Raw genomic sequence first — 56,613 nt, forward strand, 5'->3', positions numbered from 1 at the left:
AGACGTCGTCAGACTGGAAGAATCCTTGAATTTACTGGAAAGTTTGGGGGCTGACGAAGTCATTTGCCTCGGCGACATCGTCGGTTACTCGGTTCCTTTTTATGGTTACCTGGCAACCCGCGATGCCAACCGCTGCCTGGATCTGGTGCAGCGCCATTGCAGCGAGGTGGTTATCGGCAATCACGATCTGTTCGCCATTCGCAAACTCCCGTCTCATGCGGCAGGATTTTCCTATCCTGAAGATTGGTACCGCCGCAGTTTTGCAGAACGTAAACGTCTGGCTGACGGCAAGGTCTTTCTTTATGAGGATCATGAGCTGCCTTCCCTGCTGAACGATAACAGTCTCTGCTATCTCCACTCATTGCCGGAAATCATCGTTAAGCCTTTTGCCACCCATAATGTCCTGTTGTCCCATTATGCCGATCCGGACATTACGGGTTCATGTACCTTCGAAGTCAGCCATCACCATCATCTTGCCGACCATTTTGCCACTATGGGCCGCCATCAATGTCTGCATGGCCTTTCCGGCAACGACCATATTCCCGGCATGAAAATTTTCACGCCCGGGCAAGTTTGGCAAACCGGCTTTGAACGCCATGAATTGGGCCACTCACCGACGTGGATAACCGGGCCGACAGTCTCTCGGGGAACCATGGCCAACGGCGTAATGATCTATGACAGCGCGGCAATGACCCTCTCTGCCGTCGCCCTGGGTACGCCTTTGCATCACCTTCCAGCCAGCATATGACCGTAACGGAATGGACGAGACTCTAACACTATGAATAACTGTATTTTGTACATCAACGGCAGACAAAACCCGCACGAAAGGCTGGCCGAAATGCGCGCGGCCCTTTCTCTGGGCCTGGACATTGTGCTTATCGCCAAGCAGATCCCTTCCTATGCCGCCGAGCTGGCGATCGAAACCGTTATTGTCGATCTGGATAATTTTGCGGCCTGCCTGGCGGTGGCGGCCAAACTGCACCAGAAATATACCTTTGACGGCATTGTCTGTTGGTCAGAAACCGATGTGCCGCTCAAGAATTTTCTCGCACGCGAACTGGGGTTTGCCGGGATGAGCGAACAGGCCGTCCGCCATAGTCGCGATAAAATCACCATGAAACACCGGCTTAAACATTTGGGCCCGATGATCCCCGCATTCCACGAAGTCAGCTCAATGGCCGATGCCCGAATGGCGGCAGCCCGAATTGGCTACCCGGTGATAGTCAAACCCGCATCCGGATCGGGTTCCAAGGGAATTTTCAAGGTAGAAGACGACAGCGCGCTAGAGCAAGCCCTCTCGCTGCTCGCCGAGATCGCCACAGACAAATTCGACTCGGTATTTACCGCATTTGGCGGAAAAATCATTCTGGAGGAATTTGTCGAAGGACCGGAATTCAGCGTCGACGGTTATGCCGCCGATAACCAGATTAGGGTGATTGGCATCACTGATTATCAATCCGATGCAAACACCTTTGTCGAAAACCGGCATATATTCCCCTCCCATTTCAGCAATGACATTCAGCAAGAAATCACCCGCTGCGCCAAAACCATTGTCAGGGAGCTGGGCATCGATAACACCGTCTTCCATCTGGAGGGAAAATATACCCGCGACGGCTTCAAGTTTATCGAATGCGCGGCCAGACCCGCGGGGGGGTATATTTCTACTCACCTGTTACAGCACGCCAGCCGTCAGCAACATTTGCAGAATTACGTCCAGATATGCCGGGGAATCCCCCCATCGTCACTGAGGCTCACGCAAGATTATATTGGCGTCCGTTATTTGTTCGCAGAAAGGCCCGGCACGCTGATCGGCGTGGATAATGTCGCCAAGGTGCTGGCTCACCCTTGCATACAGCACCTCTATCTGCACTTTTCTCCGGGGCATCGCGTAGCGCTTCCCCCTGAAGATTACAGCGCCTACCGGCTTGGCGTGCTTATCGGCACGGCTGAAAACTATCAACAGCTTGCCGATACCCTTGAATGGGCCGCCCGACAAATAAGGTTTACCGTGGAATGAAAAACGTCCTTATTCTTTTCGGTTGCGCTTCGCACCGCCAAGGGCCACGCGCCATTGCTCAGGCTCATGAACTCGGGCTGGAAACCATTCTGATTGATACCCCGGAGAATTTGAATAATCTGGCAATCAAAGCCCCGCAACAAATACCGGTTTACCCGATTGCATCGAAGCAATATGAAGATTGCCTGCCGCTGCTCGAGGAGATTTGCGCCAGGTTTCCAGTGATAGGTATTTATACCTTCGAGGAATATTCGGTGGAGACCTGCGCCCGCCTTTGCGAAAAATTTGGCTTTGCCAACAATACTACGGCGGCAGTGCAGCAGATTCGCAATAAATATCTGTGCCGACAGATGCTCGCCAGGCAGGGCTTGCCGCAACCCTTATCATGCCTTTTCAGCAACCTGGCGCAGGCAGAACACTTTCTGCATGCGCACCCAGCCGAAGACTGGATCCTCAAGCCGGTCGACGCTTCAGGCAGCCAGGGCGTCAGCCGCATCAGGAACAGCGCCCGGCAAGATCTGCATACCGCCTATGCGTGCCTTACCGAACCGCAGCAACAGAGCTTTATCATTGAGCAGTTTATCGAGGGCACAGAATTCAGCCTGGAAGGCTTTTTCCATTACGGCGAAGCCATTTTCCAGGGCGTGACCGAGAAATCGCTAAAGCCCGGTGGGGCTTTTGTTGAAGATATGCATGTATTCCCTGCCGCCTTGCCGCCAGACACGCAAAATAGAGTGTATGAGTGTGCGGAAAAAGCCCTGCGCTGTGTGGGGCTCACCTTTGGGCACTTCCACCTGGAGTTTTGGCTGGCAGACGAGCACATCATTATTGGAGAAATGCATTGCCGGCCAGGTGGAGATTACATTCATCTGTTAACGGAAACAGCAACCCGCATTCCCACCTATGCGGCGGTATTCCAGCAATATCTGTCAACGCAAACGCCGCCCAAATCCCCGCCGGAGATCGCCTATTTTTGCACCGCGGTGGTGAAATATTTCGACGCGCCGGAAGGTCGATTAGTCGCGATTGGCGGGTTGGAGGACGTGCGGCAAAGCGACGATATTTTATTGGCGGAGATGACCGTCAAACCCGGCGACATCATCCCGCCGTGCACGGATTCAGGTAAACGTGTCGGCTGTGTGGTGGTGTCGCAGGAAAAGGGGAATCACGCCAGACAAACCGCAATGGAGATGGCTGCACATGTCCAGTTTGACGTCATTTAAGCACGGCATGACAACGATTTCAGCCGATTCATTTTTGTTTTCTTTCACTTATTTTATGACGCTGTCGATACTTGCGTTCTATATGGACAGATTCCTCGGGCTTTCGTCCCTGGAAACGGCAAGTATCATCATGGTGTCCTCTATCGGCTCCAAAGTGACCCGCTTGTTAATCTCACCCTTTCTGGATTTGATTGCCCCGGCGTATGTCGTGTCGCTGTCCGCTCTGGTGATGAGCATCAGTTGCATGATGATCGCCCTGTCACAACACTATCTCGTTTTACTGTGTTCTATCGGGGCTTTCGGCATTGCATACGGAACAAACAGCATCCTGATCCGTGCGGTAGCCGGCGCAACGGAAGACGCCCATCAACGAGCGTCGGTGTTTGTCAGGTTATCGGTCATCACCAACCTCGCCTCAATGCTGGCCCCGTTAATTGCCATTTATCTGTACAATCACCTGTCCCCGAAGTTGCCTTTCATTATCGCTTCTTTGACGATGCTGTGCTTCTCGCTGTGGGTTGTGTGGGCGCGCGATATTTGGCCAACGCTGGAAGCGCAGAAAAAATGGACACAGGCCTTACGCGATCAAATCCACGATAAAACCCTGCGCCACTATTTTTTGCTGACGGCCCTGTGCTGGATGATTTATTCGCAACTGTTCACCTCCTTACCTTTACACGTAAATAGCCTTTTAGGGTCCACCAGCCCGTTCGGTTATTTGCTGACCTTTAACGCGGTGCTGTCTATCGTTCTCGCACCGAGATTGCAGGCCCTGTTCACTCGCTATAACGTCAGCGCCTTTCAAACCCTGTGTTTTTCCCTTGTCGCGCATGCAGCAGGTTCATTGTGGCTGAACTACGCCGCTAGCCAAACCGACTTGTACCTCGCACTTTTTATTTGGACGCTGGGAGAATTGCTGCTGATCCCAACCCTGCAAAGCTGCATTTCAGGCTATGTGGCCAAAAATATTCTGGTCAGCGTATTGGCGATAAACTCTGTAGCCATGGGCATAGGCGAAGGCATGGGAGGCTTTCTTGGCATCTATCTGGTCAAAAACTCGCCTTATTGTTTCCTGATTTTCAGCGCCCTGACGCTGCTGACGCTGATCTATATCGTCGTGCACAAGCAGCGATTTTCCCCGCAAAGCAAACTGTCCGTTGCCGATGAAAAGTCGGCAACGTAGTGAGTGATTAACTTCGTAAGCTGATAAGCGAAACGCGGCTCTGCGCAGAGCCGACGCGTTTTACCGGCTAGCGGTTAACCGAGCGAGCCATGCGGGTATAAGTGTGGCGCACGCCGCGAATCGCCACGCTGTAGGCGAAGATGTTTTCCGGCAGCGCCAGCCCCAGATAACCGGTATCGCCAATGTGGTGCAGATCGGCCCCGGCCATTTTGCTCATCAGGGCAATCTGGCGGAGGGTTTGTACGTCGGCGCCTTCCTGAGACGTCCCGATAGCCGTCATGGCCAACGCGCCCTGCTGTTGGGTAAACGCAATCAACGCCGCCACCTTTTCCTGCGACATGCCGGGAATGGTGCCCGGCGCCGGCAGCAGGACGATGTCCGCGCCGTTTTCGACAAACAGAGCGATGTCCCGCTCATTGATCAACTGGCTACCGCTTTCACGCACAATGCCGGCGCCGTGCATTTTACCGGTCACCAGCACCAGCTTGTCCCCCACGTCATCGCGAATCTGCTTCAACGCCGCGGCGATAGCCTGATTGCTGACGCCATTATTGGGATTGCCGGTCAACACCACCATGCGGGCGCCGAGCTCATAAAGCTTGCGCGCGTTCTCTGCGGTCGCGGCGCGGCCCGCCGTCATCTGCCAAAACTCATTGTGCGTAGAGGTGAACGCCGGATCCACCGCTTCCAGATTGACCCCGATAACCCGCCCGGTCAGCCGCTGCAGCTCGCGCAATACTTCTTGCGGCGGCACTCCATCGGGCAAGCCTTCGATGCGTGGCTGGTTTACGTCAAACAGGTTCAGCAACAGCATATCGGCGCCCTGGCTGGCCGCCAGCTCCGCATTGGTGACGTTATTGAGCAGCGGCTGCGTCACGGCAATGCTTTCACTGACCAGGATCCGCCCTTCACTGGCGCGAATGGCGTAAAGCAAATTGTCTTTGGTGATATTGGCAAGATCGGTGGCGGTACAGTCGAGGTATCTTTTCATCGTGCAAGCTTCCGGTTATGATCACTAAACCAATTATGTACCACTTAGTTTTCATTGGCACAAGTGGTACACTTAACGGTCATTTCGTGGGGAAGATACGTATGGATGAGAAACTGGCCTTGCTTCAACCGGACTCGGCAGACAGCACGCCGATTTATCTGCAACTGGCAAAAAAAATAAGGGCCGCCGTGGAGTCCGGGCAGTGGCGTTCGGGCGATGCGTTACCTTCGGAAAGAGCGCTGATGGAAGCCTTCGGCATTGCGCGGGGGACGGCTCGCCGTGCGTTTCAACACCTCGAACAGGATGGCACCATCAACCGCAATCGGGGTTCCGGCACCTTTATCGCGCCGCGCTTCGCACCCGCGTTGCCACTGCTGGAAAGTTTTACCGAGATGGTGGAGCCGCAAGGTTTCAGGGCGCAAAGCGAACTGATTGGCTTTCTGCGACGCGGACCAACGGCAGAAGAAATGCAGGCGTTACAGCTGAGTGATGAACAGGATGTGGTCGAATTGGTGCGCTTACGTAAAGCCGGCGAAATCGCCATTGCCTTACAGTATTCGGTGCTTCCCGCCACTATTTTGCCGGCGAGCGGCCTGCCTGAAGAGTCGTTGTACCACTATCTGCACTCCATCGGTCAACCCATTGTGCGTGCGACTCAGCGTTTTCGCGGCGAGATAGCCGACAAATCCGTCGCTCGCTATCTGGCGATGGAGGTGGGGGAACCGCTGCTGCTGGTGACCCGCACCGGGTTCACCCGCGATGAAAGGCCCATCGAGTACACCCGCAGTTGGTGTTTAAATGAGTACTATGATTTTGCGCTGGAATTGAAACATTAAAAACCCTCTCCCACCCAGGTGAGAGAGGGCAATGCGATTTACTGCAGCGTAAAGCTCTGTGCCTGTACGTTGTCGGAATCCAGGCCGACAAACACGTTGAACTTGCCCGGTTCCGCGCCCCATTTCAGGCTGGCGTTGTAAAACTTGAGATCCTCTTCGGTGATCGGCAGCTCCACTTGTTGTGATTGACCGGCTCGCAGCATCACCTTTTTGAAGTTGCGCAGTTCTTTCACCGGGCGGCTGACCGACGCCGTCACGTCCTGCACGTACAGTTGCACCACAGTGGCGCCGTCATATTTGCCGGTATTCTTCAGCGTGACGCTGGCGGTCAGTTTGCCGTTGCGCGCCATCGTCGGGCTGGAAAGTTTGAGATCCGACAGGCTGAAGGTGGTGTAACTCAGGCCGTAACCAAAGGGATACAACGGACCGTTAGGCGAGTCGAAGTAACGTGACGTGTACTTGCCCGGGTTTTCCTTGCCGAACGGCCGGCCGGTATTCAAATGGTTGTAGTACATCGGGATCTGGCCGACAGAACGCGGGAAGGTCATCGGCAGCTTGCCCGACGGGTTGTAATCGCCAAACAGCACGTCTGCCACCGCATTGCCGCCCTCGGTGCCGCTGTACCAGGTTTCCAGCATCGCATCCGCCTGCTGGCTTTCCCAGCTCAGCGCCAGCGGCCGGCCATTCATCAGCACCAGCACCAGCGGTTTGCCGGTCGCCTTCAGCGCGGCGATCAGATCCCGCTGGCTTTGCGGAATGGTGATATCGGCACGGCTGGAAGCTTCGTGCGCCATGCCCTGCGCCTCACCCACGACCGCTACCACGACATCGGCCTGCCTGGCCGCCTGTACCGCTTCATCAATCATCTGCTGCGGCGGGCGGGTATCAAACACCACCGCCGGCTCATACTCGTTCAGATAGTCGATAATGCTTTTGTCCTGGGTAATGTTGGCGCCCTTGGCGTAGAGGATCTTCGCCTTGTCGCCCACCGCATGCTCCAGCCCCTGGCGCAGGGTCACCGACTGCTTGACCACGCCGGCCGCCGACCAACTGCCCATCACATCACGCTGGCTGTCGGCCATCGGCCCAACCAGCGCAATGGTGCCTTGCTTGCTCAACGGCAGCGTCTGCTTGTCATTCTTCAGCAGCACCAGAGTTTTGCGCGCCACTACGCGCGCTTCGGCGCGGTGCAGACGGCTTTCGGCATTAGTGTCCTGCGGATCGGAACCTACCGGGCCAAGGTGGTTATACGGATCTTTGAACAGGCCCATATCATATTTGGTGTTCAACACGTCGCGGCAGGCGCGATCGATATCGCTTTCCGAAACCAGCCCGTCCTTCACCAGCCCCGGCAGGTATTGGTCGTAGTATTCGTCGCTCATGCTCATGTCGACGCCGGAAGTGATCGCCAGCCGCACCGCATCGCGCGCATCTTCGGCCACACCGTGCTTGATCAGCTCTTTAATCGCGCCGTGATCGCTGATGGTAATGCCGCCAAAGCCCCACTGGCTGCGCAACAGATCTTTCAGCAGCCACGGGTTGGCAGTGGCCGGAATACCGTTGATCGCGTTGAGCGATACCATCACCCCACCGCTGCCGGCGTCTACCGCTGCCTTATACGGCGGCAAATAGTCCTGATACATTTTCAGCGGGCTCATATCGACGGTGTTGTAATCGCGGCCGCCTTCGGTGGCGCCATACAACGCGAAGTGCTTAACGCTGGCCATCACTGAACCGGGTTGAGACGGATCACCGTTCTGGTAAGCATCGACCATCACTTTGGCAATTTTGGACACCAGCCAGGTGTCTTCGCCGAAGCCTTCCGATACCCGACCCCAGCGCGGATCGCGGGTGATGTCGACCATCGGCGAGAAGGTCATGTTCAGGCCGTCATCGCTGGCTTCCTGCGCCGATACCCGGCCGCTGAGCGCGATGGCTTCGAGATCAAAACTGGCCGCCAGCCCCAGGCTGATCGGGAAGACGGTGCGTTGACCGTGTACCACGTCGTAGGCGAAGAACAACGGGATTTTCAGGCGGCTGAGCTGCATGGCCTGATCTTGCATCGCGCGGATATCCGGCCGGGTGACGGTGTTGAAGATAGCGCCAATCTGGCCCTTGCTGATGCCGTCGCGGATCGCTTCTTTCGGGTTATCCGGCCCGACGCTGATTAAGCGCAACTGGCCGATTTTTTCTTCCAGCGTCATCTGTTTCATCAGGTTGGAAACGAAAGCATCACGCTGCTGGGCATTAACTCCTTGCGCCGCCCCGCTCTCCTGCGCAAAAACCGGGCTGATCGCCAGGCCGGACAGCAAACTCACCACACAAAGCCATTTCATATTGTTTTGTCTCAGGCATGTTCCCGCCGCAGCCTGCGACGGAGAGGATTAATCAAAGTGGAAAAACAGTGTGACATACTCTTTTTCACCGCAGAAATAATTTGTAATGTTAAAGGTTACAAGCTGTTAGCGGCGGCGGATAAGCCGTTCTTCAGCCGTGCGCGGCTTTGCTCCGCCTCTTCGCCCAGAAAATTGACCAGCGTGGCTAATGTCGCGGGCATCAGTGCCCGTTCAGGGTAGACCAAATAGTAGGCCGCGCCACTGACCACGCTGAGCGGGAACGGCGTAACGACGCGCTGCGCCTGGATATCCTCCTCCAGCAGGCACAGATCGCCGATGGCGATGCCAAAACCTTGCAGTGCGGCGCTCATCGCCAAATCCAGAGTATCAAAATGCTGCGCCTTGCCGGAAGGTAGCGTCTCCAGCCCTGCCGCCTTCAACCACAGCAGCCAGTCGCGGCGATCGCGCGTGGGGTGCAGCAGGGTTTTCTCCGCCAGATCGGCCGGGGTTGGCGGGCGGGCCAAATCGGGAAGATAAGACGGCGTGCAGACCGGCGTGAGGATTTCATCGAACAGGTGATGCACCGCCAGCTTTTTACCCTGCGGCTGGCCGAACACCACCGCAGCATCGAAGTGCTCTGCGCTGAAATCCAACCCGTGCGATACCGAGGCGGTCAGTTCGATATGCATTTCCGGGCGCTCGTTTTGCAACCGGATAATGCGCGGCAACACCCAGCGCATGGCGCAGGTCGGGCACTTGATGCGTAACGTGCCCGGCTGCGCCCCAACCCGCGCCAGCGCCTCGCCCAGTTGCCCCAGCGCCTGCTGCACCGGCGCCAACAACATGGCGCCCTGAGGGGTCAACGTCAGCCCGCGCGCCCGGCGGCTGAACAACGGATAGCCCAAATGCTGCTCCAGCCCGAGGATCTGACGGCTGACCGCGCCTTGCGTCAGGTGCAGTGCCTGGGCGGCATGAGTGAAATTAAGGCGCTGAGCCACCACCACAAAAGTTTTCAAAACGTCGAGCGACGGCAGAGATGTCTGCATAGCGGGCCTCGGTTAGCCATGACTTTAACTCATGGCTAGTATGACAAACATTCCCTTGTTCGCCTACCGTCACTGATGCTTAATCAAGCAATACTTTCCCCTCTCCAGGAGCCAATCATGCAGAGCGCCTGCTCACAACGCTCGAAGTTGCCGGATGTCGGCACCACTATTTTCACCGTAATCGGCCAGCTCAGCGCTGAACATCAGGCACTGAATCTGTCGCAGGGCGCACCGAACTTCGCCTGTCAGCCGCAACTGGTCGACGCAGTGGCGCAAGCCATGCGCGCAGGTCATAACCAGTACGCGCCGATGAGTGGCGTGGCCGCATTACGCGCTGCGCTGGCAGATAAAGTTGAACGATTGTATGGCACACGTTATGACGCCGACGAAGAAATCACGGTCATCGCCAGTGCCAGCGAAGGATTGTATTCCGCCATCAGCGCGCTGGTGCACCCGGGCGATGAGGTGATTTATTTCGAACCGGCGTTCGACAGCTACGCGCCGATTGTCCGCCTGCAAGGCGCCACGCCGGTAGCCATCAAACTGTCGCTGCAGGACTTGCACATTGACTGGGACGAGGTCGCCGCCGCCATCACCGGCAAAACGCGGATGATCATCGTCAACAGCCCGCACAACCCAACCGGCAGCGTGTTCGGCGAGCATGACATTGAGCGCCTGACCGCCCTGACGCGCAATACCGATATCGTTATCCTGTCCGACGAGGTTTACGAGCACGTGGTATTCGACGGCGATATTCACCACAGCATGGCGCGCCACCCGCAATTGGCCGAACGCAGCGTGATTGTGTCGTCGTTTGGCAAAACCTATCACGTCACCGGCTGGCGCGTCGGTTACTGCATGGCGCCGGCGGCGTTGATGGATGAGATCCGCAAGGTGCACCAGTTTATGGTGTTCTCGGCCGATACGCCGATGCAATATGCCTTCGCCGAAGCGCTGGGCAATCCGCAAAGCTATCTGGGGCTGGCGGATTTCTATCAGCAAAAACGCGATTTGCTGGCCGGCGCCTTGCAAGATTCGCGCTTTGAATTATTACCCAGCCGTGGCAGTTTCTTTATGCTGGCCCGCTTTAGCGGTTTCAGCAGCGAAAGCGACAACGATTTTGCGGTGCGTTTAATCCGTGAAGCGAAAGTCGCGACTATCCCGCTGTCGGCGTTTTACAGCGACGGCACCAACACCGGCATCATCCGGCTGAGTTTTTCAAAAGATAACGAAACCCTGCTGGAAGGCGCACGCCGTCTGTGTCAGGTGTAATGCATTCACTTTTGGTTTGACCATGGGAAAAAGGCACTGACTATGAAATCACTGAAAACGCTGATCGCTGTGGGCTGCCTGCTGGCCGCCGGTTCCTCTCTGGCGGCGGAAAACACGCTGCGCTTCGGTCTGGAAGCGCTGTATCCGCCGTTCGAATCCAAATCCGCCAGCGGTAAGCTGGAAGGCTTCGATATCGATCTGGGCAACGCGGTCTGCGCCGCCGCCCAGTTGAAATGCAGCTGGGTCGAGACCTCGTTCGACAGCCTGATCCCGGCGTTGAAAGCACGCAAGTTTGACGCCATCAACTCGGCGATGAACGTCACCGACCAGCGCCGCCAGGCAATTGACTTCACCGACTCCATCTATCAGGTGCCCAACCGCCTGATCGCCAAAGCCGACAGCGGCCTGCTGCCGGACGCCAAGTCGCTGGCGGGCAAACACGTCGGCGTACTGCAGGGGTCGATTCAGGAAACCTACGCCAAGGCCCACTGGGCACCGCAGGGCGTAGACGTCGTCTCCTATCAGGATCAAAACCAGGCGTACCTTGACCTGACCGCCGGCCGCCTCGACGCCACGCTGGTGATGGCGCCGTCAGGGCAAAGCGGCTTCCTGGCACATCCGGACGGCAAAGGCTTCGCCTTCGTCGGCGATGCGGTCAGCGATGACAAGATCCTCGGTGAAGGCATCGCCTTCGGCCTGCGCAAAGGGGATGACGCGTTGAAGAAAAAGCTGAACGACGCGATCGTGAAAGTGAAGCAGCAAGGTACCGTGACCGCGCTGGCGAAGAAGTATTTTGGCGATATCGACGTGACGGTGAAATAAGTAAAAAGGGGCGAATAAATTCGCCCCTCTCAATACCGCCGCAACCTGCCCCAAGCCGATTATTAGCGCTCGAACACCGAGCTGTTCAGCGCGCGATCTTGCTGATGGCGCTCCAGCGCCAGCTCGATCAACCGGGTAATCAACTCGCTGTAGCTAACGCCGCTGGCGGCCCACAGTTTGGGGTACATGCTGATATTGGTGAAACCCGGCAGCGTGTTGATTTCGTTAATCACCACGTTGTTGTCCGGCGTCAGGAACACGTCAACGCGCGCCAGGCCAAAGCATTCCAGCGCCCGGAACGCTTTTAGCGCCACGTCGCGGATTTTGTCGCTGACTTCCGGTGCGATCTCCGCCGGCACCACTACCTTCGCGCCCTGCTCATTGATGTATTTGGTGTCGTAGGAATAGAAAGCATCGCTCAGCACGATTTCACCGCACAGGCTGGCCTGCGGCTCGTCATTGCCCAACACCGCGCACTCAATCTCACGGCCGACAATCGCCGATTCCACCAGCACCTTGTGATCGAAGCTGAACGCCAGCGCCAGAGCGGCGTCAAAGCCGGCCCGATCCTGCACCTTGCTGACGCCCACCGAAGAGCCCTGGTTAGCCGGTTTGATAAACAACGGCAGGCCCAGACGCTCGCTAAGCTGATCGAAACCGTATTTGCCGCGGTTAGTGCGCGTCAGGGTGACAAAGGGGGCCACCGCCAGCCCGGCATCGCGCAGCAGGCGTTTGGTGACGTCTTTGTCCATGCTCACCGCCGAGCCCAACACACCGGCGCCGACGAACGGCATATTGGCCATCCGCAACAACCCTTGCAGTGAACCGTCCTCGCCCAGCGTGCCATGCACGATCGGGAATACCACGTCGAGCTGGCCCAGTGCGCCGGCGCTGCTCGCTTCAATCAGTTGCTGTTTCTCCTGACCGGGGATCAGCGCCACATTTTTATTTGAGCGGTTCAGCGCGATCAGCGCCGGGTTTTCCGCATTCAGCAGGTAATTGGAGGCATCGTTAATGTGCCATTGTCCCTGCTTGTCGATCCCCAGCAACGTGACGTCAAACTTCTCTTTGTCGATAGCGTCCACAATGTTTTTTGCCGACTGCAGCGACACTTCATGCTCAGCCGATTTACCGCCAAAGATCACCCCAACCCGTAATTTAGTCACGCCCTGAATCCTTCTGAAAAATCATGCAAAAAAAGTCGTTTATCACAATAAACGCATTGTCCGACGGCGGCAATCGTTGTCGCCAGGAAACTTCTTATGCCACGGAATGTACAATCCCCACCATCCAAACCATATACACTTCGTATATTATTCCTTTAAGGAGCAGTCTATGGGCATTGTGAAAATTTCAGACGCGCTGCATGACGATCTGCGCCTCGCCAGCCTGACGATGACGCGTTCGATCAACGCGCAGGCGGAATACTGGATCAAGATCGGCATGCTGGCGGAGTTCCATCCAGAACTGACCTACCCTCAACTGGTAAAAAAAATGATGAAAGATAACGCGCTGACGCTGAAGGAGATTGTCGGGTGAAACAGATTGTGATCAAAACGCCGGAAGAAATAGCCAAAATGCGTCACTCTGGCGCACTGCTGGCCAAGGTGTTTGCTATGCTCGATGGGGTGATTGGCGAAGGCATGTCGACCATGGAAATTAACGACCGCGCCGAAGCCTTTATCGTCGATGAGCTGAAATCGCGCCCGGCCAGTAAAGGCCAGTACGATTTCCCTTACGTGCTCAATACCTCGATCGACGACGTGATCTGCCACGGCATTCCTTCGGCCAGCAAAATCCTGCGTTCCGGCATGATCGTGAACGTCGACATTACGCTGGAAAACGGCGGTTACATTGCCGACTCCAGCAAAATGTACTGCATCGGCCAGACAACGCCATTGGCCAAACGGCTGGTGAACAACGTATATGAGTCCCTGTGGCAAGGCATCCGCGCGGTGAAACCGGGCGCGACGCTGGGGGATATCGGCCATGCCATTCAACAGCATGCGGAACAGGCCGGTTACAGCATCGTGCGTGAATACTGCGGCCACGGCATCGGCCGCGATATGCACGAGGAACCGGCGGTGATGCACTTCGGCCTGCCGGGCACCGGCATGGCGTTGCAGGAAGGCATGGTATTTACCATCGAACCCATGATTAACCAGGGCGACCACCGCATTAAGCAGAAGAAAGACGGCTGGACGGTGGTGACCCGCGATAAAAAGCTGTCCGCTCAATGGGAGCACACCGTGGCGGTCACCGCCGACGGCGTGGAAATTCTGACGCTGCGTGACGAAGAGCGTCAGGCCGGGTACGCAGAGCGTTACTAAGCTACCAAGCCAGTAAGTTACCAAGGTATTAAGCCAGCAGGCTACTCAATTAATTTACCCTCTGGATTTCAAACAGCGATAACGGCAAGAACCGCAGGTCATGTTGGGGCGCTGCATGCGGCGCCCACGTGAATCGGGACAACTCTCTTCGTCCCCCAGGGTAACCGCGCCGCCGTTTGAAAGACGACCGGTATGACAGGGAGATCGGCATGACGCAGTCAGGTAATCAGGCATTTCTCGCTCAGCTCAAAGACATCGTCGGCGGCCCGCAGCTGTTGACCGGCGAACGCAGCACCGAACGTTATCGCAAGGGGTTCCGCTCCGGCGAAGGCAAAGCGCTGGCGGTGGTGTTCCCTACCCGCCTGCTGCAGCTGTGGCGGATACTGGAGGCCTGCGTGGCCGCCGACAAAATCGTCATTATGCAGGCGGCGAACACCGGGCTGACCGAAGGTTCGACGCCCAGCGGCAACGATTATGACCGCGATATCGTCATCGTCAGCACCCTGCGGATCGATCACGTGCAAGTGCTGGACAACGGCAAACAAGTGGTTGGCTTCCCCGGCAGCACCCTCAATCAGCTGGAAAAATTGCTGAAACCCTACGGCCGCGAACCGCATTCGGTGATCGGGTCCTCCTGCATCGGCGCTTCGGTGATTGGCGGCGTATGCAATAACTCCGGCGGTTCGCTGGTGAAACGCGGCCCGGCCTATACCGAAATGGCGCTGTACGCCCAGTTGGGTGAAGACGGCCAACTGCGGCTGGTGAACCATTTGGGGATTAAACTCGGCGACACGCCGGAAGAGATCCTCACCCGGCTGGAGAAAGGCGACTACCGGCCGGAGGACGTCGAGCACGGCGAACTGCGCGCCTCCGACAACGAATACGCCAGCAGGGTGCGCGACGTCGATGCCGATACCCCATCCCGCTTCAATGCGGATAAACGCCGCCTGTACGAGGCCTCCGGCTGCGCCGGCAAACTGGCGGTGTTTGCGGTGCGCCTGGACACCTTTGAGAAAGAAGGCAAAGAACAGGTATTTTATATCGGCACCAACGACACCGCCGTGTTGACCGAACTGCGTCGCCATATGCTCGGCAAATTCGACAATCTGCCGGTGGCCGGCGAGTACATGCATCGCGATATTTTCGATATCGCCGAAGTGTACGGCAAAGACACCTTTATGATGATCGACAAGCTCGGCACCGATCAAATGCCGCGTTTCTTCACCCTGAAAGGCCGCGTGGACGCCAGCTTCAACAAACTGCCGCTGCTGCCGCACAACCTGACCGACCGGCTGATGCAGGGCCTGAGCCACCTGGCCCCCAGCCATTTGCCGAAGCGGATGAAAGAATACCGCGAACGCTTTGAACATCACCTGCTGCTGAAAATGGCCGGCCCCGGCGTCGACGAAGCGCAGCTGTATCTGAACCAATACTTTGCCCAGGCCAAGGGCGCATTTTTCGCCTGCACCGCAGACGAAGGCAAAAAGGCCTTCCTGCACCGTTTCGCCGCCGCCGGCGCTGCGGTGCGCTACCATGCGGTACATGCCGACAAGGTAGAGGATATTCTGGCGCTGGATATTGCGCTGCGCCGCAACGATACCGAGTGGTTTGAAACCCTGCCGCCGGAAATCGACAGCCAACTGGTGCACAAACTCTATTACGGCCACTTTATGTGCCACGTATTCCACCAGGATTACGTGGTGAAAAAAGGCGTCGACAGCCATGCGCTGAAAGAGCAAATGCTGGCGATCCTCGACCGGCGCGGCGCGGAGTACCCGGCCGAGCATAACGTCGGCCATCTGTACCACGCCAAGCCCGATCTGCAGGCCTTCTACCAATCCGCCGATCCGACCAACAGTTTTAACCCCGGTCTCGGCAAGACCAGCAAGCGGAAACACTGGGCCGGCAATACCCGGTAACATTTCCGCTTTCAGCCCGCGCCCCCGGCATACGGGGGCATAGCCGATGCTCTCTTCCGCATCTTCGGCCCGCCTCTCCCCTATCGTCTAGACTTAAAGACCGGTGCAGCCGTTTTCGCTGCGCCGTTCAAGGCGTATGTCATGCGTCACCATCCGCGACGAGAGGAACTCTTCATGCCATACCAGACGGTAAACCCTTTTAACAACCAACTGATCAACGAGTACACACCCCATACCGACCAGCAGGTCGAACAAGCGCTGGCAAAGGCTGACGCGCTGTATCACTCCGGCTGGGCCAAGGGCGATATCGACCAGCGGCTGCCGGTACTGCACAAGCTGGCGGACCTGATGGAGAGCCGGGTTGAGGAACTGGCGACAATCGCCAGCCAGGAGATGGGCAAGCTGATCGCGCAAAGCCGCGGCGAAGTGAAGCTCTGTGCCCAGATCGCCCGCTACTATGCCGACAACGCCAAAAAATTTCTCGCCCCGGTGCGCTATGAGTCCAGCCTCGGCGAAGCCTGGGTAGAGCATCATCCGATCGGCGTGCTGATGGCGGTGGAGCCGTGGAACTTCCCGTTCTACCAGTTGATGCGCGTGCTGGCGCCCAATCTGGCCGCCGGCAATCCGGTGCTGGTGAAGCATGCCGGCATCGTGCCGCACTGCGCACAGGCCTTTGAACAATTGGTCGCCGAGGCCGGTGCGCCGCAAGGTGCCTACACCAACCTGTTTATTTCGCAACAGCAGGTGGCGAACATCATCGCCGACGACCGGGTACAGGGCGTGGCGCTGACCGGCTCGGAAAAGGCCGGTAGCATAGTCGCCTCGCAAGCCGCGAAGGCACTGAAAAAATCTACGCTGGAGCTGGGCGGCAACGACGTATTCGTGGTGCTGGACGACAGCGATATCGCCAGAGCCGCCAAGATCGGCGCGCAGGCGCGGCTGAGCAATGCCGGCCAGGTGTGTACCGCAGCCAAACGTTTTATCGTGCAAGAAAAAGTAGCAGAGCCCTTCCTGCAAGCCTTTACCGAGCATTTCCGCGCGGTGAAAATCGGCGATCCGCTGGATGAAACCACCACCTTGGGGCCGCTGTCTTCCCGCGAGGCGCTGGAGGGCCTGGCTAAACAGGTCGACGCCGCAGTGCAAAACGGCGCCAAACTGCATTACGGCGGCAAACCGATACCGCATGACGGCAATTTCTTCGAGCCGACGATCCTGACCCACATCAGCCGTGACAACCCGGCGTATTTCGAAGAGTTCTTCGGCCCGGTGGCGCAGATCTACGTGGTGAAGGATGACGACGAGATCGTCAAACTGGCCAATGACTCTCACTACGGCCTCGGTGGCGCTATTTTCAGCACGGATATCGAACGCGCCAAAAAGCTGGCCTCGCGCATCGAAACCGGCATGGTGTATATCAACTCGTTGACCGACACCGCACCCGAACTGCCTTTTGGCGGCGTGAAGCGCTCCGGCTTCGGCCGTGAACTGTCGGATCTGGGGATCAAAGAGTTTGTGAACCAGAAACTGGTGGTGGTGAGCAAAGGCTAAACCGCAACCTCGGCGGGAGGCGTTAAGTTTATGTTGCGCCTCCCGCCAAACTTCACTATCTTTGATGCCGTAATCACTCCCTGCTTTCAGGAATATCAATGGCTCAGTTTGCGCACATCACAGACCCAACGAACACGCCGCTTCCGGCCGTCGTTCAACTGTGCGCATCTTCCGCCCCTCCAGCCGTTTTCTCTGTCGTCACTGCGGTTGCCGCTTACCCGCCACGCTCTGTGGTTGTGCGCTAAGCCAAACCGAATTTTACCTCCAGCTTTCTTTATTTGCGCTCAGGCGTAGACCGCCGCGCGCGCTGGAACTTGCCATTTTCACGACAGGTGAAACCGAATGCGATTTATCACTCAATGGGCCAATGCCGGCCTGGCTACGCTGTTCGTCCTGCTTTGGAGCAGCGGCGCAATTTTCTCCCGCCTGGGGCTGGAGCATGCCTCCGCCTTCGCCTTCCTTTTCTTCCGCTGCGCCATCGCTCTGGCGCTGCTGCTGGCAATCGGCCTGTGGCAGCGGCAATGCCTGCCCGCCCGCGGCACCCGGTGGCGCGTGGCATTGATCGGGCTGCTGATGATCGGCAGTTACCAGATTAGCTATCTGCTGGCGCTGGAACAGGGTATCACGCCCGGTGTGCTGGCGACGCTGCTCGGCGTACAGCCGATACTGACCCAGTTCATTACCGAACGCCGCAGTTCCGGGCTGCGCAGCCTCGGCCTGTTGCTGGCGATGGCCGGGCTGACGCTGGTGGTGTATCAAAGCCTGGCGATCGCCCACTTCTCCCTGCCCGGCATGCTGTGCGCCTTTATCGCGCTGGGCTGCATGACCGCCGGCACGCTGTTGCAAAAAGGCATGAGTCAGCCACCGCTGGCGGTGTTGCCGCTGCAGTACGCCGTCGGGTTGCTGATGTGCACGTTGGTATTGCCGTTCGAGCCGCTGCGGATCGAGTGGAGCATGGCGCTTATCGTGCCGCTGCTGTGGATGGCGGTGGTGATTTCAGTGCTGGCCACCTTCTTGCTGTACCGGCTGATCCAACGCGGCAATCTGGTGCAGGTCACCAGCCTGTTTTACCTGATCCCGGCAGTCACTGCTTTGCTGGACTACCTGTTGCTCGGCCATGCGTTGGCGGCAATGAGCATATTGGGCATGGTGGCCATCGTACTCGGCGTAATGCTGGTGTTCCGTAAGCCGTAAAAAGCAAAAGCCCCTCATGCCGGGTGGCATGAGGGGCAATATCAAAACATCGTTTTCAGAATAACCAGGAACCATACCCCCACAGCAACACCGTTACCCCGAGCAGAAACTCGAGCAGCAAGATGCCGATGGCAAAGGTAGAGCTGGAGAAGATAAAGCCTTCTTTACTGTCGATATTCAGGAAGTGGGGAATGCCCAGATTCAGCAGATAGCCCGAATAGCACAGGCCAATCACGCCGACAAACAGACAAAGCCACACGACGGGATAGAGCGCGACTATACCGCTCAGAAACATCGGGGTGGCGACATAGCCGGCAAACACCATACAACGGTGCAAACTCGGGCGTGCTTCATAACGCCGCGCCATCCAGTGGATCACTTTACCCATGATAGCCACACCCGCCAGCATCAGCAGATAGAACGCCACTGCGGTATAAAGTGCGGTAAACATATCGAGCCGGATCGCATGGCCTTCGCCGGAGAGCCAGCCCAACTGGGTAGTGCCGATAAAGGCGCAGACCACAGGGATCGCCGCCAGCAGCAGCACGTGGTGGGTGTAAAGGTGCGAGACGCTTTCGTTCTCGCTTTTAATGTGTTCGAACTCGGTGCTTGGATGCGCCAGAAGTCCCCAAACATGATTAACCATGAGACACCTCCTCCATCGCCGTAGGTCGCGATCGGCGAACGAATTTACCCCTCTGACGGATTGTTGACCGTGCGAGGATTGCGGCCACGGGGCTCTCTCCCCTGTACTTATTATAGTCTTTCGCTGAAAAAACGTTCGGAAAACGCAGACGCAGCGGCAGTTTGTTTTATAATCCTCCGATTGAGCAACGCCGTGAGGACTGCCATGTCATCTGCCATCACTCTTCGCCAGGTCGGCATTGTCGAGGTCGACGCCGGGCAAAATGTCACAGTGGTACAACCCAGCAACCTGTACGGTTGCCGGCTCGGCGACGACGTGTTTGTCGGGCCCTTTGTCGAGATCCAAAAAAACGTCAGCATCGGCGCTCGCAGCAAAATCCAGTCGCACAGTTTTATCTGCGAATATGTCACCCTCGGCGAAGACTGCTTTATCGGCCATAACGTGACCTTCGCCAACGATCTGTTTAAAAATGGCGCCCCTAACGCCGATGCCGCCAGTTGGGGCCGTACGCAGATTGGCGATCGGGTTGCCATCGGTTCCGGCGCTACCGTGCTGGCGGTGAACATCTGCAGCGGCGCAGTGATCGGCGCCGGATCCGTGGTCACCAAAGACATCACCCGTAAAGGGATCTACGCAGGCAACCCGGCACGCCTGCTGAGAGAGCTGGACCCATGAGCCAGGCTATCCATATCGCCCCCGTCGCCCAGTTGCCCGACGGCTATCTGGAAAGCTGCGATTTCAGCTTCCCGGTCGCTCACTATGCCCAACCGGTTTTCGATGCCCCGGTCGACAACTGGCCGCTGCGGCCGGTCACCCCGTTTCGCAAGCACTATCCGCTGGCCCCCTTCCTCAATGAAGAGAGCGAAACCTTTCTGGCACGTCATCGGGGGGAAGCCGTCGGTCACGTTACGCTGAGCAAAAACTGGAACGGCTATGCGCTGATTGAAGAAATTGTCGTCAGCGCCCACGTGCGCCGTTTGGGCGTCGCCACCGCCCTGCTGGATGCCGCACGCCACTGGGCGCAGCAGCAGGAAACCCCGGGGTTGATGCTGGAAACGCAAAACAATAATCTGATCGCCTGCCGCTGTTATCAGCGCTTCGGTTTTATTCTCGGCGGTATCGATCACCTGTTGTATCGCGCTCAGCCGGATATTGCCGACCATGAAATCGCGTTATTTTGGTATCTGCCGTTTAATAACGAGATCGGTTACTGATTATTGGCCAGCGTTTAGGCTATGTTTATTTATTAACCACCCGCCTTATGGTGAGAACTGTTATCATTTACATGATCACGGACTGAAACCATTGGAGGGTAAAATGTACAAGGTTGTTCCATTGATGTTAGTTATAGCGATGAGTGGATGCGCAGATAAAAGTCCTCAGCCGCCAATTGATGAATCCGGTGCCGCAGTCACCCCCCCTGCGGTAGCGCCCATAAACCTGGACAGCGAGACGTTAAGCAAGCTCAACGACATTCTCGCCAAGCACGCTACCTGGCCGGCCGGGCAGGCCAACGGCCAAACTATCAATCTGATCTCTCAGCAATTTCTGGGTACGCCTTACGTTGCCAACATGCTGATAGGCTCTCAGGACACGCCGGAAAAGCTGGTGATCGACTTCCGTGGCCTGGATTGCTTTACCTATATCGACTACGTCGATGCGCTGAGCAAATCGCACAACCAGGCTGAATTCGTTCAACGCCTGATCCAGACCCGCTACGCCCATAGCGAAATCAGCTTCCCGCAGCGCAAACATTTCTTCACCGACTGGGCACAGGTCGCCAAAACAAACGTGACCGACATTACCGCTCAACTCAGCCCGCACGCGGTGACGCAGGTGAAAAATCTGAACCAAAAGGCCGATGGCGGCAGCTATCTGCCCGGCCTGAAAAATGTTCGACGCAGCATCACTTATCTGCCCAGCGATGTGATTGACGATAAGGTGCTGGCCCAGTTGCGCACCGGCGATTACATCGGTATCTACACCAATCTTGCCGGGCTGGACGTCACTCACACCGGCATCTTTATCATGACCGAAAACGGCCCGATGTTGCGCAATGCCTCTTCGCGCAAGGAAAACATGAAGGTAGTGGACTCGCCCTTTATGGACTATGTGATCAACACGCCAGGCATCGTCGTGCTGCGCGCCAAATAACCGCCCTTCCAGACCCAATGGCTTTCAGGGTGCAATCTGAAAGCCAGGGTCTCTATACAACTCCCTGTTATTACCTATAACCCTTTGTGCTGAGCAAGCGTTTGACTTCCCTGCAGGTTCAGGCTTAGCTAACAGCACAAAACCAACTGATTTTACTGTTTTTTTCAGGGAGAACACGATGTTAAAGACCTGGCGTTTTACCGCCGTGATGGCGGCGTTTGCCGCCACGCTGGCACTGCAAGGTTGCGATAAGCCGGTAGACCAGAACCTTATCAAGGTCGGGGTTATCAACGGCGCGGAGCAGGACGTGGCGGAAGTCGCCAAACAGGTAGCGAAAGAGAAATACGGCCTTGAGGTTGAACTGGTCGGTTTCAGCGGCTCTCTGCTGCCGAACGACGCCACCGATAAAGGTGAGCTGGATGCCAACGTATTCCAGCACCGGCCGTTCCTCGAACAGCAAAATAAAGATCACGGCTACAAGCTGGTGGCGGTGGGCAATACCTTCGTGTTCCCGATGGCCGGCTATTCGAAAAAAATCAAATCGCTGAAAGAGCTGCAGGACGGCGCCGTTATCGCCATTCCGTTGGATCCGACCAACCTCGGCCGCGCGTTGCTGCTGCTGGAGAAAACCGGCCTGATTACCCTGAAACCGGGTAAAGGGCTACTGCCAACCTCGCTGGATATCAGCGCCAACCCGCATAACTACAAGATTATGGAGCTGGAGGGCGCTCAATTGCCGCAAGTGCTGGATGACCCTAAAGTCACAGTAGCTATCATCAGCACCACCTACATCAACCAGACCGGGCTGACGCCAACCAAAGACGGCATCTTTATCGAAGACAAAGATTCGCCGTACACCAACATCATAGTGACGCGCGAAGACAACAAAGACGCGCTGAACGTGCAAAACTTCATCAAGGCCTACGAGTCGGATGAAGTGGCCAAAGCCGCCGAGAAAATTTTTAACGGCGGTGCGGTAAAAGGCTGGTAAGCAAGCGGTTCCCCTCCTTGCGGGTGCTATTTTCGGCGCCCGCCACTTTCCTGAAAATATCCCCTTCGGCGCTATTGACCCTCACGTCGCGTCAGGCTTTAGTATCCCTGCACGCACTGGGGAGGAGCACGTCATGTTATTAAAAGTGGGCGAACTGGCCCGCCGTTCCGGCATTACCGTCAGGACACTGCATTATTACGACAGCATTGGTTTGCTGATCCCTTCTGCGCGTTCCGACGCCGGCTACCGTTTATACAACCGGGCTGACATCACCCGCTTGCACCATATTCAGGCGTTGCGCCGAATGGGGGTCCAGCTTGCGGAGGTCGGGGCACTTCTGACACGTTCCGGGGTAACGTTAACCCAGGTGATTGAACAGCAGATAACCATGCTGGATCGGCAGTTGGCGCAGACCCTAGCGCTACGCGATCATTTGCAGCATATGCATGCCCAGCTCACCGCCGGGGACGAACCGGAACTGAACGACTGGCTGACTACGTTGGAGTTAATGACCATGTACGACAAATATTTTACCGCCGACGAACTGGCGCAACTGCCCTTCTATCAGGCCGATCAGGCGCGCAATCAGGAATGGGGCGAGCTGGTGAGCAGCATGCGCCAGTTGATCGACAGTGGCGTCGAAGCGCAAGCGCCGCAGGCGCAGGCCCTGGCGCGGCGTTGGATGCAGATGCTGGAACGCGATACCGCGCTTAATCCGGCGTTTCTTACCCGGCTTAACGCCATGCATGCCGATGAGCCCTCAATGCGCGAACAGACCGGCATCACCCCGGCTGTGACCGATTATGTCACCCGGGCCTTTGCCGAAACCAAGTTGTCGATCTACCAAAAATACCTGTCGGCGGAAGAATACGCCTACGTGCGCCAACACTACTTTACCCGCCTGCACGAATGGCCGGCGCTGATCGCCCAGTTCCATCAGGCGCTAAGAGACGGCGTGCCGCCGGAGTCCGTTCAGGCGAAGCAACTGGCGGCCAAATGGCTAGAGCTGTTCCAGTCCTATGCCGGCACTGACCCGGCCACCCAGATGAAAATTCGCCAGGCGATGGAACAAGAGCCGACGCTGACCGAAGGCACCTGGTTGACCCCGGCGCTGCTGAGCTATCTGCAACAGGCAGTGACGCATCTGATGCGCGGCTAGGTAAGGTTATCCACCAGCCGGGTGATCCCCGCCACACCCGCGTAGCATTCCAGTAAAAACGCCGTCACGGCGGCGATACCCGGTGCATGACGAATGTCGTCATGCACCGTTAGCCAGACTTCGCGCCGCAGCCCAAGCGGCGGCGCCAGGCGTTCAAGCCCCAGTTCCTGCGCGGCAAAATGCGGCAGCAGCGCAATGCCCGCGCCGGCCGCAGCGGCGGCAGCCTGAATCATCAGGTCGTTGCTGCGCATCACCAGCGACCGGGGCCCGGCCTGCTCCAGCAACCATTTTTGCTGCGCCGAAGCGGCCCGTTCATCGTGATAACCAATAAATCCCCGCTCCGCCTCCGGCGTGTCTCGCAGATAACCGGCGTTGGCGTACAGCCCGAACTCGACGGTGCCGATTTTTCTCGCCACCAGATCGCTTTCAGTGACGCGGCTGAGCCTGATGGCAATATCCGCCTCGCCACGCAGCAGCGATACGTTGGCGGTATCAGCCAGCAAAACCAGTCGCAAATCCGGATAACGGCGCTGCAACTCGGCAATACGCGGAGCGATCAGTTTCAGCCCCATCACCGGCGGCACGCTCAGCGTCACCTCACCCGCTATGCCCTGTCGCCCACTGAGGGCGGCGCGGCTGACGGCGAAGGCATTGAGCGTCATGCTGTCCCCTTGCGCCGCGATGCGTTGCCCGTCGACGGTGAGCAGGTAGCTGCGCGGGCGGCGATCCACCAGTTTTAACGCCAGCGATGCTTCCAGGCTGGCGATACGGCGGGCAACGGTGGCGTGATCGACCTGCAAACTGCGAGCCGCACCCGACAGCGACTTCTCGCGCGCAAACACCATGAAGTAGTGCAAATCCTCCCAATTGAACATGGGTGTTTTCTCACATCACAAGTGAATAGATAGGGGATTTTACCGCAACAATCCGTGGCGCAAACTGTTTTTGTTTATTCCACACCACAGGAAACCACCATGAAAACTTCGCTGCCGCTGGCCTATCTGGGGGTGATTATCGCCACCTTTTTCTGGGGCACCAACTTCAATGCCGGTGCCTATATCATCGCCCATCAGCCGCCGATCACCGCGTCGATCGAGCGTTTCAGCCTGGCGACGCTGGCGCTGTTGCTATTCTTCGGTCTGCGCGGGCAGTTACGCTTCATTACGCTGAGGAACAACTGGCTGGCCTACCTTGGGCTGGGCGTGCTCGGCTTTACGTTGTTTAACCTGTGCACCTTTTTCGGCCTGCAATCCACCACGCCGATCAACGGTGCGCTGATCCTCGCCACCACGCCGCTGTGGACAATGCTGTTCGGGGTATTTTGGGAGCATGAAAAACTGAGTGGGTCACGCGCCGCCGGCCTGCTGGCGGGTTTTATCGGCGTAACGCTGGTGCTCACCAAAGGCAGCCTGCAAACGCTGTTGCGGTTGGAAATCAACCCCGGCGACGGCATTATCCTGCTCGGCAGCCTGGCCTGGGCGCTGAATATGGTCGGTACCCGGCGGCTGGTGCATAACGCCACAGCCATCGAAACCACCAGCTATTCGATGTTGTTCGGCACGCTGGCACTGCTGCCGCTGGGGTTTATCTTCGAAAACCCGCTGCAAAGTATGGCGTCAGCCAGCCTCAGCGTGCATGCGGCGGTGGTTTATCTGGCGCTGTGCGGATCGCTGCTGGCCTATCTGCTGTGGTTCAACGGGCTGGAAAAAATCGGCTCGATGCACACCGCCATTTTCTTCAATCTGGCACCGGTGTTTACCCTGCTGGTGGCCACCCTCACCGGCACTGCACCCAACGTCTGGCAATTGGCCGGGGCGGTCTGGGTTATCCTCGGCGTTCTGCTGGCCTCCGGCGCAGTAAACCGCCTGGTGCCACGGCACCGGGCCAGCAGACAACTATAGTTTTTTTTATCACCGGCATAAAAAAGCCCAATTTACCTTGGCATCGGACGGGGAGCATAATGCGTTTATCTTCTGATTTTTCAAGGTAAACAAAGAACGCTTATGCCCCTTTCCGCCCCGTTGATCATCACCGACGCCACGCCGGATGACCTGGCCGCCGTACAACAGATCTACGCCTACCACGTGCTTTACGGCGCGGCATCCTTTGAAGAAACGCCGCCCACCTGTGAAGAAATGCAGCAGCGATGCAGCAAGGTACAGGAAGCCGGGCTGCCCTGGCTGGTCGCCAAACGGGAAGATCGCGTGGTGGGCTACTGTTACGCCACGCCCTATCGGCCACGCCCGGCCTACCGGTTTACCGTAGAAGACTCGGTGTATATCGCCGAAGGTCAGCAGGGTAACGGCATCGGCAAAGCACTGCTGGCCGAGCTGATCGCTCGTTGCGAGCGCGGCCCCTGGCGGCAGATGCTGGCGATCGTCGGCAATGCCGAAGACAATCGGGGCTCGCTGGCCTTGCATCAGAAATTGGGCTTTACCAGCGTGGGGACATTGAACGCGGTAGGTTTTAAATTTGGTGACTGGCGCGACACGCATATCATGCAACGCGCACTGGGCGAAGGCGATGCCACGCCGCCTTAATCGTCAATGCGGCGGGCAATTTGCAAAATATCAGCTACAGTAAATAATGATTTCATTAGGTTAGCGAGAGCTCACGTCCCCTTATAACCCCTTGGGAGAGATAAATGAAAATTATTCTGTGGATTATCGCCATTATCTTTATCGTTGGCCTGCTCACCATTACCGGCGTCTTCAAGCTGATCTTCTAAAACTTGCCCGCGCCATCCGGCGCGGGATCGCATCAGGCTTTGAAGCGGCCGCGAATGGCACCCAGAGCCGAAACCACCAGCAGCACCACGCCACCGGCAACCAGGCCGAACACCACGTTGAGCAAAGCGGGGATCGCACCCTGCAGAATATGGCCGAAGGTCGGTACGACGGTAGCGTACGACGCCCAGTCTTCGAACAAATGATGCACCGGAGGCAGACCGTGGGTCAGAATGCCGCCGCCGACCATAAACATGGCGACAGTACCGACGATCGACAGGGTTTTCATCAGGTAAGGTGCGGCACTGACAATGCCATTGCCAATCGAGCGCGCCAGCGCGCTGGTTTTGCGGCTCAGGTACAACCCCAGATCGTCAAGCTTGACGATGCCGGCCACGATACCGTAAACGCCGATCGTCATCACAATCGCGATGCCGCTCAACACAATCACTTGCTGGCTAAAGCTCGCGCCGGCCACGGTGCCCAGAGTGATGGCGATAATCTCGGCGGACAGCACGAAATCGGTGCGGATCGCCCCTTTCACCTTGCGCTGCTCATAGGCCGCCACGTCTTCATTGGCGTCCAGTTCTTCTTTTTTCTCCTCCCCTTGCTTGCCGTGAGTCAGGCTGTGGAACACTTTTTCAAAACCTTCGTAACACAGGTAAGCGCCGCCCACCATCAGCAGCGGCGTGATCGCCCAAGGGGCGAATGCGCTGATCAGCAACGCCAGCGGCACCAGAATCAGTTTGTTGATAAACGAACCTTTGGCCACGCTCCACACCACCGGCAGTTCGCGATCGGCCGTGACCCCGCTAACCTGTTGCGCATTCAGCGCCAGATCGTCCCCCAGCACCCCAGCGGTCTTTTTCGCCGCCATTTTTGTCATCAGCGAGACGTCGTCCAGCAGCGAAGCGATGTCGTCGATTAAAGTCAGTAAGCTACTTCCGGCCAAAATGGTCATCCTTATCAAATTTCATTAAACCCTTACCCGTTTAGCATAGCGGTAAACGCCCCTGAATGTGTATAAGAGGATGGCGCAGTTAGCCTGCCGGCACGTTCAACTGCCAGGAGAGGCCAAAGCGATCGTTCAGCCAGCCGAAACGCGCGCTGAAGCCGTAATCATCCAGCGGCATCAGCACTTCACCGCCCTCCGCCAGGCGGGCGAATACCCGTTCCAATTCGGCTTCGGTCGCCAAATTAACGTGGAGAGACACCGCCGGGGTAAAGCTGAAATCATGGCTGACCGGGCTGTCGCTAAACACCAGATGCTGTCGGTCAAAGTCTATCGAAGCCTGTTTTATTCGCCGCTGCCCGTCGGGCGTCTCGTCGTAATGCAGCAGTTGCTGAACCTTAAAACTGCTGAACAGCCCGCTGTAAAGATCGATAGCCTGCAGGGCGTTGCCCTGAAACAGGATAAAGGTTGCAACCTGGCTCATAGGAATCCTCTCTCGCATACGATAGGGTATTTAGTGATCATAGCGGATGAAGCAACCGCCGCCGCCAAAAAGGAGGAAAGATGGCAATCACCTATCGCCTGGCACAGACAAAGGATCTGGCCGGCCTTCAGGCGCTGTATCAGGAATTGCGCCCACAGGATCCCCCGCTGCGCCCGGATGCCGCCCAGCGCACTTTACAGCGTTTGCTGGACAACCCGGCAATTCGCCTGGTGGTTACCGCCGACGGTGAACAGCCGATCGCGACCTGCATGCTGGCGATGGTGCCGGGGTTGGTTCATCAGGCTCAGCCGTTCGGTATCATTGAACACGTGGTCACGGCACCGCCGTACCGCGGGCAAGGCATTGCCCTGGCGATGCTGGAATACACCTTGCAACTGGCGTGGCGTAAAGGGTGCTACAAAGTGATGCTGCTTTCCGGCCAGCAGCGCACCGGGGCGCACCAGTTGTATCTGCGCGCCGGATTCGACGGCGATCGGGAAAGGGGTTTTGTCATCAGGCGCCCTGAGGGCCGATAGCGGCCTGCGGTGGAAACCGCAGGCCAGACCGGGATTATTCGGTTTCGTTCTTCGCCAGACGGGCGTCTTTTTGGCGGCGATAGTCGCGGGCAGCGGCCGGGATCGGCGTTACCTTGCCGGTTTCGATCCAGGTGCGCAGGCGGTTGGCGTCAGCAAAATGCGTGTACTTGCCGAACGCGTCGAGCACCACCAGCGATACCGAGCGGCTGCCGATCATGGTGCGCATCGCCAGGCAATGCCCCGCTTCGTTAGTGAAGCCGGTTTTGGTCAGTTGGATGTTCCATTTCGGGTTGTACACCAAATGGTTGGTGTTGCGGAACGGCAGCGTGTAGTTAGGATCCTTGAAACTCGCCATGCGCTCGGTGGTGGTGCTGAGCTGGCCAATCAACGGATATTGCTTGGTGGCGATCAGCAGCTTGGTCAGGTCACGCGCGGTCGAAACGTTATGAATCGACAACCCGGTCGGCTCCACATAACGGGTATTGGTCATGCCCAGCGATCTCGCCTTGGCGTTCATCGCTTTGATAAAGGCACCGTAACCGCCCGGATAGTGATGCGCCAGGCTGGCGGCGGCGCGGTTTTCCGACGACATCAGCGCCAGCAGCAGCATGTCTTTGCGCGTAATTTCGCTGTTCAGACGCACGCGAGAATAAACGCCTTTCATTTCTGGCGTCTGGTGAATGTCCACCGACAGCATTTCATCCAGCGGCAGATGGGCGTCCAGCGTCACCATGGCGGTCATCAGCTTGGTGATGGAGGCGATCGGCACCACTTCATCCGGATTGCGCGCATACATCACTTTGTGGGTCTGCATATCCACCACCATCGCACTGCCGGAAGCCAGTTCAGGCTGGGCGGCATGGGCGGCGGCGTTATTTTCGCTGGCCAGCGCGCGCGGCGCGATGCCTGCTCCCGCCTGCAAAGCGAGCAGGGTTAGTACCAAAACACGTATTTTCACATGCATTACTCTGTCACTGGAGAAGAGGAAGGTCTTATTTGGCAGAATTATATGTGAGGGATCTCAAGTTGGCACTGGGATTATGCGCCCCCATTTGTGACAAATTCTGTCGGACAGAATATTGCGCAAACCGCGAGCGCTCTGGGGTGGGCGCCCGCGAGGGAAAAGTTACAGTGCCGGTTGCCACGCAGACTGCGGCAACAGATACAAACCGGGAGCCTGGCGGGCGCCGTCGCCGACGATATGGCCAATGCCCGCCGCCATCACCGCCAGCGTCACATCGAAGGCGTTCAGGCTGTCGCCGTAGCCCGCCGTCAGGTTGAACATCGACCCGTTGGCCAGTAAATAGACCTTTTTCTCGCCCAGTTGGTAGGCGTTCACAAACGGCATAGGCTCGCTGTGCGGCAGGTTCTTCAGGAAGCCGACGTCAATTTCGGCCGCCACGTGGCCGACGTTGAGAATAAACACCCCGTCCTTCACCTGTTGCAAATGCTGCGCCGACAGCACATTTTTCGCCCCGGTCGCCGTGGCGATCACGTCCGCCTGGGTAACCGCCGTGGTCAGATCGACCACCGCCCAGCCATCGTACCGCGCTTGCAATGCCCGCGCCGGATCGATTTCCGCCACGATAACCTGCCCGCCGTAGGCTTTCGCCGCCGCCGCAACGCCCTGCCCAACCAGGCCATAGCCAATCACCAGCACGCATTTTTCATGCAGCGTCAGATGCGTGGTCTGGAAGAAGGTGTGCCAGGCGGTGAGGCCGACCATATGGCGGTTGTGCAGCCCTTCTTTCACCGGCAGATCGTCCCAATTGAAGATCGGGTAGCGCGGCGCCATGCCGTTCAGCCGGCTGATGCCGGAACCGGTCGCTTCCAGGCCGGCGATAATCTGCGGGCCTGCGGCCGACTGGTGCAGGCGGGTCGTCAGATCCGCGCCCATTTCGCACAGGTGGGTCGGTTCCCAGGCCAACGCGCGATCGAAGGATGTCGACCAGTCCGCATCGCTCATGTCACGCCAGGCGTGAGCCTGTGCGCCGCGCCGCTCCAGCCAGGCGACCACGTCATCCTGCACCGTGGTCGGGTTGCAGGTGGTCAGGTAAACCGCCGCGCCCTTGCCCAGCAGGCCCGCCACCAGCGGCGCCATTTTCAGATCCAGGTGCATATTGCACGCCAGCCGCACGCCGTTCAAATCCGGCAGCGCAGCAACCGCCGCACGGGTGCGCGGCATATGGCGCATCGCCCAATCGAGTTCGCTTTCAAAATCCTGATACATCTGTTGCTCCTTTACTGCACCACGCCACTGGGGCATAGCTGAATGAATTAACCGGCGCGGCTCAGAGTTGCTCAATCACCTTGGCCGGCGTCTGACCGGTTTCCGCGCCACGTTAGCCGCCACCTCTGCGCCGAGATCCTCTTCAATCATCGCCTGCGGCCCCGCAAAATCCGGCAGGTTAAAAAATGGGGATGATCACAAAGCCGATGTTTTTCATTATGGCGATTTTTGAGGGTTATATGGCATACCAGCCAAAAACAGGCCAGCTATTATCACTCAGCTCAAAGAACAAAACCGAGGTGAATATCATGTCTGCACCATCAATGATAGTTTTCCGATCTATCAGAGGGTTACCCCGTTGGCTTTCACCGCCCGCTGAAATTATCGTCACCTCGGTTGGCGGTACGGGCGTCAGTTCTGAGGGCCAGCACTTCTCCCGGCTGCAAACGCGGGAAGACATCACGCACAGCGATGTCTTGTCCGATTTAGCCTTGAAGGTAGGGTAAATCCGGCATGGTGTACTGCCGATAATCCTGACTGTCAGGCCATTGTCAAAGCCAGTCACGCGGTTCCAATACGGAATATCTTGCCTCTCTGTCCGCTGCTTTTGAGAGCGTAATCACACTATCTGCGAGGTGATTACGGTATTAAATAAAGCCACCTGCTATATATATCAATACGTTATACATACCAATAAGGATAATGATGAAACTCAACCCTCTGAACATGGCTGTCTCTGCCCTCCTGTTTTCCAGTTATCCTGTCATTGCTGCTCCCCCCCAACCAGAACTGAGTCTGCACGAAGCCACGCTGCTGACCGTTGACGGGCTGAAATTCAAAGACCTTAACCATTCCGGCAAACTTGAGCCTTATGAAGACTGGCGGCTGTTACCAGAAGAACGCGCAGCCGATCTGGTGAAACGCATGACGCTGCAAGAAAAAGCCGGTGTGATGATGCACGGCTCGGCCCCTACCGCCAACAGTCCGATTGGCGCAGGGACGCATTATGATATTGATGCCGCTAAAAAGATGATTGCCGATGCGAAAGTAAACACGCTGATCACCCGGCTTTCGGCGGACGATCCGGCGGTGATAGCGGAAGAAAACAACAAACTTCAGCAGATTGCTGAAGGCACGCGGCTTGGTATTCCGGTCACTATCAGCAGTGATCCGCGCAACTCGTTTGAATATCTGATAGGCGCGAGTCTCTCATCCGGTAAATTCACGAAGTGGCCCGAAACATTAGGTTTGGCCGCTATCGGCGATGAACAGCTTACTCGTCGCTATGCCGATATCGTGCGTCAGGAATATCTGGCCGTCGGTATTCGTGAAGCCCTTTCGCCGCAGGCCGATCTGGCGACTGAGCCGCGTTGGGCACGTATCAGCGGAACCTTCGGCGAAGACCCGACACGTGTTCACAATATGGTGCGCGGTTACATTGAAGGAATGCAGAACGGTACCGACGGCCTGGTTCAGGGCAGCGTGATCGCGGTAGTGAAACATTGGGTCGGCTACGGTGCGGCCGAAAATGGCTATGACAGCCACAACGTTTACGGCAAGAACGCCATTTTCTCCGGTAACAACCTCAAAGAGCACATTTATCCATTTACCGGCGCATTTGAAGCCAACGTGGCCAGCGTGATGCCGACGTATTCCATTTTGAAAAACGCCTCAATCGGTGGCAAACCGCTGGAACCGGTCGGTGCGGGATTCAGCCATCAGTTGCTGACGGATATTCTGCGCGGACAATACGGTTTTAAAGGTGTGATCCTCAGCGACTGGTTGATCACCAATGATTGCAACAGTGACTGTATTAACGGTGTGCCGGAAGGCAAGGAGCCCGTGCCCGGGGGTATGTCATGGGGGGTCGAAAATCTGACGCCGCAACAGCGTTTTGTGAAAGCCGTGAACGCGGGCGTGGATCAGTTTGGCGGCGTAACCGATTCCCAGCTGCTGGTGAATGCGGTCAATGAAAAACAGCTGACGCAGCAGCGGCTGGACGAGTCAGTGGTACGTATTCTGGAGCAAAAATTCCGCACTGGCCTGTTCGAAAATCCATTTGTAGATCCTCAAAAAGCGCTGCACACAGTCGGAAGAGCGGACTGGCAGAAAGAGGCCAATGCGGCACAGGGACGCTCTCTTGTGTTATTGCAAAACAAAGAGGGAGTTTTACCGCTGAAAAGAGGTAAAAAAATCTGGTTGTATGGTATCGAACCTAAAGCTGCGCAGATAGCGGGGTTTAGGGTTGTCGATTCGCCTGAAAAAGCGGATGTCGCGCTGATCCGCGCCCATGCGCCGTATGAACAGCCGCATAAACAATGGTTCTTCGGCAGACGTCATCACGAAGGCTCTCTGGCATTTACTGACGATAATCCTGACTATCAGGCCATTGTTAAAGCCAGTCACGCGGTTCCGACCGTGGTGACGGTGTATCTCGACCGCCCTGCCATTCTGAGCAATGTGAAGGATAAAGCCAAGGTTGTCATCGGTAATTTCGGTGTCAGCGACGCGGTGTTGTTTACCCGCCTGACCAGCAGCGAAGCCTTTACCGGCAAACTGCCGTTCGAGTTGCCTTCATCAATGAACGCCGTGCTCGAACAACAGTCAGATGTGCCACATGACAGCCAATCTCCGCTGTTTGAAATTGGCTTCGGTCTGGCGCGTTAAAGCTCTCACTCAATTGGCAACCCGATATTGGCATTTTAAGGCGGCTAATCACCGCCTTAAAATGCACTGCAGAGGGTCAATCTGCCCATTGCACTCTTACTGCGGTGCCGGGACTGTAAATGACGGTTATCTTATGGAGCCTGGTAGCGTGTCATTTTCATCGATGCACTATCAATGCTTTGCATAAACTTACCGGCCGCTGGCGCACTGGTAAAACTGTTCATGGATGCATCTGCATCCTCAACTGAACGCCAATGTACAATGACCAGCCATTCCTGATTCTGACCTGCAGCGGATTCACGAGAGATAAATCCTGGCTGTTTAGAGACGTGTTGATCTTCAACGGCCTTGTCAATTTTCTTGAACTCTTCGAAAGATACACCCGGTTTTATTTTCAAAGTGACGACTTCGATAACAGGATGACTGTCGGCTGCGTAAACAGACGTTGCCCCGCTCAGGGCAATCAAAGACATTAACACTGTGTTCTTGAGTAATTTCATAGATATTCTGTAGCCTCATACCAGGTTAAGTAAATTGTACGGTTCCCGGAGTCTTGCGTTGTAAAAGCGGGTAACCTAAAACACGTAAAAATTATCGTACGGCTAGCATAGTAGAGGGCTGACCAAGGTGGTCTGATATTCTCTTTCCCAAAGCCAGCTACGTCGTCAAATCTTAAAAGGCATTTCTGCTCTTCGTATAATGATGCGGATATTAGAACTTGCCGTTCTGGTTTTTCCAATCCGGGCGCGCTGGGATAGTTTCTATCGTGTCCCAATGCTCTGCAATCTTGCCATTCTCGACCCGGAACAGATCGTAGAACGCGCTTGGCTGCCCGGCAAAGGTGCCTTCGCTACAGGTGAGGACAAAATTGCCTTCACCCAGTACGCGATGAATGCGATCGTACTTCATGGTGATGCCCTGTTTGGCCATCTCTTGCAAGGCGGCCCCCAACCCGGTTAAACCATCCGCGATCTGTGGGTTGTGCTGAACATAGTTATCGCCATCGTAATACCCTGCCAGTTTGTCCATGCGCCCGTTTACCAGGATGTCATCGACAAAATTTCTGACCACCTCTTTGTTTACCAGCGTTTTATCCAAATCCTGTGCTTCGGTCGGCCCATCAATCATGCTATGCCCGCTTGGATTCAGTGCGTCTGGCTTAACCTGAAGATTGTCCCAGTGCTCGACAATTCTTCCCGCCTCAAAGCGGAAGATATCGAAACCAATTTTTGGCCCAAAAAAGTTATAGTCGGTATGAGCAAATACGTAGTCACCGTCCTGGAATACGCGAACCGTATTGGCCTTTGCACTGCCCTCAGGCAATTGTTGCAACACGGCACCGAAGCCAGCCAGACCATCAGCAACGGCTAAATTATGCTGGATATACTTGTCAGGATTGATATAAGCAACCGGAGCGGTATCACCGGTCTCAATGCTTTTGAGTAGTGCAACAACCTGTTGTTTGGCGGTCAATGACATTTTTTATCTCCTGATAAGAGGGGCCGATTATCCGGGTTTTAATACAACCACGCGGGTTAAATAACAGTTTAGGTGTGACTTTTCCACTTTCCAATAATATCGGTAAGGCATTTATCTTGGCTGTCTGAATCAGGGTGCTTAGTACGGCATTGAGTCACATAAAGACATAGATTTTGTATCCTGTCGTGAACATCGCTATTACCCCTCGATGCGGTAATAGCCGTAATGAGTTCCCTTGCCATCGTCAATCATCTCCGGTTGAATTTGCGTGAAACAGATTGATTTCGACAGGATTAATGCTACTGCTAAAAGTATTTTTATTATATCAAAGAGGTTTGCTCATATTTGTCAAAAAAAATGAATAACTAATGACGAGTGTGTTTTGATTTAGATAGGGCTTGGACCGTTATCGAACTTTTGGCCGCAATCCGGATCAGATCCCCACCTGCATGATGGTACCTATCTGCATGCACTCCGATTAGGTGGATCATGTACGGAAGGTACCGCCCTCTCGTCTCCGTATTCTTTGAAGAGAGGGCGCGCCGGGAGCTGAATGAATTAACCGGCGCGGCTCAGGCGCCGCATCGCCTGCGGAGACAAACCGAAGACGCGAATAAATGCCCGCCGCATACGCTCCGGATCGCTAAAACCGACGGCACGGGCGATAGCCTCCAGCGCTTCGCCGCTCTCTTCAATACTCACCCGCGCCGCTTCCACCCGCAGTTGCTCAATCACCTTGGCCGGCGTCTGCCCGGTTTCCGCGCGAAACAACCTGCCGAACTGGCGTTCGCTCAGGCAAGCGGCATCGGCCAGATCTGTCACCCTGAGCGGCTGATGCAGATGCTCACGGGCGTAAGAAAGTGCGCTGCGGATACGGTCTGAAGAAGGATTAAGCGCCAGCAGCAGTGAATACTGCGACTGCCCGCCAGGACGGCGGTGATACACCACCAGTTGCCGCGCCACGTTGGCCGCCACCTCTGCGCCGAGGTCCTCTTCAATCATCGCCAGCGCCAGATCGATGCCTGCGCTGATGCCGGCAGAGGTCCAGAGGGCACCGTCGCGAATAAAAATGCGGTTGCTGTCGACGCGAATACGCGGATAGCGCTGCTGCAACCGTGCGGCGTGGAACCAATGGGTGGTGGCGCGCTGCCTGCCATTGGTCGATGCGTGACAGCCTGACGCTGTTCGGCGCTATCCCCAGCAGTGCGCGGGTGGAGCGCGACGGCAACGTGATCACCGGTGGCGGCGTAACCGCAGGCATCGACTTCGCCCTGACACTGATCGCCGAGCTGCACGGCGAAGAAACCGCGCAAATGATCCAGTTGTATCTGGAGTATGCCCCGGCACCGCCGTTCCTGGGGGGAACGCCAGAGCTGGCGCCTACTGGGATCCTGGCGCGAGTAGAGGAAACAATGGCGGACAGCCTGCAACAACGCCGGGCGCTGGTCGCGCAGATAGCCGCCCGTCGCTGACGAGCTGGGCGTATACTTAACCTTATGTGTTAAAGACATAGGGGATCAGAATGGCGGATTTAGCCCACTACATTACGGATTACGGCTACTGGGCGCTGTTTATCGGCTGCCTGGCCGAGGGGGAAACCATCACGTTGCTGGGCGGCATTGCCGCGCATCAGGGGCTGTTGCATCTGCCTTGGGTGATTGCGGTGGTGGCGCTGGGCGGCACGCTGGGGGATCAATTGCTGTTCTTTCTGGGCCGCCGCTTCGGCGGGAAAGTGATTTCACGGATGAAAAGCCAGGAAAAGCGCATCGAGCGCGCCAACAAGCTGATTGCCCGCCACCCGATGCTGTTCGTGATCGGCGTGCGCTTTATGTACGGCTTTCGCATTATCGGCCCGGTGCTGATCGGCGCCAGCAAGTTGCCGCCCTCACGCTTTGTGCCGCTGAACATTCTGGGTGCCATTCTGTGGGCGACAATTTTCGTGCTGCTGGGTTATTTCGGCGGTGAAGCCATCGCCCGCTTTATCTCCGGCTTCGACAAAAGGCTGACCAGCCTGCTGTTCTGTGCGCTGGTGATCGCCGCCATCCTGCTGTTGCGCTTCTGGTGGCGGCGTCGCCACGCCGATTAAGGCTATTTATTGAGCATCAGCTTCAGGCCGAGCAATGCCAGCACGCCGCCGCCCAAGCGATCGAACCAGGCTTTAAAACGCAGGTAAGTGCGGCGCGGGCGCGGCGATGACAGCACAAACGCCACAAAGGCGTACCACAGGACGTCGACCGTCAAGGCAATCACCGGCAACACCACGTACATCAGCGGCGAAATTTTATGGCTGAGCAGCGCGGCGAACACGCTACCGAACACGATAGCGGTGTTCGGGTTGCCGAGTTGGGTCAGCAACCCCGTGGTAAACGCCTTGCGAAACCCCAGATGCCGCTCGCCGACCGCCTCCACGTTCAGCGGCCGACTGGCCCCGCGCAGCATGTTAAACGCCAAATAGACAAGATACGCGCCGCCCAGCACTTTCAGCGTGGTGTACAACCACGGCAGCGCCAGCAGCAGCGACTGCAATCCCAGCAGTGCGATCAAGGCAAAGATAAAACAACCGACACCCATGCCTAACGCCACTGCCATGCCATCGCGGCGCGAAGAGGCCACTGCGGTGCGCGCCACCAAAATAAAACTTTGCCCCGGGCTCATCGCCCCGAGCGTTATCGCCCCGGTAATGCTCAATACCGATAATGCCGTTTCACTCATCATGCTTGCGGTACTCCCTTAACTATCCCCTGCTCAAAGTAGCGCAGCGACGAAAATAAAAGCAATGAATACGGGGATCATTCAACCTGAGTCGCATCGCGCATCAGCGCTACCAGCTCGCGCGCGGCCTTGTCCAGCGGCGCATTCTTCAGCCAAACCAGGTGTATCGGCAACCGCAGTTCGTTTTTGGTATTTTTGAATTTCAGCCGGATTAACCTCCCCTGAGCCAACAGCGGCGCAGTCAGCGACAGCGGGAAATTGCCCCAGCCCAATCCGGCCTCAACCATGTTCAGCGCCATCGGCAGGCTGTCGGTGCGCCAGTAAGATTCCGCTACCCGCGGCCGCAGATCGACGATGGGCAGATCGCGGCTGGCCACCATAATCTGCCGCACGTTGACCAGGTCCTCGAAAAACAGCTCGTCCGCCGCTCCTTTTAGCGCCGGGTGGCATGGCGATAGCGTGGCGACCAGCGATTCCGCCCCCACAAAATGGAACTGCTCCTGGCTGTTGACGTTAAGCCCGCCAAACGCCAGGCAAACGCCAACCCTGCCCTGATGCAGCATATGCAACACGTCATCTTGCGGGGCGGTCAGCACTTCGATGTTCAGCAACGGATAACGCTCCGCCAGCGTTTTGATCGCCGCCAGCAGGCCGCTGCCGTTGATGTCCGAAGCAACGCCTATCGACAGCGTACTCTCCAGCCCCTGCGACAATTCGATGGCGTGGTTTTGCAATTGTTTAAGTTGGTCGGCAATCAGCCGCGCATGCGGCGCCAGCGCCAGTGCCAGCGCGGTCGGCACAGGTTCGCGGTGCGACCGGTCAAACAGCGGGAAGCCCAGTTCCGCCTCCATGTTGGCGATCCCCATACTGACTGCCGAAGGCACGCGCCGCAGCGAACGGGCGGCGGCGGAGAACGAACCGCGATCCAATACCGCCAAAAACAGCTCAATGTTATCGCTGGAAAAGTTCATTGCGTTACCTGTCAGTAAAACTGACAGCTCCTGACTTTTTCTATCAATGTGATTGACGTTATCTTAGCCGCCACGACCTGAGAAACCACCAAAAATAACGCAGGAGAACATGATGCAAGGCGTTAAACGCAAACTGGTGTATGTCACCGCTTATGAAATTATCGGCATGGCGATCTCCGCTTTGGGGCTGGCGCTGCTTTCCGGCAGCGCACCCAGCAGCACCGGGCCGCTGGCGGTGATCATCACCACCATCGCCGTAAGCTGGAATTTCATCTACAACTCGCTGTTTGAGCGCTGGGAAAGCCGCCAGACGTCACGCACCCGCACGCTAAAGCGCCGTATTGCGCACGCCGTGGGGTTTCAACTGACGCTGGTGGTGTACCTGATCCCGCTGATCGCCTGGTGGATGGGGATTTCACTGCTGGAAGCGCTGCTGCTGGATATGGCGCTGATCGTCATTATCCCCTGCTATACCTTCGTGTTTAACTGGGCGTTCGACCTGCTTTTCGGTCTGCCTGCCTCGGCTCTGCCGGCCGGGGAATCTGCCTAAAAAATCGCCGTTAATCCCCTCGCCTGCGGGCTATAATCGCCGCAGGCCACAAAAATCTTATTTCTCCCCTTTTTTCACGCCTCGAAAAATAAGCAAAACCCCCTGCAATTTGCACGGTAATTAATATTTTGTGATTTTCGTCACTTTTTATTCCTCGATATTTCCGTGTTGATAAAATCACACATCTTATTGAATAATATATTCTTTTGTATATGGAATAAAAAATAAACACAATTGATCACGATTTATACGCAGGATTTTTTGCCACATTTACGGAGAAAAGGTAGCATGCCTCGCCGTTATTTAATGATGGCTGTACACATAATATACCCTATGGGTTTCAAGTTGCGGCCAGGCGGCCCGCTCGCTTATCCCCAGGCGCTTACTCCGGTAAGTCACTGGGGTAAGCCACAAATCTGTCGGGAACAGATTTGAACGCTGCTTGCAGCGGCCCCGAAGGGGCAAGACCCATGGATGAGTCTTGTAGTGCAGCCAACAACGCTGCAGCTTGAAAGACGACGGGTATAAAACAACAGAATGATGCCACGACCTCATTCTCATAACGATTGGCAATAGCAATCGTTTGCTCTCGTCCGAGAGCTGGGTAACCCTATAGACAGGTAAACAGGACGGATGATGCAATCACATAAAAAAACCGATCATGACAAACACGCCGCCAGAAGACGTTGGTTAGACTCACATGAATCCGGTTATCACAAAAGCATGGGCAACCGCCAGATACAGATGATCGCCATCGGCGGTTCCATTGGCACCGGCTTGTTCCTCGGCACCGGCGGCCGGCTGGAAATGGCCGGCCCGGCGCTGGCGCTGGTCTATCTGGTGTGCGGGATCTTCTCTTTCTTCATTCTCCGCGCCCTGGGCGAGTTGGTGCTGCACCGCCCTTCCAGCGGCAGCTTTGTTTCTTATGCCCGCGAATTTCTCGGCGAAAAAGCCTCTTATGTCGCCGGCTGGATGTATTTCCTCAACTGGGCGATGACCGGTATCGTCGACATCACTGCGGTCGCGCTGTACATGCACTACTGGGGCACTTTCGCCGACGTGCCGCAATGGCTGTTCGCGCTCTGCGCCCTTGGGGTGGTCGCCACCATGAACATGATCGGCGTGAAGTGGTTCGCCGAAATGGAGTTTTGGTTTGCGCTGATTAAAGTGGCCGCCATTGCCATTTTCCTGGTGGTCGGCGTAGTGTTCCTGGGTACGGGTACGCCGGTGGCGGGTAACACTACCGGCCTGCACCTGATCACCGAAAACGGCGGCATGTTCCCGCACGGCTTGCTGCCCGCGCTGGTGCTGGTGCAAGGGGTGATCTTCGCCTTCGCCGGCATTGAGCTGATCGGCACCGCCGCCGGCGAATGCAAAGATCCGGCAAAAATGCTGCCGAAGGCGATCAACAGCGTGATCTGGCGTATCGGCCTGTTCTACGTCGGTTCCGTGGTGCTACTGGTGCTGCTGCTGCCGTGGAATGCCTATCAGGCCGGTCAAAGCCCGTTCGTCACCTTCTTCAGTAAATTGGGCGTGCCCTATATCGGCACCATCATGAACATCGTGGTGCTGACCGCCGCGCTCTCCAGCCTGAACTCCGGCCTGTACTCCACCGGCCGTATTCTGCGTTCGCTGTCGATGGGCGGCTCCGCGCCGAAATTCATGTCCAAGATGAGCAGCCAGCAAGTGCCTTACGCCGGTATTCTGGTGACCTGTGGCATCTATGTGCTCGGCGTAGTGCTGAACTATCTGGTGCCTTCTCAGGTGTTTGAAATCGTGCTGAACATCGCCTCACTGGGCATTATCAGCTCCTGGGCATTTATCATCGTCTGCCAAATGCGCTTGCGTAAAGCCGTGCGGGAAGGCCGCGCCAAACCGGTCACCTTCAAAATGCCCGGTGCGCCGGTCACTTCCTGGTTGACGTTGGCGTTCCTGCTGGCGGTCGTGGTGATGATGGCGTTCGATTACCCGAACGGTACCTGGACCATCGCCACCATTCCGGTGCTGATAGTGCTGCTGGTGCTGGGCTGGTTCGGCCTGCGCAAGCGCGCGCAGGAAGTGAAGCTGGAACAACAGGCTCACGAAGAAGCCCACCACTGAGTCTCTCAACTGCCCCCACCGGGGCAGTTTTTTTATCCGTTACAGCCGGCCGTAAAATGTCATGCGGGCGCTCTCCGACAGCGCGATATCCGGCTGGGCGTTATAGGCCAGCACCACCAGCATACGGGTGGTATCGCCTTCGGTTGGCGTAACACGGTGCATGGCATTGCGCCCGCGAAACAGCACCAAATCCCCCTCCTCCATCGCCAGCGTCTTCACCGCACGCTCGCCGTCCAGCACCTGGGTGACCCCCGCGTAATTCATCTCGCCGCGATCGGCATCGCGCAGGTTTTCCACATACTCAAACCGGCCGCCGGCCTGCGGTTTTTGGATCAGGAGCGTGATGGCGAATGAGGAGTTATCAAAATGCCAGCCCAGTTCCTGCCCGCGATGCGCGTAGTGCAGATTGATCGACGACAGCCGATCGGCGTAGGGATAAAGCTGTTGCTCTTCCAGCACCGCACAGAGGAAATCGCGGAAAGGCTGGGCATCATACAGCGTGCGCAGCGGCGACTGTGCCGGGATATCCTCGTCGGTAATACAGCCCTTGGACGACACCACCTGCCGGTTGCGCGCGTGGTCGGCAGGCAGGCTTTCATCCTGCGGTTTCAGGTATACGTTATGCTTGCTGGCGGCATAAAACGCCGCGTGGCTGTTCTCCGCCCCTTCGAGACGAACGGTCGCCAGCGCGGCGGCGGTCAGAAAGCCCCGCAGCACCAGCGCACCCGCCGTGTCCAGCGTCGCTTTGCAGCGGGCCTGAAAGGCGGCGTCTCCAATCGGGTTGGCGGATAAATCAACGATATGAGCGAGTTGCTGCATGAGAAGCTCCTGAAGGCTTAGCGGCCGGATACCCCACTGTAGCGAATGTCGCATTGCCGTAATAACAAAAATGCGTTAAGGATGAGGTAACCCATTCTTAACGATAGCCGCCATGAACGCACCTTCCCGCAGCCGCCTGCCCAAACTGAGCGCCATTTTGGCGTTTGAAACCGCCGCCCGTACCGGCAGCCTGGCCAGAGCGGCAGACAGCCTGGCGCTGACCGCCGCCGCCGTCAGCCAGCAAATCCGCCAGCTTGAACAGCATCTGGGCATTCAGCTGTTTACCCGCGCCAAAAGCGGCGTGACGCTAACCGAACAGGGCGCGGATTATCTGGCCTATGTGCAGGAAGCGTTCGAGACGCTGCGCGTGGCGCAGCAGCATGTCGATCGCCAACGGGGCCAGGAAACCCTGACGATCTTTGCGCTACCGGCGCTGGCGTCAAAATGGCTGAACCCGGCGATTGGCGATTGGCTGGCACGCCAGCCGCAGCTGGATATCCGCCTGCACGCCACCCATGCCGCGGTGGATTTCGCCGCCTCGGCGGCGGACTTTGCATTGTGCTTTGGCGATCAAGACTATCCGCTGCTGGAAAAAGTGCAGTTGTTTCAGGATGGCGTGCAGCCGGTGTGCAGCCCGCAACGGCAGGCCGCAGGCGACTGGACCCGGCAGCCGCTGATTCATGTCGATTGGGGCAAAGAGAGCCAGTTCCTGCCGGGTTGGCATGAGTGGTTCACCGCCGCCGGGCTACCGCCACCGCAGCGACGGGGCCTGACCTATAACCTGACCTCACTGGCGATTGATGCGGCGGTAGCAGGCCACGGCATTTTGCTCGGCCAACAAAGCTTGATCCAACGCGAACTGGCTAACGGCACGCTGGTGCCGCTGGCAGAAACGGTGCTGCCTCTCAGCAAGCCTTATTACGTGGTCTATCCGCAGCGCACGCTGGACAAGCCCAAAGCGGCGGAGTTTTTGGCCTGGCTGCAAAACCTCGCACCGCCGAATCCCGGTGGACTATCGTTCTAACCGCCGCAGCGGCTACCGGCCCTGGACATCATCTCGCCCAGCAGCAGGTTGGTCGCACGCGGCAGAAAAACCTCATTGCCGGCACCGGGGGTCAGCGTCAGTTCGCCAATGTAGAGCCGCTCGGGGGTGAGATAAAAATCGACGCGGCAATAGTCGAGATCTGCCGCTACGGCTTTGGCTACCCGGATCATCTCATCCCAGAACGCAGGTTTCTCATGCAACGTGTTGATCTGCGGAATATCTTTTTGAATAAAAAAGCAAGGGTGAACATGCTCTTCCAAAAACTCCAGCGAAGTGGGTTCAGGCCCACCGCGCAGTAATTCAACGAACAGATAAGATTGATCTCCGTTAAAAACATGCACCTTGTAATCGATCAATTCCCCGCAGCACTCGATATCCAGCAATTTCTCGACGATAATTTTTTGCGGAATGGTGGCGTAATGTTTTTCACGAAACCGTTTCCAATAGGTTATTTCAGACCAGCCATTAAGAATATTCATAATATCCTGATAGCTGGTCTGACTTTTATCTTTGACTATTTTAACCTGCTGAGACGCATTATTGGTTTTAATTACAAACGATTGTGGCAGGGAAAGGTAATCCTGTTCGGTAAAGTCATCGGTGATCATGATGATCGGCGTTAGGTATTTTTCCGATACCCGCTGTGAAATATACGCTCTTACCGCCACCTTATCCGCCAACAGGCTGAAATCACGCTGCGGATAACGCATACGTTGATAAATTTTCTCGGAAAATGTCTTGGGGTTTTTGAAGTTCACCCAAGAGCCATGAGCAAGATAATGGCTAATTTGATAATAAATAGCATCGGGCGCGGCCCGATAGAGCCGTTTTGCGAGTTTTCTCATTTTTCTGTTTCTTCCATGAAGATAGCATACGGAGAAATGTTTTTAACATTCCTATTATTGCCGCTCAATTATAAAACCTTGCGCCCCCACCGTTACAAGGGCTACGGGAATAATCGGATGATTCTTATTACAGAATGCGACAGGGAAAAGCGCTGATGCAATTGAAATTCATAGATATCAACATAGTGAAAAATGCATTCTGGATGATATCTGAAAAAATGGTCTCTATTCTTGGCGTCATTTTTATCACCGCCTATATGGCAAAATATATTGGCCCGGAAAGTTTCGGCAAGATCACCTTCGCTACCGCCATTTTCGCCATTACCCAGACGCTGGCGTTGCTGGGCTCCGACACCGTGCTGTTCAAACGCATTAGCCGCAACCCGCGCTCCGGCACCGCATTGATGTTTTCCACCAACCGCCTGCGCCAGGGCTGCTTTATCCTGTTTTCCGCCGCCATCCTGCTTTACACCGGTTTACGGGACGACTTCATTACCTTCTACTTTTGCGCCGCCACCTTTGTCGCCGGCTTTTTCTCGCTCAGGGACGTGTTCACCATTTACCACGACGCCCGGCTGGAGTCGCGCTTCAATACGCTGGCCAACGTTGCCGGCTTGGGCAGCGCCCTGCTGGCGCGTTACCTGATCGTTTATTTTGATCTGCATCTGTATTTCCTGGCGATCCCCATCGTGATGGTTTATCTGATCCCTTATCTGATCCGCCACCACCTTTATCATCGCCGCCACCCGCGCTTTACCGCCCCCGCCCGCGTTCGACGCAAATATGTGCGCTATCTGCTCGCCAGCGGGCTGCCGCTGGCGGTCTCCAACGTTTCCATCGCCATTTACACCCGGTTGGCGCAGCTGTTCCTGATGTGGTTCGTTTCCGCCGAAGCGCTGGGCATTTATTCCGTCGCCATCACGCTGGCCACCGCCTGGATGTTCGTCACCAACGCAGTGATCTCCTCATTTTTCGCCAAGATATTCGCTTACCGCCGTGACGACGCGGTGCGCGCCGCCGCCAAACTGAATGGGCTGGTGCTGGCGATCGCCGCCGCAATCGTGGCAGGCATCGTTTTGCTCGGCAAACCGGTGATCGTGCTGCTGTACGGGGAGCAATATCTGGCAGCCTATCCGGCCATGGGCGTGCTGGCGGTAGCGACGCTGCTTTCGGCACTCGGCACCCTGGCCTATAAATACATTGTGATGTTCTCGGGCTACGGCTTCCTGTCGAAGAAGATGTTCCTGGTGTTTATCATCAATATCCCGCTTTCTTATTGCCTGATCCGCCAGTACGGCATCATGGGCGCCGCCTACAGCACCCTGCTGACCGAACTGCTGTCGCTGACCCTGCTCAACTACGTCTTCCGCCGCGGCGTGGTCTTGCAAATGCACCTGAGCTCGCTCAACCCACTCACTTATCTTCGCCGCGCACCGCAGGCCGGCTAACCCTCACCGCCCGTAACAGATTGCCGTTAGCCCGCTGGCAGCGGGCACAACGCTCATGGCTTAACCTGCCTTGCCCCTCCTGCTAAGTTTCTCCCACAGGCCGGGAGATTTAAAAGTGCATCGTCCTCGGCCTGCACACTTTTATTTTCAATACGCCACTGTGCTACTGCAATGATGATCTTGCAGTAACCTGCATCATCGAAAGAGTGAGGTTTACACCATGATTACATTAAATGATTACGCCAACCTGCGCGCCTATACCGGCAGTGAGTCAACCGTAATGATTGAAGATCGCTATCACCACGGCGTATTCCTCCGTGACAGCGCAGACACCACCAGCCTGGACAACGGCGCGACTATTCTGATCGATACGCAAAACCGCCGCTGGAAACGTATTATCAATGACGGTGATTACTGCATTGACTGGTGGTATCAGGCTGGCGATGAGCTGGATTATTCCCTGACCATTACCCGCGCCAGTAATTTTTTACAGGTTAAAGGTGATGAATGGTGGAAAGCGCCGATCCCCACCACGCCTGCAGGCATTACCCTGGTCGGCCCCGGCGGCGTGCGCCCATGTAAAACCACCGCAAAATTAAGATTATGGAAAAACTCCGTTGATTTTAAAGGCACCATTTTGGATTTTTCCGGCGCAGCCAATATTGAATGCGTGCGGGTGCTGTATAGCCAGGGTGCGCCGGCGATCTATAACCTGCGCATCGTCGGCACGCCAGGAGAAACAGCCAATCTGCGCGGCCTGTGCGTTTACAGCGATGCACCCACTATGGATGGCATGCCAGCCAGCCAGTTGCTGGTGCAAAACGTCTGGCTGACCAACCTCTACAAAGGCATCGTTTTTGGCAACAACGCCTATATCCAGAGCTGGCACAGCATTATGGTTCGCGGCTGTTGGTGGCCGATTTGGTCCGAAAGCGCATCCAATGCCGGTGAAAAAATTGTGTTCTACAAATGCCTGTTCGGCGACAGCAACAACTATTATCAGGGCGTTCATTCGTTGGCCTTCCGCGATTGCTCGTTTGACTACAGCGGTTTTAAAAATGTCGCCGATCAACAAGCGAATACTGACTATGGGTTATTCGACCTCAAAGCCGGCACGCTGGATTTTAAAAACTGTCACTTCGAATGGGGCAATAAAAACTCCCGCAACTCCCGGCCGGTATTTACCAGTGACAACAGCGGCACGGTAAAAATCAAGGACAGCCAGTGGCACAGCGTGCAAACCAACGTTACCGATCCCGACAGCACGGTTCCTTACCAATACGTTGAGTATTTTTACTTCGACAAATCCAGCGATTTGAGCGGTAAATGCTACATAGACGGTTTCGATCTGGTGAACTCTGACATCAAGAAAGGGTGGTCAAACAACCATATTGAAATGAAGAAGATCGTCGCTCCTGGCTATATCAACATGTGGCGTCAACTCTATCTCGGCGATGGCGTTAATCACCTGCCAGAGCCGACATGGAAGGAAAGCGGCGCGCTGCAGTTGAACAATGTTTACGCCGCCAGCGGCACCCGCATCTCGCAAACCGAAACCTCCGATTTGACGGTGACGCTGCAAAACGGCGTGCTTACCGCCACCACCAAAACGGCAGCGGCGGACAAGAAAATCGAAGTTTATTTCCCGATTGAAAAAAACGATCTGGTGTTGTGGCGCGCCACGTTGGAGAACCTGCAGGGCCTGAGCAGCATGGATGTCGCCGTTAACACCTATCAGGGTAAATACGAACTTAAGGGTAACGCCGGGACCACCACCGTGCTGGAAAAAACCTGCCAGTGGGGACGAAGCGGCACCGTAACGCCAACGTCACCGGCCACCATGACTTCGGATCGCATCACTGCGCTGGATTCTGCGGAGTATCTGCCGCTGCCGGAAGGCTATGTCAATTACGCTCGAATTGTCATCGTCCTGAAAAACTTCGGCGGTAGCGCCAGCAACCCGGCTTCGGTGGACATCACCAAACTGCTGTGTCAGAAGATTGATATTGTTTCCCGCAACCCACGTAAATCCTGGTAACGCTCAAGAGTCACCTCATTAGAGGCGGCTCGTTCCCTCAGATTTAATAAGCTTCATTTTCATAAACTCGCCCGCAAAAGCATAATCCGTTTTAACTTCAATCCTCACCTACACAGCCAACCTGAAATGCTCCTCGTATTGCTGCCACAACGTGTTGAACCAACTGTCGTCGCCGCTACGCCGGTTAATCAGCGCGACGGCGGCGTCACATTGGCTGCGGGCGGCAGCCAACAGCCCGGCGTCGCCTTGCTGCAGTACGCACAGCAAGCGCGACATCTCCACCAGGTACTGGCGCGCAAAGGCCGGCTCGTAGTCGGTGATGTTTTTGCTGTTGTCGATCAGATCGCACAGCTTGATGGTTTGCGCTTCCGGGCAGGCCAACGCACTGTGTTGCAGATTGGCATTCTTGCGGTGCAACCGCTCGCCGCCGTAACGGCGAGTTTGCACATCAGTCAGCATCTCCACGTACCTTTCGACCGTAGGGCCGAACTCGCGGCGGATATCCGCCAGGGTCACCGGGGTGTCTTCCACCGTATCATGCAGCCAGGCGGCGGCGATCATTTCCGGCGTAGGGTTTGCCTGCTGCAACAGCGCCACCACAGCGGTGGGGTGAACGATGTAAGGCTCGCCGGTAAACTTGCGCTTCTGCTTGCAGCTCTCGTGTGCCTGCGTGGCGAACAGCCGGGCTTTTTGCGTTAAATCCATGCTGACTCCTTATCTGAATATCCCCATTTTAACGGCGATCGTCCGGGGTAAGAGAGTCTGTTTGGTTATGAGTTATGCCGGTTGCAAATGCAGCACCACAGCGCCCGCCAATACCGTTAATACCCCCAGCCACTGCGGGCCGGAAAGCCGCTCGCGCAACAAAAGCGCGCCCAACAGCGCGGCGATGCCGCCGGATAGCGTGCTGAGCACGGTGACGACAGCCACCGAGCCCGCCCCGGCGCCCACGGCAAAGGCGGTAAAACCGCCCAAACTCAGCAGGCTGGCGGCCAGCAACAGCCCACCTTGCCGCCAGGTGGGCCGTGCAACCAGCGCTCGTCGGTCAGTGTTCAGGATCAACACCGCCGCCAACCCGACCGTGTAGCCGAGCCACAGGCTGACGCGTGGCCCCAGCACCGGCAGCGTGTATTTTCCCTGCAACCAAAAACCGGCGCCGTAACAGAGCGCAGCCACCAACGAGAAGGCGACGGAGGGCCATGCCGAACTGGATTTTTCAGGCTGGCGGCCCGGCTCCATCGCGCTGAGTATCACCCCAAACAGACACACTGCCAGCCCGGCCAGCGTCAGTGCGCCAAGCCGTTCGCCGCCGAGCCAGGACAACAGCGTGGTCACCGCGCCATAGCTGGTGACCAAGGGGGCCACCAGCGCCGCCTTGCCGATGGCGAAAGCCTGGGACAGCGCCAACGTTGCGCCCACCGTCAGGCCGGCGGCCAGCAGCGCCAGCCCCCAAACCCTGGCCGACGCCGCAAAGGCGGGAATGGCGGTGGTCAGCAACAACGCGGTCAGAATGACAAAACCGATCGCCTGGGAGAAAAATACCGCCCTGCGCACCCCCACCGCCCGCGCGTTGATGCCGATCAAAAAATCCGTGCTGCCCCAGCACAGCGCGGCGGCTAACCCCATGAATATATCCACCCAATTCTCCCGTCCGATTCGTTGACAAAAAGTAAGAGAAAAATCGCTTGTGGAACATCGATAGATTGGCAATATGGTTGAATGAAACTCAAGCTGAACGCCCAACCACGCCTGCCGTCGCTGAAAGCCTTGCATACCTTCGAGGTGGCGGCGCGCTGCGCCACTTTTACCGAGGCGGCGGAGCAGTTGAACGTCACGCTGGGGGCGGTCAGCCGCCAGATACGCCAGTTGGAGAATGAACTGGGCGTTGAACTGTTTCACCGCAAGGGCAATGCGGTGGCACTCAACGACACCGGCAAACGGCTGGCCACCGACGTCACCCGTGCGCTGACGCTGCTGCAAAAAGCCAGCGATCGCGCCCGGCCGGTGCAGCAACAAACGCTGAAACTGACCTGCACGCTGGGCATTGCCAGCCACTGGCTGGCGGCGCGTTTACCGGCGTTGCGCCACGCCGATCCTGATGTCTCGCTGGTGCTGGACGCCAACGAAAGCCTGCGCGATTTAGCCAGCAGCGAAGCGGACATCGCCATCCGTTACAGCCCCACCGCCAACCCGCCGCCGCATTCCCGCGAACTGTTGGCCGATGCCTTTGCGCCGCTGGCGAGCCCCGCCTTTCTTGCCGCGCACCCTGCGTTCACCCTCGCCGATCTCCCGCTGGCCCCCTTGATTCACTCACCGTGGAAGGACGCGCAAGGGCTGGGCGCCGCCGGCTGGCAAGACTGGTTCGCCGCCTTTGGCGCAGGCGCGACGGCACCGCGCGGCATCCTCACCGTTAACAGCGTCGGCCATGCGTTGCAGGAAGCGATGGAAGGCAACGGTATCGTGCTCGGCAGCCTGGCGGTGGCGCAGGATGCGTTAGCCGCAGGCAAGCTGGTGCCGGTGTTTGGCGAGCACGGGCAACTGCCCTGCGCCTATCAATATCGCCTGTGCTGGGCAGACAGCGCGTTCGTCAGCACCACCACCCGCCGCTGGGTGAATCTGCTGCTGCAAGCGGCAGGCAAACCCCCGGCGTTTTGACGCAGCACGTATTGCGCCCACAGCAGTGAAAAATCCAACTATTTTATAATCAATTTTTTTGCTGCGAGACACACCGTGGATAAACAACGCTACCTGCAACATATTGGATTCGCAGGCATCCCCCAGGCGGACCTCCTGACGCTGCAACAATTGCACCGCTGCCATATGCTGAGCGTGCCCTTTGAAAACCTGAGCATTATTTATCGCCAGGGCATTCATCTGGAAGAACCGGCGCTGTTCAATAAAATTGTCGAACGCAACCGCGGCGGCTTTTGCTATGAGCTGAACCGGCTGTTTGCCGCGCTGTTGAAGGACATCGGCTTTAACGTGCAGTTTATTTCCGGTGAGATCCGCGCCCGCGACGGCAGCTTCGGCGCGCCCTTCGACCATATGGCGCTGAAGGTGGAGCTGGATCAGCCGTATCTGGTGGACGTGGGGTTTGGCGACTCGTTCCTGACGCCGCTGAAGATCACCACCACCGAGCAGCAACCGCAGACCAGCGGCACCTTCCATTTGGAACAGGAAGGCGAGACCTACTATCTGGAACGCCGAAACGGCGACAATCGGTCGCACGCCAAAACCCTGTACCGCTTTACCCTGCAAGCCCGTGAGCCGAGTGAGTTCGACGGCATGTGCCACTACCACAGCACCTCGCCGCAGTCGCATTTTACCCAGCGGCTGGTGTGCTCGCGGCCAACCGAAAATGGCCGGGTGACCCTCAGCGAGAACAAGCTGATTATCACCGAAGATCACCAGCGCCATGAATCGACGCTGCATTCCGAAGACGAACAGCGTGCAACGCTGATACGCTATTTTGGGATTGATTTGGAAAATTGAGAATATATATTGAGGCGGATGATGTGCTTCATCCGCTAAAGAGCTGCACCTAATCGTGCTACAGGTGAAAAGCATGCAGAGCGCCGACACGCCGTGAATCCATCTATGCGCTCAACGGTCGGCTAACCTGCATGTTCCTCACCTGTCTCAAGCTCAGGGTGTCGCGGTATTAAACGCCGTTATTTAGCGAAAACGGATCTGACGAAGGGAAAATAGGTGAAAGATCCGCAATGCTCCGGGTTTTATTTTTTCTCGGCTAATAAAATGCTCGCAAATACGCCTTCCATTTCACTCACCTTTTTTATAAATTCCTCTGGTGAATAGACCACCCCGGCGTGGGCAATATAGTGCAGCGCCATTTCACGAGACTTTTGCATCACCCATTGATTTCTTAACATACTAATATCCTTCTATAATAAAAATAAAAACACCATTCAGACAGCAGACATTCGCTATAAAATCAATTAAATAACTTCGACAGTTTGACCAACGAATAGGGGGTGTTATCTAAACCCAACTTCTTCAGCGCGTTGATTTTTTGGCTGCTGATGGTTTTGATACTTTTCCTTGTTCTAAATGCAATCTTGGTGGGGCTCATGCCTAATATGATAAGCTTCAGCACACTGTATTCGATAAAAGATAAAACCTCACGATTGCCTTTAGTGCCAGAAAAGTCCCCTCCCTGTATGACTTCACGCTCAAACACCTCAACGCCTGCACCCTCCTCGATAAACCTGAGTGTTTTCATGGATAAATACTCCATGATTGCGATAACCCGCTTTTGCGCAATGAAGATGATATCCTGATGACCGTAAAAATGAGGACTCCTTAGCAAGGGTAAAATGGTTGGGTAGTCGTCATCGGTAACATGAATTAAAACTATCGCCTGACCAACATCCCCCTCGCTTAAATAATCCGCTCCAATAAACGCCATTTCATAGCCTGTTTTATTTTCAAACACGGCTTTTAATGCCAGCTTCGTGAACTGGCATTGACTCATCAATAGTATTTTTTTCATATCAATAAACACGCTAGAGAGTAAAACAGATATCTGGGATAGACAGTGTTTTATGCCTATTGCCGTCAGAAGCTTGAACGCGCAAACCGCCTGTCATGGGGAAACAATAACGCCGCCTCATACCGCAGTTCATCGGCCAGCACATATTGTTGCTGTTGATACAAGATAACCAACAGGTTGGCGTAAACGTTTTTATCAATGCGGTGATTCAGATAACGCTGCGCCCATTGGGCATAGGTTTCCAGCCGCTGCTCGTCACGCGTTCGGTTAAAGGCGAGCAAGCCTGCCAACTGGCGATCAAACTGCAGGCGATCGTCATGCATCCAACTCGCCCAGCCTGGCAATGCCTCCACCTGCCGCATATCCTGCAACCCGCCGCGCTCCGCCTGGGTCAATACCTGCCCGCTGTAAAACCCGGTCGCCATAACGAACAACGCCGCCAGTGACAGGGCCAGCATCGGCAATCGCCAGTGCTTTAACCCCGTACCGGAACCAAGGCGCGGGCCAACCAGCCGATCGAGCATTGCCAGCAACAGCAGGAACACCAGCCAGTGCAGTGCCGACAGATAAAACGGGTATTCGGTTTGGCTATGCAACGCAATCGGCAACAGCGCCAGACACAGTGCCAGTGCCTCGCCCGCCGATGCTTTGCCACAGGCCAAGGCCCGCTTGTCGTGCCAACGGGCACGCGCCACCAGTTTGATGCCCGCCCACACCAGCAGCAGCATACCCAGCAGCGCGACCACGCCCCCTTCCACCCACCACAGCAGCAATTCGTTATGCGGATGGCGGGCAATTTCAGTCACTGCCGTGGGCGGCGTTTGGTTAATGCGAAAATGCTGAAAACTGTACTCAAAACCGCCGTAACCCCAGCCAAGAAGCGGCTTTTCGGCGATCATCGCCAGCGTATCGCGCAGCATGGTGTAGCGTGCGTGGTTGGAGCCGGCATGGCTGGCATAGCGCAAAGCACCGCCCAGCTCATTACCCCACCACAGCACCAGCGCCGCCGCCACGCTGCCGCCGGCAACCAGCAGTGAGGCAATGGCGACAGCCTGCGGATAACGGCGGCAAAAACACAGGACAAACAGCCCCAGCACCAGGGCACCCGCCAGCCAGCCGGTGCGGGATTGCACCCACACCAACACCATCGGCAGCAACACCAGCGCCACGGCCAGGGCGCGGCGACGCCAGCTTTCTGCACGCGGATTCAGTCGCTGGAACCCAGGCAGCACATACGCCGCCAACGTCAGCGCCAATCCGGTGGCGATAAAACTCGCCAGCACGTTAGGTTGCTGGAAAATGCCGAAGGCGCGCAGGCTACCGGATGGGATCCAGGATTGTGCAATCGCTGGCGCAAACAGCTGCAACAGCACGATTAACGCCTGAACCACCGCCGCCGATAAAATCAAATACAGCACCGCATGGCGCTGGCGTGCGGTCATGCGCACCTGCAACCAGGTGAAATAAAACAGTGCCCCGGCAAATAAGCCGGCCAGCCGCCAAACGGCGGCGCTTTGCCATTCGGGCCGGGTAAATATTACCGGCAGCGCCAACAGTAAACAGGTAGCTATTATTGCGCGACAGGTCGGCGTTATCACCACCCGGCGCAGCGGTGTTGCCCGCCAGCACCCCCCCATTAATAGGGCCACTCCACCGTAGACCAGCAAATTAAATGGCAACGCCAACCCAATCCCGCCGGGGTTGGGGATATATATCGCCAGCGGAATAAAAATCAAAAATATAAATAAGAAAAAAATACGATCGAATATCATAAAAAACCTGGCAATATTATAAAAAATGGCGCTATACCCAAAACAATTCGAGTTACAGGAAGGCGGCAAGTCTGAGAATCCCCAGGAGCTATTCAAGTAAGTGACTGGCGTGAGCAGACGCAGCCAACGCACATGCAACTTGAAGTATGACGGGTATATCAATAACGCCGTTTAGATTATGAGAATATCGGCTAAGCGTAAAACTTAACGATAATTGGCGTACAGCACGATGCTTTTAGCAGCCACGCCCATCTTTAATACATCCTTCGCGCTAAGTTCGGTTTGATAAGGGACGGTCTGCTGATTGCCGCTTTGCACGTTATCCCAAAACTTGACTGGCGTTTCGAAGGCGATTTTCCTTTCCTGGTCCTTAATACTAAAATAAGTGCCGTTACCCAGATCCAGAGCGGTATTATTTCTCCACTAACCCGCCGCGGGGCGAAGAGAAGATCAGTTCAACTCGTATCATACTATCGGTATGGCTACGCGAGTTCGCACCACAGGCCCACACAATGGGATTATCCTGCTAAGCTCAAGCCCTTCCGCGGGGACCGAGGAGATAACATCAGGCCCCGTCGCTGCCCGGGGCATGATAGTAAGCGCGTCACATGTAAGTCACGTTCACTATTGCACTTCCCGAAAAGGTCCCAGCTTGAAGCCGAGATACGCCCGAAGTTTTAACACGTAGTAGGATGGGTTGTTGTCCGCTACCCGTAAAGTGCATGGACAGCGGGCGCCCGAAACCGTTCCCCCAGTCCAGGATGGCCGTTGCCGTGTTATCCCCACCAAGTGGTATCTGCTCCCCCGTATTGGTCTCAACCTGGACATCCGTTGCCGAGTCACACGTTGCAACAATGCCTGGTATCTCGACCGGGGTAGCTTCCGAGCCCTGGACCGCGTCGAGACGCACGTCTATTTGACTTGGACTGATTCTGCACGACGTCGCCTGTACGAGGCCCCGGGCGCAATTCGACACTATGGACCCAAGGACCAGCCCCCCCCTGTTTCCCGTCCGACGCGGCCAGGACGACGCACGGCCCCATTTTCTCCCATGCGACGGGCAAATGGTCGTGTCCGAGCCTGCCTTTGTTCCTCACTGACGCCCACCATGACCCAATCGTTCGGTAATCGCTGTCGCTCCCGTTATCATCATGTATCCACCGTTCAGCGTCCCCGGTGTAGTACCCACTCCACCACCCGTCCGGTAGCCACGATTCATCTATGGTAAAGAAGCTCAGATTACACAGCGGACGCTCATAGCACGGGTTAGGGGTCGGGTCACTCTCGCTTGCACCCACGATCCCGGCCCAGAACATACCACCAGGTACGGTGGGCGCTTCCGTCACGGACACGGTCACATTTGCGAATGCGGACAGGGGGAGGACGAGTACGCACGTGCGGAGGATCAGCATTGTGTAGTCTCGAATTGTATGGATTTGCGGTATCATTATGTTGACTTTTGTTTATAAAGTAGAAATTGGTGGCAGACAGACCGAAATTTTGGCCAACTCCACCTAATCGGGAAGAACGCCGTGACGTGATAGAATGATCGATATGTCATAGACTATCGGAAGTATCACCCAGCATCCGCTCTGCCCATAATGTCCACCGTGCGTCGTACGTCCGCACTCGCAACTCAGTCTCTGTCGATGACAGCCCCTGTCGGCGAGCTTGCTCATAAAGCCGCGCGCGTCGTGCACGATGGTTTTCCAGCGCTCTGGGCGCTATGGTGGACCCGGTGGGGGTAAACCATACGGCCTCCGTCATAAGCCCTGTGCAATTGCTGGAGCAAGCAGCTGCAACAGCACGATTAACGCCTGTACCCCCGCCGCCGATAAAATCAAATACAGCACCGCATATCGCCGCCGATCCGTCATACGCACCTGCTCCATGTGGGAATAAAACACTCTCCCGGAAGTAGCCAGACACCCGCCAAAACCCCGTGTTCTCACTTGGGTCGAAAACAACGGCCGGCACCATTCAGTAATAGGCAGCGGGTATTGATCGCATGGGCCCCGCGTTAGCTATCCCCGCGCTGTGCCCACCCAACGACGACTAAGCAGCGCCGCAAAGCCACTAGGGCACGGATAGATCGGCGGTCGCCACGGCGGTTTGCGATATTGGCCCCGGTTCACGGTAGTTCGACCCTGAGTACAGCATGCCCGATGTAGGTCCCAGGTTCGGCCCACCCGGCCACGGTCGTGGCCCGCAGGGTAGTTTCGATGACTGCCCCTTTCTCCGCCCGGCCGTGAATGGTGTATGGCTGGGCAGGATCACCGCCGTCAAACGTCATGTCCACAGCCCCCCCCGCAGTATATTGGAGGCGCCCATCACTCTCCGCCGCAATCGACGCGATGAAGTCGGTCGACCCATCGCATGTGATGCGCACAGGCGCGGTACCACGCACGATGTCGGTGTTGGATGCGGGTGGCAGGACGATATCCCCCGAGACAACGTCACAGGTCACGGGCGGAGGGTGTCCGGACCATACGATGTTCATGTCGACGCTCAGCCATCCGTCGTTGTCGTTATTGTCCCATCGCACTTTGGCCTGCCTGCACTTTTCTTCGTCAGGAAGCTCCTCCCGCACTGACACAATCATCCCGCCTTTATACATGTGTTCGCGAAATGTCTTTTTCGAGAATACTCCAGCGTTGTTTTGATATACGACGGTGCCCAGATTGCACCCGCCGTAGAAAGTAAAGGTTTCGGACCATAGTCCGATCTTATTGTCGGCCCGTCCGTCTACTTTGTTGTCCCAGGACCGAGCTTTCAGGTACATAATGCCCTTATCCCTGTCGATTAGAGGTTCTACGATCGCCACGCCGCCGTATGCGACGTTATGCCCAATCACGGCAGCGACGATCAACAATGCCCATGGCAGGGACGCCGTCTTCGCCCCGATGAGTCGCGGGATCCCGGTTCCCCGTGTCCGAATAGTTTGAGCGCTGCGCGTCACGATGGTCCACTCTCTTATTTGGTCTCTAAATTTAATTTATTCAGCAGGTATCGCTATGTATCATCCAATGGATGACCCAGTATGCGCTCTGCCCATATTGCCC

General features: G+C 56.4%; 53 protein-coding genes and 2 pseudogenes (1 of these 55 running past the window's edge). 32 read left to right on the forward strand and 23 right to left on the reverse strand.

The features are described 5' to 3' along the window. The 4 genes in view from SPL01S_RS17700 to SPL01S_RS17715 are tightly spaced (at most 30 nt apart) and all read left to right on the forward strand, a layout consistent with a single transcriptional unit that may run on beyond the window. On the forward strand, positions 1-748 hold the 3' portion of the coding sequence (locus SPL01S_RS17700) for a metallophosphoesterase family protein (protein WP_062870018.1). It extends 32 nt beyond the left edge of the window; 748 of the gene's 780 nt are visible here — the last part of the coding sequence; the start codon falls outside the window, past its left edge; its stop codon occupies positions 746-748. Between the two features lie 30 nt (positions 749-778). Then, positions 779-2,017 (forward strand): ATP-grasp domain-containing protein, encoded by a 1,239-nt coding sequence (locus SPL01S_RS17705; protein ID WP_063201728.1) that lies wholly within the window; start codon positions 779-781, stop codon positions 2,015-2,017. Beyond that, on the forward strand, positions 2,014-3,240 hold the full coding sequence (locus tag SPL01S_RS17710; protein WP_063201731.1) for an ATP-grasp domain-containing protein: 1,227 nt from the start codon (positions 2,014-2,016) through the stop codon (positions 3,238-3,240). Before SPL01S_RS17705 ends, SPL01S_RS17710 begins: the two co-directional genes overlap by 4 nt. Next, positions 3,218-4,423: an MFS transporter gene (locus SPL01S_RS17715; RefSeq protein WP_063201734.1), complete on the forward strand. Its 1,206-nt coding sequence runs from the start codon at positions 3,218-3,220 to the stop codon at positions 4,421-4,423. Before SPL01S_RS17710 ends, SPL01S_RS17715 begins: the two co-directional genes overlap by 23 nt. Positions 4,424-4,490: 67 nt before the next feature. Here SPL01S_RS17715 and SPL01S_RS17720 read toward each other — a convergent pair whose 3' ends face one another. Further along, on the reverse strand, positions 4,491-5,414 hold the full coding sequence (locus SPL01S_RS17720) for a DUF7916 family protein (RefSeq protein WP_063201737.1): 924 nt from the start codon (positions 5,412-5,414) through the stop codon (positions 4,491-4,493). 101 nt (positions 5,415-5,515) lie between these two features. Here SPL01S_RS17720 and SPL01S_RS17725 point away from each other — a divergent pair, with 101 nt between their 5' ends. Continuing rightward, positions 5,516-6,250 (forward strand): GntR family transcriptional regulator, encoded by a 735-nt coding sequence (locus tag SPL01S_RS17725; protein WP_063201740.1) that lies wholly within the window; start codon positions 5,516-5,518, stop codon positions 6,248-6,250. 38 nt (positions 6,251-6,288) lie between these two features. Here SPL01S_RS17725 and bglX read toward each other — a convergent pair whose 3' ends face one another. Both bglX and SPL01S_RS17735 read right to left on the reverse strand, forming a co-directional pair. Next, complete coding sequence (bglX, locus tag SPL01S_RS17730) at positions 6,289-8,586, reverse strand: beta-glucosidase BglX (protein WP_004942014.1); 2,298 nt, start codon at positions 8,584-8,586, stop codon at positions 6,289-6,291. A 116-nt stretch (positions 8,587-8,702) separates the two neighbouring features. Next, entirely contained in the window at positions 8,703-9,632 is a 930-nt protein-coding gene (locus SPL01S_RS17735; RefSeq protein ID WP_062870012.1) for a LysR substrate-binding domain-containing protein, read from the reverse strand. A 117-nt stretch (positions 9,633-9,749) separates the two neighbouring features. Between SPL01S_RS17735 and SPL01S_RS17740 the strand changes: the two genes are divergently transcribed. Together SPL01S_RS17740 and SPL01S_RS17745 are read left to right on the forward strand one after the other, a co-directional pair. After that, a complete protein-coding gene (locus SPL01S_RS17740) occupies positions 9,750-10,904 on the forward strand; it encodes a pyridoxal phosphate-dependent aminotransferase (RefSeq protein WP_020438686.1) in 1,155 nt (384 codons plus the stop codon). 42 nt (positions 10,905-10,946) lie between these two features. After that, the gene (locus tag SPL01S_RS17745; protein ID WP_037432444.1) at positions 10,947-11,726 is read left to right on the forward strand and encodes an ABC transporter substrate-binding protein; all 780 of its coding nucleotides are present in this window, start codon (positions 10,947-10,949) and stop codon (positions 11,724-11,726) included. A gap of 62 nt (positions 11,727-11,788) precedes the next feature. On the opposite strand, the gene ddlA is transcribed toward SPL01S_RS17745, so the two are convergent. Further along, positions 11,789-12,892 (reverse strand): D-alanine--D-alanine ligase, encoded by a 1,104-nt coding sequence (gene ddlA, locus SPL01S_RS17750; protein WP_062870011.1) that lies wholly within the window; start codon positions 12,890-12,892, stop codon positions 11,789-11,791. A gap of 169 nt (positions 12,893-13,061) precedes the next feature. Between ddlA and SPL01S_RS17755 the strand changes: the two genes are divergently transcribed. The 5 genes from SPL01S_RS17755 (at position 13,062) to SPL01S_RS17775 (ending at position 18,717) form a co-directional block, all read left to right on the forward strand. Beyond that, on the forward strand, positions 13,062-13,265 hold the full coding sequence (locus tag SPL01S_RS17755) for a ParD-like family protein (RefSeq protein WP_006324220.1): 204 nt from the start codon (positions 13,062-13,064) through the stop codon (positions 13,263-13,265). Further along, positions 13,262-14,056 carry a type I methionyl aminopeptidase gene (gene map / locus SPL01S_RS17760; protein WP_004942002.1) on the forward strand — a complete coding sequence of 265 codons (795 nt, stop codon included), beginning with the start codon at positions 13,262-13,264 and terminating at the stop codon, positions 14,054-14,056. Before SPL01S_RS17755 ends, map begins: the two co-directional genes overlap by 4 nt. A 209-nt stretch (positions 14,057-14,265) precedes the next feature. After that, positions 14,266-15,975: a D-lactate dehydrogenase gene (gene dld, locus SPL01S_RS17765; RefSeq protein WP_063201743.1), complete on the forward strand. Its 1,710-nt coding sequence runs from the start codon at positions 14,266-14,268 to the stop codon at positions 15,973-15,975. Between the two features lie 174 nt (positions 15,976-16,149). Beyond that, the gene (locus tag SPL01S_RS17770; RefSeq protein WP_062870009.1) at positions 16,150-17,523 is read left to right on the forward strand and encodes an NAD-dependent succinate-semialdehyde dehydrogenase; all 1,374 of its coding nucleotides are present in this window, start codon (positions 16,150-16,152) and stop codon (positions 17,521-17,523) included. A gap of 342 nt (positions 17,524-17,865) precedes the next feature. Next, complete coding sequence (locus SPL01S_RS17775; RefSeq protein ID WP_063201746.1) at positions 17,866-18,717, forward strand: DMT family transporter; 852 nt, start codon at positions 17,866-17,868, stop codon at positions 18,715-18,717. Between the two features lie 55 nt (positions 18,718-18,772). Here SPL01S_RS17775 and SPL01S_RS17780 read toward each other — a convergent pair whose 3' ends face one another. Continuing rightward, on the reverse strand, positions 18,773-19,363 hold the full coding sequence (locus tag SPL01S_RS17780; protein WP_062870008.1) for a Yip1 family protein: 591 nt from the start codon (positions 19,361-19,363) through the stop codon (positions 18,773-18,775). 204 nt (positions 19,364-19,567) lie between these two features. On the opposite strand from SPL01S_RS17780, the gene SPL01S_RS17785 reads away from it, so the two are divergent. The 5 genes from SPL01S_RS17785 (at position 19,568) to SPL01S_RS17805 (ending at position 23,667) form a co-directional block, all read left to right on the forward strand. After that, positions 19,568-20,038 (forward strand): acyltransferase, encoded by a 471-nt coding sequence (locus tag SPL01S_RS17785; protein ID WP_063201749.1) that lies wholly within the window; start codon positions 19,568-19,570, stop codon positions 20,036-20,038. Next, on the forward strand, positions 20,035-20,577 hold the full coding sequence (locus SPL01S_RS17790) for a GNAT family N-acetyltransferase (RefSeq protein ID WP_063201752.1): 543 nt from the start codon (positions 20,035-20,037) through the stop codon (positions 20,575-20,577). The genes SPL01S_RS17785 and SPL01S_RS17790 overlap by 4 nt, the downstream gene beginning before the upstream one ends. Before the next feature lie 103 nt (positions 20,578-20,680). Continuing rightward, on the forward strand, positions 20,681-21,517 hold the full coding sequence (locus SPL01S_RS17795) for a DUF1460 domain-containing protein (RefSeq protein ID WP_063201757.1): 837 nt from the start codon (positions 20,681-20,683) through the stop codon (positions 21,515-21,517). A 178-nt stretch (positions 21,518-21,695) separates the two neighbouring features. Next, entirely contained in the window at positions 21,696-22,508 is an 813-nt protein-coding gene (locus SPL01S_RS17800) for a MetQ/NlpA family lipoprotein (RefSeq protein ID WP_013811999.1), read from the forward strand. A gap of 133 nt (positions 22,509-22,641) precedes the next feature. Further along, complete coding sequence (locus SPL01S_RS17805; RefSeq protein WP_063201760.1) at positions 22,642-23,667, forward strand: MerR family transcriptional regulator; 1,026 nt, start codon at positions 22,642-22,644, stop codon at positions 23,665-23,667. On the opposite strand, the gene SPL01S_RS17810 is transcribed toward SPL01S_RS17805, so the two are convergent. After that, the gene (locus SPL01S_RS17810; RefSeq protein WP_063201763.1) at positions 23,664-24,542 is read right to left on the reverse strand and encodes a LysR family transcriptional regulator; all 879 of its coding nucleotides are present in this window, start codon (positions 24,540-24,542) and stop codon (positions 23,664-23,666) included. The genes SPL01S_RS17805 and SPL01S_RS17810 overlap by 4 nt on opposite strands. Before the next feature lie 99 nt (positions 24,543-24,641). Between SPL01S_RS17810 and SPL01S_RS17815 the strand changes: the two genes are divergently transcribed. From SPL01S_RS17815 to SPL01S_RS25875, 3 genes are all read left to right on the forward strand, one after another. Beyond that, a complete protein-coding gene (locus SPL01S_RS17815) occupies positions 24,642-25,568 on the forward strand; it encodes a DMT family transporter (RefSeq protein WP_063201767.1) in 927 nt (308 codons plus the stop codon). Positions 25,569-25,670: 102 nt separating this feature from the next. Beyond that, entirely contained in the window at positions 25,671-26,207 is a 537-nt protein-coding gene (locus SPL01S_RS17820; protein ID WP_063201771.1) for a GNAT family N-acetyltransferase, read from the forward strand. Positions 26,208-26,311: 104 nt separating this feature from the next. Further along, positions 26,312-26,395, forward strand: coding sequence for a small membrane protein YohP (locus SPL01S_RS25875; RefSeq protein WP_017346848.1), 84 nt, complete (start codon positions 26,312-26,314; stop codon positions 26,393-26,395). A 32-nt stretch (positions 26,396-26,427) separates the two neighbouring features. On the opposite strand, the gene SPL01S_RS17825 is transcribed toward SPL01S_RS25875, so the two are convergent. Beyond that, positions 26,428-27,345: a DUF808 domain-containing protein gene (locus SPL01S_RS17825; protein WP_062871308.1), complete on the reverse strand. Its 918-nt coding sequence runs from the start codon at positions 27,343-27,345 to the stop codon at positions 26,428-26,430. Between the two features lie 88 nt (positions 27,346-27,433). Beyond that, complete coding sequence (locus tag SPL01S_RS17830) at positions 27,434-27,829, reverse strand: VOC family protein (protein ID WP_063201774.1); 396 nt, start codon at positions 27,827-27,829, stop codon at positions 27,434-27,436. 80 nt (positions 27,830-27,909) lie between these two features. Between SPL01S_RS17830 and SPL01S_RS17835 the strand changes: the two genes are divergently transcribed. Further along, positions 27,910-28,365: a GNAT family N-acetyltransferase gene (locus SPL01S_RS17835; protein WP_062869999.1), complete on the forward strand. Its 456-nt coding sequence runs from the start codon at positions 27,910-27,912 to the stop codon at positions 28,363-28,365. Positions 28,366-28,399: 34 nt separating this feature from the next. Here SPL01S_RS17835 and pbpG read toward each other — a convergent pair whose 3' ends face one another. Both pbpG and SPL01S_RS17845 read right to left on the reverse strand, forming a co-directional pair. After that, entirely contained in the window at positions 28,400-29,329 is a 930-nt protein-coding gene (pbpG, locus tag SPL01S_RS17840; RefSeq protein WP_062869998.1) for a D-alanyl-D-alanine endopeptidase, read from the reverse strand. Positions 29,330-29,491: 162 nt separating this feature from the next. Further along, positions 29,492-30,595, reverse strand: coding sequence for an adenosylhomocysteinase (locus tag SPL01S_RS17845; RefSeq protein ID WP_063201778.1), 1,104 nt, complete (start codon positions 30,593-30,595; stop codon positions 29,492-29,494). Between the two features lie 185 nt (positions 30,596-30,780). Between SPL01S_RS17845 and SPL01S_RS17850 the strand changes: the two genes are divergently transcribed. Continuing rightward, positions 30,781-31,101: a hypothetical protein gene (locus SPL01S_RS17850; protein ID WP_063201781.1), complete on the forward strand. Its 321-nt coding sequence runs from the start codon at positions 30,781-30,783 to the stop codon at positions 31,099-31,101. A 199-nt stretch (positions 31,102-31,300) separates the two neighbouring features. Next, complete coding sequence (locus SPL01S_RS17855; RefSeq protein ID WP_063201784.1) at positions 31,301-33,262, forward strand: glycoside hydrolase family 3 protein; 1,962 nt, start codon at positions 31,301-31,303, stop codon at positions 33,260-33,262. A 131-nt stretch (positions 33,263-33,393) separates the two neighbouring features. Here the strand turns inward: SPL01S_RS17855 and SPL01S_RS17860 are convergent, their stop codons facing one another. The 3 genes and pseudogenes from SPL01S_RS17860 to SPL01S_RS17870 form a co-directional block, all read right to left on the reverse strand. After that, entirely contained in the window at positions 33,394-33,762 is a 369-nt protein-coding gene (locus SPL01S_RS17860) for an antibiotic biosynthesis monooxygenase family protein (protein ID WP_063201787.1), read from the reverse strand. 211 nt (positions 33,763-33,973) lie between these two features. Continuing rightward, on the reverse strand, positions 33,974-34,741 hold the full coding sequence (locus SPL01S_RS17865; RefSeq protein ID WP_063201791.1) for a nuclear transport factor 2 family protein: 768 nt from the start codon (positions 34,739-34,741) through the stop codon (positions 33,974-33,976). Between the two features lie 558 nt (positions 34,742-35,299). Further along, a pseudogene (locus SPL01S_RS17870) lies at positions 35,300-35,890 on the reverse strand (GlxA family transcriptional regulator); the annotation flags it as partial. Here SPL01S_RS17870 and SPL01S_RS17875 point away from each other — a divergent pair. Together SPL01S_RS17875 and SPL01S_RS17880 are read left to right on the forward strand one after the other, a co-directional pair. Next, positions 35,884-36,213 (forward strand): annotated as a pseudogene (locus SPL01S_RS17875) (type 1 glutamine amidotransferase family protein); the annotation flags it as partial. The pseudogenes SPL01S_RS17870 and SPL01S_RS17875 sit on opposite strands and share 7 nt — an antisense overlap. A gap of 50 nt (positions 36,214-36,263) precedes the next feature. Then, a complete protein-coding gene (locus tag SPL01S_RS17880; RefSeq protein ID WP_004941969.1) occupies positions 36,264-36,827 on the forward strand; it encodes a DedA family protein in 564 nt (187 codons plus the stop codon). Positions 36,828-36,829: 2 nt separating this feature from the next. Here SPL01S_RS17880 and SPL01S_RS17885 read toward each other — a convergent pair whose 3' ends face one another. Further along, positions 36,830-37,453, reverse strand: coding sequence for a LysE family translocator (locus SPL01S_RS17885; RefSeq protein ID WP_174523964.1), 624 nt, complete (start codon positions 37,451-37,453; stop codon positions 36,830-36,832). A 77-nt stretch (positions 37,454-37,530) separates the two neighbouring features. Continuing rightward, entirely contained in the window at positions 37,531-38,424 is an 894-nt protein-coding gene (locus SPL01S_RS17890; RefSeq protein WP_062869993.1) for a LysR family transcriptional regulator, read from the reverse strand. A 112-nt stretch (positions 38,425-38,536) separates the two neighbouring features. On the opposite strand from SPL01S_RS17890, the gene SPL01S_RS17895 reads away from it, so the two are divergent. After that, the gene (locus tag SPL01S_RS17895; protein WP_006324198.1) at positions 38,537-38,974 is read left to right on the forward strand and encodes a PACE efflux transporter; all 438 of its coding nucleotides are present in this window, start codon (positions 38,537-38,539) and stop codon (positions 38,972-38,974) included. Between the two features lie 636 nt (positions 38,975-39,610). After that, positions 39,611-41,074: an L-asparagine permease gene (gene ansP, locus SPL01S_RS17900; RefSeq protein WP_063201843.1), complete on the forward strand. Its 1,464-nt coding sequence runs from the start codon at positions 39,611-39,613 to the stop codon at positions 41,072-41,074. A 39-nt stretch (positions 41,075-41,113) separates the two neighbouring features. Here ansP and SPL01S_RS17905 read toward each other — a convergent pair whose 3' ends face one another. Further along, a complete protein-coding gene (locus SPL01S_RS17905; RefSeq protein ID WP_062869992.1) occupies positions 41,114-41,893 on the reverse strand; it encodes a HalD/BesD family halogenase in 780 nt (259 codons plus the stop codon). A gap of 112 nt (positions 41,894-42,005) precedes the next feature. Between SPL01S_RS17905 and SPL01S_RS17910 the strand changes: the two genes are divergently transcribed. Beyond that, on the forward strand, positions 42,006-42,917 hold the full coding sequence (locus tag SPL01S_RS17910; RefSeq protein WP_062869991.1) for a LysR substrate-binding domain-containing protein: 912 nt from the start codon (positions 42,006-42,008) through the stop codon (positions 42,915-42,917). Here the strand turns inward: SPL01S_RS17910 and SPL01S_RS17915 are convergent. Further along, the gene (locus SPL01S_RS17915; protein ID WP_063201797.1) at positions 42,914-43,783 is read right to left on the reverse strand and encodes an ATP-grasp fold amidoligase family protein; all 870 of its coding nucleotides are present in this window, start codon (positions 43,781-43,783) and stop codon (positions 42,914-42,916) included. The genes SPL01S_RS17910 and SPL01S_RS17915 overlap by 4 nt on opposite strands. A 155-nt stretch (positions 43,784-43,938) precedes the next feature. Here SPL01S_RS17915 and SPL01S_RS17920 point away from each other — a divergent pair, with 155 nt between their 5' ends. After that, on the forward strand, positions 43,939-45,231 hold the full coding sequence (locus SPL01S_RS17920; protein WP_063201800.1) for an oligosaccharide flippase family protein: 1,293 nt from the start codon (positions 43,939-43,941) through the stop codon (positions 45,229-45,231). 220 nt (positions 45,232-45,451) lie between these two features. Then, positions 45,452-47,269, forward strand: coding sequence for a putative phage tail protein (locus tag SPL01S_RS17925; protein ID WP_063201803.1), 1,818 nt, complete (start codon positions 45,452-45,454; stop codon positions 47,267-47,269). 108 nt (positions 47,270-47,377) lie between these two features. Here the strand turns inward: SPL01S_RS17925 and SPL01S_RS17930 are convergent, their stop codons facing one another. Then, positions 47,378-47,974 (reverse strand): HD domain-containing protein, encoded by a 597-nt coding sequence (locus tag SPL01S_RS17930; RefSeq protein WP_063201807.1) that lies wholly within the window; start codon positions 47,972-47,974, stop codon positions 47,378-47,380. Positions 47,975-48,046: 72 nt separating this feature from the next. Further along, positions 48,047-48,895, reverse strand: a complete 849-nt coding sequence (locus tag SPL01S_RS17935; RefSeq protein ID WP_063201810.1) for a DMT family transporter — start codon at positions 48,893-48,895, stop codon at positions 48,047-48,049. A gap of 93 nt (positions 48,896-48,988) precedes the next feature. Between SPL01S_RS17935 and SPL01S_RS17940 the strand changes: the two genes are divergently transcribed. Continuing rightward, on the forward strand, positions 48,989-49,924 hold the full coding sequence (locus SPL01S_RS17940; RefSeq protein ID WP_063201813.1) for a LysR substrate-binding domain-containing protein: 936 nt from the start codon (positions 48,989-48,991) through the stop codon (positions 49,922-49,924). A 75-nt stretch (positions 49,925-49,999) separates the two neighbouring features. Next, positions 50,000-50,761 carry an arylamine N-acetyltransferase family protein gene (locus SPL01S_RS17945; RefSeq protein WP_063201816.1) on the forward strand — a complete coding sequence of 254 codons (762 nt, stop codon included), beginning with the start codon at positions 50,000-50,002 and terminating at the stop codon, positions 50,759-50,761. A gap of 242 nt (positions 50,762-51,003) precedes the next feature. Here SPL01S_RS17945 and SPL01S_RS25505 read toward each other — a convergent pair whose 3' ends face one another. The 4 genes from SPL01S_RS25505 to SPL01S_RS17965 all read right to left on the reverse strand — a co-directional run bounded on the left by SPL01S_RS25505 (position 51,004) and on the right by SPL01S_RS17965 (position 56,420). Then, entirely contained in the window at positions 51,004-51,159 is a 156-nt protein-coding gene (locus SPL01S_RS25505; protein WP_169800864.1) for a hypothetical protein, read from the reverse strand. Between the two features lie 62 nt (positions 51,160-51,221). Beyond that, positions 51,222-51,779, reverse strand: a complete 558-nt coding sequence (locus SPL01S_RS17950; protein WP_063201819.1) for a response regulator transcription factor — start codon at positions 51,777-51,779, stop codon at positions 51,222-51,224. Between the two features lie 65 nt (positions 51,780-51,844). After that, positions 51,845-53,551: an O-antigen ligase family protein gene (locus SPL01S_RS17955; RefSeq protein WP_063201822.1), complete on the reverse strand. Its 1,707-nt coding sequence runs from the start codon at positions 53,549-53,551 to the stop codon at positions 51,845-51,847. Positions 53,552-55,682: 2,131 nt separating this feature from the next. After that, positions 55,683-56,420 carry a hypothetical protein gene (locus SPL01S_RS17965; protein ID WP_063201829.1) on the reverse strand — a complete coding sequence of 246 codons (738 nt, stop codon included), beginning with the start codon at positions 56,418-56,420 and terminating at the stop codon, positions 55,683-55,685. Positions 56,421-56,613 lie beyond the last annotated feature (193 nt).

Source organism: Serratia plymuthica NBRC 102599 (genome assembly GCF_001590925.1).
Classification (GTDB): domain Bacteria; phylum Pseudomonadota; class Gammaproteobacteria; order Enterobacterales; family Enterobacteriaceae; genus Serratia; species Serratia plymuthica.

Coding starts and splice junctions, on each gene's coding strand:
- SPL01S_RS17705 (WP_063201728.1), top strand. CDS start 779: ATGAATAACTGTATTTTGTACATCAACGGCAGACAAAACCCGCACGAA.
- SPL01S_RS17710 (WP_063201731.1), top strand. CDS start 2,014: ATGAAAAACGTCCTTATTCTTTTCGGTTGCGCTTCGCACCGCCAAGGG.
- SPL01S_RS17715 (WP_063201734.1), top strand. CDS start 3,218: ATGTCCAGTTTGACGTCATTTAAGCACGGCATGACAACGATTTCAGCC.
- SPL01S_RS17720 (WP_063201737.1), bottom strand. CDS start 5,414: ATGAAAAGATACCTCGACTGTACCGCCACCGATCTTGCCAATATCACC.
- SPL01S_RS17725 (WP_063201740.1), top strand. CDS start 5,516: ATGGATGAGAAACTGGCCTTGCTTCAACCGGACTCGGCAGACAGCACG.
- bglX (WP_004942014.1), bottom strand. CDS start 8,586: ATGAAATGGCTTTGTGTGGTGAGTTTGCTGTCCGGCCTGGCGATCAGC.
- SPL01S_RS17735 (WP_062870012.1), bottom strand. CDS start 9,632: ATGCAGACATCTCTGCCGTCGCTCGACGTTTTGAAAACTTTTGTGGTG.
- SPL01S_RS17740 (WP_020438686.1), top strand. CDS start 9,750: ATGCAGAGCGCCTGCTCACAACGCTCGAAGTTGCCGGATGTCGGCACC.
- SPL01S_RS17745 (WP_037432444.1), top strand. CDS start 10,947: ATGAAATCACTGAAAACGCTGATCGCTGTGGGCTGCCTGCTGGCCGCC.
- SPL01S_RS17755 (WP_006324220.1), top strand. CDS start 13,062: ATGGGCATTGTGAAAATTTCAGACGCGCTGCATGACGATCTGCGCCTC.
- dld (WP_063201743.1), top strand. CDS start 14,266: ATGACGCAGTCAGGTAATCAGGCATTTCTCGCTCAGCTCAAAGACATC.
- SPL01S_RS17770 (WP_062870009.1), top strand. CDS start 16,150: ATGCCATACCAGACGGTAAACCCTTTTAACAACCAACTGATCAACGAG.
- SPL01S_RS17775 (WP_063201746.1), top strand. CDS start 17,866: ATGCGATTTATCACTCAATGGGCCAATGCCGGCCTGGCTACGCTGTTC.
- SPL01S_RS17780 (WP_062870008.1), bottom strand. CDS start 19,363: ATGGTTAATCATGTTTGGGGACTTCTGGCGCATCCAAGCACCGAGTTC.
- SPL01S_RS17785 (WP_063201749.1), top strand. CDS start 19,568: ATGTCATCTGCCATCACTCTTCGCCAGGTCGGCATTGTCGAGGTCGAC.
- SPL01S_RS17790 (WP_063201752.1), top strand. CDS start 20,035: ATGAGCCAGGCTATCCATATCGCCCCCGTCGCCCAGTTGCCCGACGGC.
- SPL01S_RS17795 (WP_063201757.1), top strand. CDS start 20,681: ATGTACAAGGTTGTTCCATTGATGTTAGTTATAGCGATGAGTGGATGC.
- SPL01S_RS17800 (WP_013811999.1), top strand. CDS start 21,696: ATGTTAAAGACCTGGCGTTTTACCGCCGTGATGGCGGCGTTTGCCGCC.
- SPL01S_RS17805 (WP_063201760.1), top strand. CDS start 22,642: ATGTTATTAAAAGTGGGCGAACTGGCCCGCCGTTCCGGCATTACCGTC.
- SPL01S_RS17810 (WP_063201763.1), bottom strand. CDS start 24,542: ATGTTCAATTGGGAGGATTTGCACTACTTCATGGTGTTTGCGCGCGAG.
- SPL01S_RS17815 (WP_063201767.1), top strand. CDS start 24,642: ATGAAAACTTCGCTGCCGCTGGCCTATCTGGGGGTGATTATCGCCACC.
- SPL01S_RS17820 (WP_063201771.1), top strand. CDS start 25,671: ATGCCCCTTTCCGCCCCGTTGATCATCACCGACGCCACGCCGGATGAC.
- SPL01S_RS25875 (WP_017346848.1), top strand. CDS start 26,312: ATGAAAATTATTCTGTGGATTATCGCCATTATCTTTATCGTTGGCCTG.
- SPL01S_RS17830 (WP_063201774.1), bottom strand. CDS start 27,829: ATGAGCCAGGTTGCAACCTTTATCCTGTTTCAGGGCAACGCCCTGCAG.
- SPL01S_RS17835 (WP_062869999.1), top strand. CDS start 27,910: ATGGCAATCACCTATCGCCTGGCACAGACAAAGGATCTGGCCGGCCTT.
- pbpG (WP_062869998.1), bottom strand. CDS start 29,329: ATGCATGTGAAAATACGTGTTTTGGTACTAACCCTGCTCGCTTTGCAG.
- SPL01S_RS17845 (WP_063201778.1), bottom strand. CDS start 30,595: ATGTATCAGGATTTTGAAAGCGAACTCGATTGGGCGATGCGCCATATG.
- SPL01S_RS17850 (WP_063201781.1), top strand. CDS start 30,781: ATGGGGATGATCACAAAGCCGATGTTTTTCATTATGGCGATTTTTGAG.
- SPL01S_RS17855 (WP_063201784.1), top strand. CDS start 31,301: ATGAAACTCAACCCTCTGAACATGGCTGTCTCTGCCCTCCTGTTTTCC.
- SPL01S_RS17860 (WP_063201787.1), bottom strand. CDS start 33,762: ATGAAATTACTCAAGAACACAGTGTTAATGTCTTTGATTGCCCTGAGC.
- SPL01S_RS17865 (WP_063201791.1), bottom strand. CDS start 34,741: ATGTCATTGACCGCCAAACAACAGGTTGTTGCACTACTCAAAAGCATT.
- SPL01S_RS17880 (WP_004941969.1), top strand. CDS start 36,264: ATGGCGGATTTAGCCCACTACATTACGGATTACGGCTACTGGGCGCTG.
- SPL01S_RS17885 (WP_174523964.1), bottom strand. CDS start 37,453: ATGAGTGAAACGGCATTATCGGTATTGAGCATTACCGGGGCGATAACG.
- SPL01S_RS17890 (WP_062869993.1), bottom strand. CDS start 38,424: ATGAACTTTTCCAGCGATAACATTGAGCTGTTTTTGGCGGTATTGGAT.
- SPL01S_RS17895 (WP_006324198.1), top strand. CDS start 38,537: ATGCAAGGCGTTAAACGCAAACTGGTGTATGTCACCGCTTATGAAATT.
- ansP (WP_063201843.1), top strand. CDS start 39,611: ATGCAATCACATAAAAAAACCGATCATGACAAACACGCCGCCAGAAGA.
- SPL01S_RS17905 (WP_062869992.1), bottom strand. CDS start 41,893: ATGCAGCAACTCGCTCATATCGTTGATTTATCCGCCAACCCGATTGGA.
- SPL01S_RS17910 (WP_062869991.1), top strand. CDS start 42,006: ATGAACGCACCTTCCCGCAGCCGCCTGCCCAAACTGAGCGCCATTTTG.
- SPL01S_RS17915 (WP_063201797.1), bottom strand. CDS start 43,783: ATGAGAAAACTCGCAAAACGGCTCTATCGGGCCGCGCCCGATGCTATT.
- SPL01S_RS17920 (WP_063201800.1), top strand. CDS start 43,939: ATGCAATTGAAATTCATAGATATCAACATAGTGAAAAATGCATTCTGG.
- SPL01S_RS17925 (WP_063201803.1), top strand. CDS start 45,452: ATGATTACATTAAATGATTACGCCAACCTGCGCGCCTATACCGGCAGT.
- SPL01S_RS17930 (WP_063201807.1), bottom strand. CDS start 47,974: ATGGATTTAACGCAAAAAGCCCGGCTGTTCGCCACGCAGGCACACGAG.
- SPL01S_RS17935 (WP_063201810.1), bottom strand. CDS start 48,895: ATGGGGTTAGCCGCCGCGCTGTGCTGGGGCAGCACGGATTTTTTGATC.
- SPL01S_RS17940 (WP_063201813.1), top strand. CDS start 48,989: ATGAAACTCAAGCTGAACGCCCAACCACGCCTGCCGTCGCTGAAAGCC.
- SPL01S_RS25505 (WP_169800864.1), bottom strand. CDS start 51,159: ATGTTAAGAAATCAATGGGTGATGCAAAAGTCTCGTGAAATGGCGCTG.
- SPL01S_RS17950 (WP_063201819.1), bottom strand. CDS start 51,779: ATGAAAAAAATACTATTGATGAGTCAATGCCAGTTCACGAAGCTGGCA.
- SPL01S_RS17955 (WP_063201822.1), bottom strand. CDS start 53,551: ATGATATTCGATCGTATTTTTTTCTTATTTATATTTTTGATTTTTATT.